Source organism: Hahella chejuensis KCTC 2396, from assembly GCF_000012985.1.
Lineage (GTDB): Bacteria > Pseudomonadota > Gammaproteobacteria > Pseudomonadales > Oleiphilaceae > Hahella > Hahella chejuensis.
Genome location: NC_007645.1, coordinates 1,264,148 through 1,320,863 on the forward strand (window position 1 = coordinate 1,264,148; position 56,716 = coordinate 1,320,863).

Below are 56,716 nucleotides of genomic sequence, written 5' to 3' on the forward strand. Positions count from 1 at the left end.
TCATAGGTATAGTGGGCTTAGGGATGCCGCCAATGCCGTTGGGACCTCCAGTCAAACTGGTCAGGTTATTCAAGAGAATGCGGATGATTTCCCCGAAGCCTAAAGTCACGATGGCGAGGTAGTCGCCTCGTAACCTCAATACCGGGAAGCCTAATAGGAAGCCGAATGTTGCCGCAAGCAACGCTCCGATAGGCAGACACACCCAGAATGACAGGCCAAAGTATTGCGACAACAGAGCGTAGCTGTAAGCGCCGACTGCATAGAAAGCGACATACCCTAGGTCCAATAACCCCGCCAGACCTACTACGATGTTCAGTCCGAGACCAAGAATAACGTAGATTAGCGCGAGTGTGGCGATGTCCGACCAGATGCGTCCAGTGTTGAATGGAATAAGAATCGCGGCAATTAATAATGCGACGAAAAAGACTTTACCTGCCAATCCACGCTTTTCTTCGGGCGGCATTAATTTCGTAAAGAGGTTCTTTTTAGGCTTTATTACCGTGATTGCCGATACAAGTTGCGCCCTAAATAACTGTGTGAAAAACACTGTTATCGCAGCAAAAGAAATGTATATGTAAGTACTGAAAGAAGCCCCGGCAATGACTAATTTTGTGCCTTCGTGGGTTAGTTTTAGCCCGAGAATGGGAAACGCTAGAATGAGCGTAACTACTGCTGTGAATAAAGCAAACGGCAGATTCTTGCGCATTAGATTTTCTCCACTTCCGGCTTGCCGAGAAGCCCAGTGGGCTTAAATAGCAATATCAATACTAAAAGAGCAAAAGATACGACGTCTTTGTATTCAGTGCTGAAATAAGCTGCAGTCATACTCTCAGTAATGCCAAGTATAATACCGCCAAGCATTGCTCCTGGAATGCTCCCTATTCCGCCAAGGACTGCTGCGGTAAATGCCTTGAGACCAGCAATGAAACCGACCATGACATTAACAACACCGTAGTACATACCCAGTAATGTCCCCGCGACAGCGGCTAAAGCGGCTCCGATTACAAATGTGGAGGCAATAACCCTATTCGTGTCGATACCCAACAGGTTGGCCATTTTCAAGTCTTGAGCCACTGCACGACAAGCTCTGCCCATTCTGGATCGGGATATGAAAAGGGTCAGCACTGTCATGGATATGACCGTTACTATGAAGATTAATACTTGGATGTAGGAAAGAGATGTTTGAAAGCCATCTTCTGGGCCAAAGCTCCAGCCACCGCTTATCTGTGAGGACATGGCGATATCTCTGGAGCCTTGGCCTAAGCGCACATAACTTTGCAGGAATATGGACATCCCTATGGCGGAAATAAGAGGGATCAGACGATTGCCGCCGCGCAGTGGACGGTAGGCGATGCGTTCAATGGCCCAACCGAAGCTACTGGACACCAACATGCTTGAAAGCAGGGCGACCAGGAATATTAATGGTAAGAACTCAACGCCTAACATGGCCATACCTGAAATAGCCATGAACGCGACGTATGTTCCTATCATGTAGACCTCGCCGTGGGCGAAGTTAATCATTCCAATGATGCCGTAGACCATGGTATAGCCTATGGCGATGAGAGCGTACGTGCTCCCAATGGTAATTCCGTTAATTAATTGCTGAATGAAGTAAAGAATCACTTCGAGCATGGGTGTTACTCCGGAAGGTGTGAACCGGCCTTGAATCTGACAGGCTTTGCTAATAAAAACACCCTCTCCCGGCGAACCGGAAAGAAGGTGTTGTTATGAAGCGATACGGTTTATTTTACTACGGTTTTGGAGCCGTCTGCGTGCCAGGTGTAGATTTCGAAGTCGAAACCTTTCAAGTCGCCTTTTTCGTCAAACGCAATTTCACCCATGGGGGTTTTGAAGGAGTGGCTGCGAAGGTAAGCTTGAATCGCATCAGTATCGGTAGAGCCTACGCCTTTGATTGCGTCAGCGATTACCTGAACTGCAGCGTAGGAAGTCATTACGAATGCGCCGCTGGCGTCTTGGCTTTTAGCCTTGAACGCGTCAACCAGATCTTTGTTTTCCGGTCTCAGATCGAAAGCCGGGGGCAAGGTTACGTACAGGCCTTCGGATGCTTTGCCTGCGATCTGGCTTATGTCCTTGTTACCAACGCCTTCTGGGCCCATGAACTTGATGCTTAAGCCTTTCTCCGACGCTTGACGCAGAATCTGGCCAAGCTCTGGGTGATAGCCGCCATAGTAAACAAAGTCCACGTTATCTTTCTGTAGTTTTGCAATCAGAGGAGAGAAGTCTTTGTCGCCTTTGTTAACGCCTTCGAACAGAACGACGTTAATTTTTTGCTCTTCCAGTGTTTTCTTAACGGCTGTCGCGATGCCTTCGCCGTATTGTTGCTTGTCATGAATAACTGCAACGCGCTTGGGCTTGACCACATTGGCGATGAATTTGCCGGCGGTCGGGCCCTGATGGCTGTCGAGACCGATGGTGCGGAAGATCATCTGGTAGCCGCGTTCGGTGATGTCTGGGTTGGTGGAAGCCGGCGTAATAGTGATGATGCCTTCGTCTTCGTAGACGTCGGAAGCCGGTTGAGTGGAACTGGAGCACAAGTGGCCCACTACAAATTTAACGCCGTCATTAACGATTTTGTTGGCTACGGCTACCGCTTGCTTGGGTTCGCAGGCGTCGTCGTATCTAATCGCCTCAAATTTGTCGCCGTTTACGCCACCAGCTGCGTTGATCTGCTCAACCGCCATTTCTGCGCCGATTACCTGCATGTCGCCATACTGAGCAACGTCACCGGTTTGTGGGCCGGCGATAGCGATTTTGATAGTCTCTGCGTTAGCCAGGTTCAAGCCGCCCATTAATAAAATTGAAGCGCCAACACCTAATACTTTCCGAGCGATCTGTTTCTTCATTATTGTCTTCCCGATTTAAGTTATTAGTTATCCCAGGTTCAGACGCCGCCGAGTGGAGTGAGCTCTGAGGCTCTTTTTCGGACGGGGCTTCATACTGGCATATTATGGTCTAATCGTTAATAGACTTTTATTTTAAGGCCATTGGCCTATTGACCAGTTGGAATACTAACCTCAAAGCGTCGCGGTGAAAAGATGCGCATTTGTCTTGGATATAAGGATTTCGCGCATTTTTTCGGAGGCAAAAATTTAAGGCAAAAAAAAAGGTGCTTGGAGAGCACCTCAAACGCTTTTCTATACTAGAAAGACAGGACAAAACATCATCACAACTGGTAAAGGGCAGTATAAAACTCCACCAAAAACCGCATAATACGTGATTTCCGATACGGTGTGCGGCCTAGGAAAAAGAGGCGCTCCAGCGCGTTATTTGGCATCCGTTTCCAAGGATGTGAAGCGGTTTGACTGCTATCCAAACATGACTTTGTAGACGTCCTGGAATGTGCTGGCGAAATGCATCGTCAAACCGGAGCGAATGTGCTCTGGCAATTCATCATAATCACGTTTATTGGCCTCGGGCAGAATAATTTCATTCACGCCGCTACGCTTCGCCGCAATTACTTTCTCGCGAATGCCGCCAACTGGGAACACTTGGCCGGTCAGGGTTAGTTCTCCTGTCATTGCGACATTGCTTTGGGGCGCCTGGTTACGCGCCAGAGACAGCAGGGCTGTCGCCATGGTGACGCCAGCGCTGGGACCGTCTTTGGGAGTTGCGCCTTCCGGCACATGGAGGTGGACGAACGCGCGATCGAAAAACTCTGGGTCGCCCTTATAATCTTTTAGGTGAGCGGATATATAGCTGTAGGCGATTTCGGCGGATTCACGCATGACGTCGCCAAGTTTACCGGTCAATTTGAAGCCGCGATTACTGCTGTGTATAAGCTGTGCTTCGACAGGTAAGGTGGCGCCCCCCATGGCTGTCCAGGCGAGTCCGGTGACCACGCCAACGCCGCGCAGATTTTTCTCTTTACGGAACAGAGGTTGGCCAAGGAATTCAACCAGGTTGTTAACGCCTATCTTTATCGGTTGGTCTGGGTTTTCCATCAAGCGGACGATGGATTTGCGGATCAGTCGATGCAGCCTTTTTTCCAAATTGCGCACGCCGGCTTCTCTGGCGTAACCGTCGATCAGTTGGCGCAACGCCGCGTCCGTGATGGATACCTGTTTCTTTTTCAGGTTCATGCGCTTCAGCAGTTTAGGCCATAAGTGATTCTTGGCGATGGCCAGTTTTTCTTCGGTGATGTAGCCGGACAGGCGCAATACATCCATGCGATCCAATAACGGGCCTGGAATTGTGTCCAACTGGTTGGCCGTGCACACGAAAAGTACTTTCGACAGATCCAGTCTGACGTCCAGGTAGTGATCCAGGAACTCATTATTTTGTTCCGGGTCCAGCGTTTCCAGCAGTGCGCTGGCGGGGTCGCCCTGGTACGACGCGCCGATTTTGTCGATTTCGTCGAGCATGATGACAGGGTTGGCGGAGCCCACGTCTTTCAGCGCTTGCACCATTTTCCCCGGCATCGCGCCGATGTAAGTGCGGCGGTGGCCTTTTATTTCCGCCTCATCGCGCATGCCGCCCAGACTGAATCGATAGAACTTTCTTCCCAGCGCGGCGGCGACGGATTTACCGATGGAAGTCTTGCCGACGCCAGGGGGGCCGATCAGCAATAAAATCGAACCGGAAACTTCTCCTTTAAATGAGCCTTCCGCCAGAAACTCAATAATTCTGTCTTTAACGTCATCCAGTCCGTCGTGCTCTTTGTCGAGTATTTCCCGCGCGCGGGCGATGTCGAGTTTATCCTCAGTATGCACGCCCCAGGGAACCTGAGTGAGCCAGTCAAGGTAGTTGCGGGTAACGCTATATTCCGGCGAGCCGGTCTCCAGCATGGACAGCTTTTTGATTTCTTCATCGAAGCGTTTGCGTACGGCGTCCGGCGGATGACGTTCGCTCATGCGCTGCTGGAATTCCTCTACGTCTGCAGTACGATCGTCTTTAGCCAGCCCAAGTTCTTTCTGAATAACCTTAAGTTGCTCGCGCAAAAAGAATTCGCGCTGACGCTCGTTGATTTTCTGGTTCACTTCCGCGCTGATCTGGGTTTGCAGCTTGGCGACTTCCAGTTCCTGCTTCAGCAATATCAATACTTTTTCCATCCGCCTGAGTAGCGGCACGGTATCCAGTACTTCCTGTAGCGCAGAGCCTTCAGCCGTAGTGATGGCGGCGGCGAAGTCGGTTAAAGCAGAAGGTTCATCCGGGCTGAATCGGCTCAGATACTGTTTCAGCTCTTCGCTATACAGAGGATTAAGCGGCAGCAACTCCTTGATGGTGTTAATCAGGGCGATTGCATAAGCCTTGAGTTCTTTCTCAGATTCTTTCGCCGGCTCCGGATATTCGACTTCCACCAGGTACGGCGGGGTGCGCCGCAACCACTGGGTGATGCGGAAGCGCTGTAAACCCTGGGCGATGAACTGCAGCTTGCCGCGCTCGTTAACCACGTTATGCGCTTTCACCACACAGCCGATATGAGAGAAATCATTCGTGTCAGGCGGCTCATCTGGAGACGGTATTTTTTCCACGTAAGTGAGACCGAGAATCTGATGTTCGGTTTTGCCTACGCGCTTCAGCGTTTCTTCCCACAGGTTGGCGTTAATGACCAGCGGTTGGACTTGGGCCGGGAAGTAAGGGCGGTTGCTGATGGGCAGCAAATAAATGCGTTTAGGCATTACCTGACCGGGAAGCACCAGCGCGCCGCCGCGGCTATCTTCGGCGTCATCCTTGCCAATGTATTCGGAGTGTTCTGAATTGGAATCAAAATTACTTTCTGTCATGTGCGGTGATCTTGTCAGTAATGAATAACCATTTGCTCATGGCGAATAGATGGGGGACGAATAACGCGAGTTAAAGTGAGGCGAGCCAATAAAATGGGTGAGTAAGTTGTAATGCTGGCGGGAAAAAGCAGTGGAGCGCCCGCGACCCGGGCGCTCTGGCGACGTTAGTTATGCGCGCTGAACGTACCGTGAGGGCAGCTTTTCATCATTTCCATGAAGTCGTAGTGAGAAATATGCACCAGCTCCTGATGATCGCCGCCTTCCAGATAGAAATCAGGTTCGTAAGCCAGTTGTTCATCCCAGATAGTCGGCATGCCAAAAGCTTCTCCGACAGCGGGAATGGCTCCTGCGGAACAATCTCCAAACAGGTCGCATAGTTCTTCTTCGCTGGCTAGAGATAATTGGCGTTTCAGCGTCTGATTGATCTCGCGTAGATTGAGATGATTGGTGGATGGGATTGCGGCTATGACATAGCCTTTTTCATCTTTGAGAACAACTGCTTTCACCATTCTTTCCACGGGAACATGCGCAGTTTGCGCGCTAGCGATGGACGTTTCGCTGTATGGATGGGTAATGACCTCATAATTCACGTTATGACTGGTCAGAAATCGTTGGAGCGTATTAGAAATAGACATACTGTGTCCTCCTCAGCATTACAGCCGCTCGTGGCGGCTTTGTTGCGCATATGGCGGTTTGGCCGTCGGATTCCGGCGTCGCCCTGCTGTACATCTGATGAAGCTGGTTAAATTATAGCCTCTTGGAGGCGATGGGACCATGACGCCTTGTTTTTGCTAAAAGTCGCCCTCACATTCTTTAGCATTGTTTTTCCCGACAATTCAGGCGGACGAAGTCTTTCGTCGCGCCTGGTTTTTATATTAACGTGGCAATGATGTTGGCATGTTGATAATCAGGCGCATGGATGCGCCTGCGCGGCGGTTAGCCGCGGGAGACAGGGCCTGACATGCGCAGGCCCTGTCGTTTCAGACAAATAGAAGGAAGCTACTTGTCTGCCTGATTAATATACCGGAGTCATATCTGACATGGCCGAATCCCCCTATATTATCGAAGCGACCTTAGAAAACTTTCAGACGGAAGTGCTGGAAAAATCCATGCAAGTTCCTGTGCTGGTGGACTTCTGGGCGGACTGGTGCGCTCCCTGTAAGCAACTTATGCCTATTTTGGAAAAGCTGGCGACGGAATATCAGGGTGCGTTTATTCTGGCCAAGGTGAATGCAGATCAGCAGCAGGAACTGGCGTCGCACCTGGGGGTGCGTAGTCTGCCTACGGTTAAGCTGGTCCATCAAGGCAAGTTGGCGGGGGAATTCAGCGGAGCGCAACCGGAATCCAAAGTGCGCGAGTTATTAGGGCGCTATATTCAAAGCCCGGGCGCAGAATTGCGTGAGCAAGCCCGTGCGCTGGTTGAGCAAGGTCAGGCCGCGCAGGCGCTGGCGATGCTGACTGAGGCTAATCAGGCGGACCCCAACAACATGGAGATTCTGGTGGATATCGCCGCAGTGAAAGTCGCACTGGGAGAAAAAGACGAAGCGTCGACGATTCTATCCAGTTTACCGGCGGATATTCAGGGGCGCCCGGACGTCAAACAGTTGCTGGCGCGCATACGCTTTGTTGAAAAGGCCGGCGCTATCGCGCCGCTGGCGGATATTCAGCAACGTTTGCAGGCGAATGCGGCCGACGCCGAAGCGCGCTTTCAACTCGCTTTGCACGCCATCATGAATAATAAGTTCGAGGATGCGGTAGAAGCCCTGTTGAACCTGATGCAGACGGATCGGAGTTACGGCGATGACGCCGCCAGGAAAACCCTGATAGAGCTATTCGACATGCTGGGCGCCGCGCATCCTCTAGTGCGGACATACCGTCGCAAGTTATATGCTTTACTCCACTAAGGATGTACGACGCTGAGAACGGGTCTGAGAATGTTGGATTCAGAACGGAATTACCCGCGTGACATCGACGGCTGCCAGCTATGCCGTCGCGACGTTCCGTCTCTGACTCGCCATCATTTGATTCCGAAGACCCTGCACGGCAAGAAAAATATCCGCCGTCAGTATGATCGGGATTATCTCAATAAGGCCATAGTCTGGGTCTGCCGCCCTTGTCATAGCTTCATCCATGGATTGAAGTCTGAATCCGAGCTGGCGACTTATTACAACAGTCTTGAAAGCCTGCGGGCGCTGCCTGAAGTGCAGGAGTTTGCGCAGTGGCTCGGCTCCAAGCCAGCCGGTTTCTCGCCCAAGAAAAAGCTGCGTAAGAAAGGGGGCTGAGCCAGGGGAGCGTGACTGCTCGCCAGGCTTTGCTAAGCTTAAGGATAAACGCCATCTGCATTTCATGATGGGGCCCATTATGAAGTTGATCATTGTTGGAATCGCCTTTTTCGTCTGTCAGATCGCCTGGGCCGCCGGGCCGTTGAAAGTCATTTTTCCCGCTTCTGAATCCCTGCAGGACACCCGGTTTATCGATTTGGTGGAGATGTTGAAAGTCTCCCTGGATAAAACCGTGGAGCAATACGGACCTTATTCGCTGGAGGAGACGCCTCTGGCGATGAGCGAAGCCCGCTATCTTGCGGAGTTGGATCGAGGCTCATCCGTCCTTAATGTGGCCTGGAGCTCCACCTCGGAGGAGAAAGAGCGCTTGATGCGCCCCATCCGCATTCCTTTGCGCAAAGGGCTGCTTGGTTATCGCATCAGCTTGATTACAGAGGAAACTCAGGCCAAGTTCGACACCCTGGAAAATCTCTCTGATCTGCGCTTATTAAGCATTGGACAAGGCCTGGGCTGGGGCGATATTCAGGTTTACGAGAAGAACGGCTTTCATGTGGTGACGGCCAGCAGTTACGAAGGCTTGTTCAAGATGCTGGCGCAACGTCGGTTTGATCATTTCCCTCGGGGCGTGAACGAAATTTTCGCCGAGTATCAGGCCCGGCGGGATTATTTGTCGCAAATTCAGATTGAGCGGCGTACGCTGATCTACTATCCCTGGCCCTACTATTTCTTTGTTTCCAAACAGCACCCCAAACTGGCTGAACGCATTGAGCGGGGACTGAATATCATGATCGCCGATAAGACGTTTGATCAGATTTTCCTCAAGCATCATGGCGATTCCATCAATAAAGCGCATCTATCCGAGCGTCGCGCTTTCGTTATCAAAAACCCGTTTTTGCCGAAGGAGACGCCGGTTCGACGCAAAGAGCTCTGGTATGATCCGCTAAATCTAATGTCGCAGATTTAATATCGATTACTCCGTTCTAAGCGCATCAATCGGGTTCAGGCGCGAAGCCTGTAGCGCCGGAACGACGCCCGCGATAAGCCCAATCAGCGAAGACAGCAGTAACGCGATTAACAGAAACGGAATATGTGGACGGATAGGGAACTCGGGGGCGAACAGGAAAGCCAGCGCCGTGACGCCTCCCATAAGCAGCAGCCCGCATATCCCGCCTATGGTCGACAGCGTGACAGCCTCCGCCAGAAACAGACTCAACACTTGCGCGCGAGTGGCGCCCAGAGCCCGCAGCAACCCGATTTCGCTGGTGCGCTCTCTCACGCTGGTGGTCATGGTCGTAAGGATGCCGACGCCGCCGACCAACAGGGAGATGGAGCCAAGCAAACCGACGGCGAGCGTCAATACCGATAAAATGCTGTTCAGACTGGTGAGCATCTGATCCTGAGTGATCAACGTAAAGTCCTCGCGGCCGTGGCGTTGAATCAGCATCTTTTTAATAAGGGCGGACATGTAGGTGGAGTCCGTGGCGGGGGAGAAGATGACGTCAATCTCCATCAGTCCTTCGCGATTGAAGAGATCCAGCGCCAGGTCGGCGGGGATATAGGCGGTGTCGTCGAGGTCGAACCCCAGCATATCTCCCTTGGGTTCAATCACCCCTATCACACGGAACCGCATGCCGCCGATGCGGATAAGCTGACCCAACGGGCTTTCACCTTGAAACAGCTCCTGCTTAACCTTGTGGCCAATCACCGCATAGGGGCTGGAGCGCGCATCATTATTGCGAGGCAAAAAGCGACCCTGCGCCACAGCGAAGCGCCAGGCCGCGGGCATATCCGCGCTGACCCCGAAGATATCTACATTGCGGGCGCGCTGTTTGTACTCCAGGGCTCCGGCCCCTTGCACCACTGGAACCACATATTCCACGTAAGGCGCCTGACGCAGAGCTTCCGCATCCTGTATTGATAGAGGACGCACGGTGCTGAGAATGCCCCCCATACCGCCGGTTATATTTCTACCCGGGTTAATCGCGATAATGCGGGCGCCGAACTGGGAAAACTCATCCATGACATAACTGCGCACTCCTTCTCCGATGGAGGTGAGCAACGCCACTGCGGCGATGCCGATAGTGATGCCGAGGGAAGTGAGCACCGCGCGGGTGCGGCCAAAGTTGATGGTGCGGGTCACCATTTTCAGTAAGTCCGGCGCTTTCATATCAGGGGCCCTGCTTATGCGTCAGCGCTTCGACTGGCGCCAGGGCGGCGGCTTTGCGTGCGGGAAGGTAGGCGAAAAGCAGGGCGGTGACAATCGCGACGCTCACTGCCGCAATTTTCACCCATACTGGCGAGCCTAATGGAATCTGGTCGTAGAGCAGGCGCCCCGTCGCTAATAAGGTCTCGCTTATTAAGAGCCCGATCAGACTTCCAATTATCGCCAGCAATAGCGCCTCACTGAGAAATAACCGGCGGACGGTGGCGGCGCTGGCGCCAAGCGCTTTCAACAGTCCTATTTCCGCTGTGCGTTGACTGACGCTGATCAGCATGACGTTCATAATCAGCACCCCCGCCACGGCCAGGCTGATCCCGGCGATGCCGCCTACCGCCAGGGTCAGCGTGCGCAGAATCTCATCGAAGGAAGACAGTAACGCGTCTTGCGTGATCAGCGTGACGTCTTCCTCGCCATCATGTCTTTCCTTGATGATGCTGAGAATAGCGTTGCGAGTGGACTTCAGTTCCCGCTCGGAGCGGACTTCCGCAAACAGTCGAAACAACCCCTCCTGATTGAACAGCATCTGGGCGCTGGCGACGGGGATCAGCATCGCTTCATCAAAGTTCAAGCCCATGGCGACGCCTTTGCTCTCCAGGATGCCGATTACTCGAAAGCGGCGATCGCCGGCGCGCACCCATTGGCCCAGAGCGGGCTCAGGGCCGAATAGCTCTCGTTTGAGCGTTTGGCCCAGCACGCAGACGGCGTCGGCGAATGTCGGGTCTCCCGGCGGTAACGCCCGTCCTTGCAAAAGGCTCAGTTTGCGGATAGAGAAGAAATCCTGGGTGGTTCCCACGACGAAACTTTCCCGCAGTCGGCTTTGATAAGACAGTTCCGCCATGCCGGCGATAAGGGGCGCGGCGCGGTTGATGGCGGAAAGCCGCGTCAGAGCCTGCATGTCCTCCAAGGTTAGATCCCGTGGGGCTTCGCCGGTGATCGGCGGCATGCCGCCAGTGGTTTCTTTCTTGCCGGGCATGATGATCAGCGTATTTTTGCCGAGAAAGCTGAACTCGCCCAGGACAAACAGGCGCGCGCCTTCTCCGAGCCCGGTCAGCAGGTTAACCGCCGCCACGCCGATAATGAGAGCGAGCATCAGCATCAGAGTGCGAAAACGATGCCCAATCATGACTTGAATGTTGAAGCGGGCTAAGTCCATGGCGCGCATGGCTAGTCGCTCACGTTTCTTTGGCGTACGTCACTCTGAATGCGGCCGTCCACCATACGCAGCTGACGCCTGGCGCGTTTGCCCAGTTCAACATCATGAGTGACCACGACCAGGGTAATACCCTGAGCGTTCAACTCTTCCAGCAAGGTAACGACATCGGCGCCGGATTGGGTGTCCAGATTCCCGGTCGGCTCATCCGCGAGGAGCAGCTTGGGCTTCATGATGATCGCCCTGCCGATGGCCACTCGTTGTCGTTGTCCGCCAGACAACTGATTGGGCAGGTGACTGGCGCGGTCGGTCAGTCCCAGTCGCTCCAGCATGTCGGACACCATGCGCGCGCGTTCTTTGGGCGCCGCGCCGGCGAGAACCAGCGGCAACTCAATGTTCTCCCGTGCGCTCATGCGGGGGATAAGGTGATAGGACTGAAACACGAATCCGATATTCTGCTGACGCAAGCGCGCCCGCTTTTCCTCGCTGAGATCCTGGGTGGGGTCTCCATTCAACAAATAGGCGCCGGCGTCAGGACGATCCAGAAGCCCAAGAATATTCAGCAGGGTTGACTTGCCGGAGCCGGAAGGACCCATGACGGAGACGTATTCGCCAGCCAGCAGCTGCAGGCTTACCGCATCCAGGGCCTTGACGGTTTGTTCGCCGAGTTGGAAATGGCGATTGACCTCATGCAAGGCGACGACAGGCGCCGCCGGCTTTGATTGCAATGGGGGCGTTGACGGATGCTTCGCGGCGCTCATGGTTGCGGACGCACCTGCGCGCCGTCTTCCGCTCCTTCCTGACCGAGTGCGGCGAGGACGCGATCGCCTTCATTCAAACCGCTTACAACCTCTGTGTACACCCAATTGCCGATCCCGCCCTGGAAGGCGACTTTATGCAGGCTTTGGTCGTTCGGATCGAATTTGAGGACGGCGTCGCCTTCCAGAATCATCTCGGTGGGGAGACGCAATACATTATCCCGGCTGTCGATAATGACTTCGATGTCCGCGCTGTAGCCCACCAGTAAGTTCATGTCCTCGGGAAATTCATTGATCTCCACTTCCACATCGACGGTGCGCGCCTGCTTTTCGTATTCCTGCACATAAGGCGCGACCCGCGTCACCTTCGCTTGCAGGGCGCGGCCGCGAAAGGCGTCCAGCGTCACGCGCGCCGGCATGCCGACTTTGATGCGCGCTGTGTCGACTTCATCAATGGGCGCGCGGACATACAAGCAGCTATCGTCTATGAGGTCGACGGCAGGCGGAGTGGGTACGCCGGGCGGTGAGGGCGTTACATATTCGCCAATCTCGCCATTGATTTCGGCAATGACGCCGCTGAACGGAGCCCGTAATGCGCTGCGCTCCAACTGCGCCGCCTGCAGCGCCACCACAGCCTGGCTTTCTTCAATTTGCGCGGCGGCGGCCTTACAGGCGAGGGCGGACATCCCCGCCTGGGTGCGGGCGGCGTCCAGAATATCTTCGGAGGATAATTTCTTGCTGGCCAGGGTTTGTTGGCGCTGCAGTTCTCTTTGATCCCGCTCGGCGCCGAAACAGATTTCCGCCTTTTTACGTTCCGCAATGGATAATCCGGCGCGGGCCTGATCATGGAGCGCGCGCAGATCTTTGTTCCATAGTTCCAACAGCAATTGTCCGGATTGGACCCTGTCTCCCGCCTTGACGTGGAGAACGGATACCGCGCCGCCGGTAGGCATGGACAGTTTGGAGCGTTGACAGGCGCGCACGGCGCCCGCGCGGGTGTTCGCCACGGTGCTTTCCACGGAACCTTTGCTGAGCGAGTGCAGAGATACCGGCAATGGTTGCGGACGCCATTTCCAATAGCCCAGCCCCAATATCAACGCCGCAGCAATCAGCGTTATCAAAGCCTTTTTCACTACTCCCCCTGTGTCGCTGGCGCGGATTCGCCGGTCAATGACGTAGAGGCCATTGTGTCCGAACGTCCATGCGCTTAACCCGATACAAATCAAGTTAGCACTGAATTGGCGTTGGCGTAGGGTCTGCTAATCTTTAGTATATGCAGGCTCGATGAAAAAGGGCCAAGGCGCGACGCGAAGGGCTGGAGCGACAGACCTGAGAATGGAATTCATGCGCCAGCGTTGCGTACATTCCATAAAGCTGGCGAAACCGGAGGGTGCGATGAGCGATGCTCATGAGCATGATGGTCGACGCAGTCCCAGACGGACCGCGTCATGGCGAACGATAGTCAAAACCCCCGACAAAAAGATGTATATGGGCAGAATCGATAACGTGTCCGCTCACGGCTATCTGTTTGAGTTTCCCATTCCAGTGCAGGTCGGCGCAACGCTGATCATGAAAGTAGAGATCGTTCATCACGCCAAGCGTTGGGAGAGCATTGCGTCAGTTATCGTGCGACACGTCGTCGTACGCACATCGTCCTATCTGGTTGGGGTGGAGATCACTGATATCGATGACGAAACGGCCCATTTTCTTAACGAATACGCTAACGGGCAAATGTAGCCTCATACTCTTTCCGGCTCCGCTGTTTTTTCACTGACTCTGTCCACCAGATAAACAATGCTGTGATAGTGTACGCCCGCATGCAGGGATAACCCGATTTCGCAACTGCGGCTGTTGGAGAAGCCTTCGCCGCACCCCTTATGCTGTATTTGCGCTTTCAGCGGCGCCAACGCTGACGCGTTCAATTCGGGATGACTGAAACCTCTGTCGCCGGCGAAACCACAGCAGGTAATATGCTCCGGCGTCACCACTTGGTTGCAGCAGCGCTTGGCGATCGCCAGGAGCTTTTCGCCAATTCCCATTTTTTGCGCGCTGCAGGTGACATGGATGGCGATGGGCGACTCCTCCTTTTGAATGGTCAGGCGATCCAGCACGAAGTCGTGGATAAACTCGACGGAATCGTAAATTCGTAATTTCTTCCCGGTCTCCGTTTGCTCTATTGCTTCTTTTAACTTCTGCGTGCATGGGCTGGCGTCGCAAAAGACGGCAAGTCGTCCGTCTTCGCTGGACGCCAGCAGCGCTTGCGCCAGCTCTTCGGCCTTTTGCCGGGCGCTGTCGGGAAACCCTTTGCTGGCGAAGGGCAGACCACAACAAAGTTGGCCGGTATTGGGCGGGAAGCGGACCTGAAATCCCGCCTTTTCCAACAAGCGTAAACAGGCCTCCGTGAGAGAGCGGGTTTCCGCGTCTCCCCGGGCGGGGCCCATGGTGCGGGAAGCGCAGCTGCTGAAATACACAACGTCCGCCGCCTTTTTATCAGTCCGACATGGGCTGGCGGCGGTGGGAAGATAAGGGTGCCAGAGGGGTATCCGTTCTTTGCTTAGTTTGCGGGCGGCGTGGCTTAGTTTCGCCATGGCCCCTGCGCCTAAAATCCGGTGCATGGCGTCTGCGCCGCCCAGCCCCAGGCGCGTAGCCTTGGTCAGCATTGAAAAGTGTTCGGCGGCCCATTGGGCTTTACCCGCTCGCGCGGTGTTTTTCTGTTTGCGATGCAGACGGGTGAGATCGCCGGTGTTAATGCTCACAGGGCAACTTAGGGCGCATAATCCGCACGCGGCGCAAGTGTCGTCTCCCGCGTAGTCATAAGCGTCCACCAGCGCTTGTAATTGTTCCGCGTCTTCTCCGCTGGCTTGCAGGCGGGCGATTTCCCGGGACGCGACGATACGCTGGCGTGGCGTTAAGGTCAGTTCCCGGGAAGGGCAGGCAGGCTCGCAGAATCCACACTCAATGCACTTGTCTATCAGCGGGTCGGCGGCGGGCAGCGGCTTGAGGTGGCGTAAGTGCGCCTCCGGATCATCGTTGATAATGACCCCGGGATTCAGAATACCTTTGGGGTCGAACAGCGCTTTGATGCGACGCATGACGGCGTAAGCCTCCGCACCCCATTCCAGTTCAACAAATGGGGCCATATTGCGGCCGGTGCCGTGTTCGGCTTTGAGGGAGCCGCCGAAGCGCACCGCGACCAATTGCGCGACTGCATCCATCAGGCCGCGATAACGTTCGATGGCCAGCTCTGACGAAAACTCCTGTGAAAACACAAAATGCAGATTGCCTTCCAGGGCGTGGCCGAAAATCAACGCATCCGGGTAATCGTACTCATTGAAAAGACGCTGCAACTCCAGGACGCCTTCCGCCAAGTGTTCAATCGGAAATGCAATGTCTTCGATGATAACGGTGGTTCCCACTTCCCGAGCCGCTCCCAAGGCGGGAAACAATCCTTTGCGCAGGTTCCACAATTGCGCGCAGTGGTGTGGATCTTTGCTGAACGGGACTTGGTTGAGCAGTGAAAACTCATTGAGCAGTTGCTGAATCTGTTGAATCTGCTCGTCCAACGACCAGGCGTCAGCGGCTCGGGTCTCGATTAACAGCGCCGCCGCGCCGGAGGGCAGGTCGCATACAAACTCAGGCGTTCCGGGCTTGCTCTGCACAGAAGCGAGTCCACGTCGATCAATCAGCTCCACTGCCGCCACGGGCGAGGCTTTCAGCGCCGCCACCGCCTGACAGGCGATATGGATATCTGGAAAAAACACCAGCGCGGTGGCTTTGTCGGGATGGTCTTCCACCGTGTTGTAAGTAATGGCGGAAATGAAGCCCAGCGTCCCTTCTGAGCCGATCAGCAGGTGGGCGAGGATGTCTACGGGATCGGTGAAGTCGAGCAGTGCGTTGATGCCGTAACCGGTTGTATTTTTCAGGCGATATTTGTGTCGTATTTTCGCCGCCAGCTCGGGCTTGGCGAGAATCTCCGCGCGCAGTTTCGACAGGCCTTGCAATAGCGCCCCGTGAGTTTGCGCAAAAGCGTTTCGGGAGTCTGAGTCGGCGGTGTCCAAAACGGTTCCGTCCGCCATCACGGCGCGAATATGCGACAGCGTGTGATAACTATTTTGTTTGGTTCCACAACACATGCCGCTAGCGTTGTTGGCGGCGATTCCTCCAATCTTGGCGGCGTTGATGGAAGCAGGGTCCGGTCCGATTTTGCGTCGGAAAGGCGCAAGATAGCGATTGGCGTGAGCGCCGATCACACCGGGTTGCAGACGAATCCGAGCTCCATTCTGTTCGATCCGGTGCTCTCGCCATCCCTGTAATTGCACCAGCACCGAGTCCGTCACCGCCTGACCCGACAGGCTGGTGCCTGCCGCTCTGAAGGTCAGCGCAATGTGATGGGCGTCAGCCTGCTGTAACAAGCGAATCACTTCATCTTCGTTTTCCACCCGCAACACCAGTTGTGGAATCAGCCGATAAAAGCTGGCGTCCGTCCCATAGGCGAGACGACGCAGGGGATCATCGATCACTCTGGCGGCGGGAATGAACTGTCGCACCGCCTGGCTGAAGCGGGTGAAGGACTCAGACATGGTCGCTTTCCTCTGGAACAATCAGAACTACAATTAATCGCTTGGGACCATGGGCGCCGTAGGCCAGCGTTTGCTGAATATCAGCGGTTTTGGAAGGACCGGAGATGAGCAATAAATTGGTGGGCAAAGCGGCTGTGATTTGGGTTCGATGAAGCGCTTCCGGTAAATCCGCATACAAGTCTTTGGCATGGATAATCAGGCTGTGCGTAGGGGGAACCAAAGACAGCGCGCGGGGCTCGTCGGGCCCGGTTTTCACCATCAAGGTTCCTGTCTCCGCAACGCCCTTCATGGCCGCGCCGAAACCGCACTGGATGTGATTGAACAGCGCGTCTTTGCAGCTCTCGATATTGTTCTCATAGGCGTGCAGCTGTAGTTCGGGATACGCATGCGCCGCCGATTTTAGGCTTTCTCCATGGGGCGTATTCGGGGCATACGTCACGCTATGGACACCAGTTTCCCGCAAGACTGATAAAAGTCGCCGCGTCCAATTCTCTTCCGTCGCCGTGATCACTTCGGCGTGCGCCGCATGCAGGTTCTCTGTAAACACGCGAACTTTCTCCGCAACACTGAGCATCGCCGGTGCAGAAGCAGGGGCTTGCACGGGCTGAGAGGGTTGGGGCTGCCGATAAGTGCGTAGACGATTGAGGATAGCTTCGCGACTACTCATGCCGACCGTGCTCCTGTGATGACGCGTTTGATTGAGAGCGCTGCGCCGCCAGCTCATGTAAAGAGCGCGCGGCGGGTTTGGGGGCGCTGCGATAGCGGGTCCAGGGACCGATGCGCCTGGGCGCCAGCGCGCGCAGCCGAGTGGCGATGAATAGCGCGAGTGCGTACAGCCCGGGCTTATGCAACAGCAACGCCCATAACTTCCAGGTAACGGCTTCCGAGCGTTTGCGTAACGCCCCCTGGCCTCTTGGGGCCGGTACGGACGTTGGCTCGCTGTTGTTAGATTCATAACGCAGGCGGCGTATGAGGTCCGCCAATGGAATTTTGACCGGACAGGCTTCTCCACAGGCGCCATTGAGAGAGCAGGCCTTGGTGATAGAGCCCGCCGTGTGCAGACCCCAGATCTGTGGCGACACCACCTGGCCGATGGGGCCGGGATAAGTCGTTCCATAAGCATGTCCGCCAATGCGGGTATACACCGGGCAGTGGTTCATGCAGGCGCCGCAGCGAATGCAGCGCAGGGTCTGTTGCAGCTGCTTATCCGCGTACATGCGCGAACGTCCGTTATCCAGCAGTACAACATGCACTTCCTTAGGGCCGTCTTTTTCATCTGGTTTGCGTGGGCTGCTGATCATGTTGAAGTAGGTAGTGATGGCCTGTCCGGTGGCGGAGCGGGTGAGCAGCTTCAACAGGGGAGGAATGTCACGCAGGGATTCGACCACTTTTTCAATGCCGCAAAGCGCGATATGCACAGGCGGAACAGTGGTGGTCATGCGGCCATTGCCTTCATTTTCCACCAGACAGAGCGTACCCGTCTCCGCGACGGCGAAGTTCACGCCGGAGAGGCCGACGTCCGCCTCGAAAAATTTCTGGCGCAACACATCGCGCCCAATGCCGATCAGGCGGTCGACGTTTTCGCTATATTCCACGCCGTCTATTTTCTGGTTGAACAGACGGGCGATCTGCTGTTTGTTCTTGTGAATCGCGGGCATGATGATGTGCGAGGGCGTTTCGTCCGCCAGTTGGACGATGTATTCGCCCATGTCGGTTTCCAGACACTCGACGCCATGATCGGCCAGGAAATGATTGAGCCCAATCTCCTCCGACGCCATGGATTTACCTTTCACCATTCTGGTGGCGTCATGCTTGTGCATGATTTCCAGAATGATGGCGTTGGCCTCCTGCGCGGTCTCCGCCCAGTGCACCTGGATGCCGTTTTCCGTACAGCGCTGTTCGAACTGCTCCAGCAACTCGGGAAGCTGGCTCAGGCAACGATTGCGGATAGCCTCGCCTTGGGTGCGTAAGGCTTCCAGGCCCTCTTTGTCGGGGAACATGGCGGCGCGTTTGCCCATCAGGAAGTCCATGGCTCCCCGGAAATTGGCGCGTAACTCCTGGTCTTGCAGGGCGTCGCCGACGCGCTTGTCGAATTCAAGGTTGACCGTGGCGGGCTCAAAGCGGCTCATTGCGTACGCTCCCATATAAAGGAAGCGATATGTTGCGCTGGGAGCGTCTCTTTGCGTTTTTCCAGAGCGCCGCTGATATTCATCAAACAACCGCAGTCGCCGGAAACCAGATCACTGGCGCCGGTGGCGAGCAGGTTGTCGCATTTGTCCTGCACCATCGCGTTGGAAATGTCCGGCGCTTTCACTGCGAACGTGCCGCCAAATCCGCAACATTCCGAGGCGCGCTCCTGCTGTACGATGGCCACGTTACGCATCTGGCGCAGCAGGGAGATGGCGTCTTGCGCTGTCTTCATGCCGCGCTGGGCGCTGCAGGAGTTGTGGATGGCCACGGTGGCGGCAGGTCCATGATCCACAAGCCGCACTTTGCAGACATGCGCCAGAAACTCGGTGAGCTCGTAGGTGCGCGCCGCCAAATCCAGAGCCTGTTTACGCAGGGGCGTATCGGCGAACAGATCCGGGTAGTGATGGCGGAACATGTCCGCACAGGAAGCAGAAGGAACCACCACCGGCAGACCGCCCTGCAGGCAGGCGATTTGCGCCGCCGCCACTTTGCGCGCCTCATTATCATATCCCGAGTTATAGGCGGGCTGGCCGCAACAGGACTGCTGTTGCGGATAGATCACTTTCACGCCTTCGCGTTCCAGTAATTGAATGCCCGCCATACCGGCTTCGGGATAGAACAGGTCGATGAGGCAGGTGCCGAAAAAATATACCTGCGCAGGCTTTTCCGGATAGGCTCGTTGCATGTCTGATCTCTGCATTTGCTTCCCGCGTCTGAATCTAACGGCTGGTCTATGCTGCTGTTGATTTGCGTCGGGAATTATGGGTTTGATAATTGGTAATACCAATTTACCAGTAGTGCTGGAGCTAAAATAACGCGTGCTTCCCGCTGGTGTCAATCAGTGTCAAACAGTGTCGACCAACCTTGTGTGCGGCTAATAAATGTACTGGTTGGTGGGGTGTTAATACTTTGGTCTAAGCAATAATGCGTTTGCAGGACAGTTGTGTTAGCCTGCGCGTCGTTTGGATTGGTCATACCAGTTTGTTGATCATGCCATCAGCGGCGAATCCGCCGCAGTTTCCATAGAAACACCAGGACTATAGACGGCGCGCGGGGCGCCGGGGCTATCGGAAAGTGGCCGCATACGCCTCCCGTGCTAAGCTTACTTGCGTACTTCGCTGCGCGCATGCTCGGCCTTTTAAGCGCCTGCGGCTAAATGTTCTGACATCCGCCTGCGGGAACTTGATTCCACACTGCGGGGTAAGGGAGCGTCGGAAAGTGAAACATTTAGCGTCTGTCTGGAGCCATAACACCGTTTCGGTGACATTTTAATGCCTGTAATGAAGCCCCTCAAACAACCCAAGTTGTCGGACGTGATCGTCGACAGCCTGGAGCAGATGATATTGGAAGGCAGCCTGAAACCAGGTCAGCGGTTGCCTCCCGAGCGGGCGTTGGCGGTGCAGTTTGAAGTATCCAGGCCCTCTGTGCGAGAGGCTATCCAGAAACTGGAGGCCAAAGGGCTGGTGGTGAGGCGTCAGGGCGGGGGCAATTTTGTGTCCCAGGAACTGGGCGCCAGTTACACCGAGCCGTTGTTCGCCCTGATCGGGCAGCATCCGGAAGCGCAGTATGACCTGTTGGAGTTCCGTCACGCGCTGGAAGGCGTGGCCGCTTACTACGCCGCGATTCGCGGGACGGGGGCGGATCGCAAAATTATTGAAAAACGCTACAATGACTGGCTGAACTATCACGAACAACGCGTCTCTGATCTAGAGGCGAAAGCGGATGCGGAGTTTCATCTGTCCATCGCGGAAGCCGCTCATAATGTGGTGTTGCTTCATACTATGCGCGCATTGTTCACCTTGTTGAAACAGAATATTGTTAGCAACCTACATTACCTCTACGAAGAAGAGGCGATGCGGCTGAAAATAAAAGAGCAACACTTTCGCCTGAAAGAAGCCGTACTGGCGAGAGATCCGAACGCCGCGCGAGCCGCGGCTCACGAGCATCTCGCTTATGTGGAAGAAATCGTATTGGAAAAAGGCAAGGCCGATTCCAGAAACATGCGCTCCCTGCGGCGCCTGCAAAATCTGGATGAATAAAAAAATCCTGCCGCGCGACTACTTTTTAAAAGATCCAGATGTGGGTCGATGGGGACTCCGGAACATTTTTTATGGTGCGTTGGCGCTCACAAGGCGTCGGCGCGTCCGGTAACACAATTACAATCAATCTAGCTCTACAGGAGTAACCTCTATGCATGATGATGCCGATCCTATTGAAACCCAGGAGTGGTTGGATTCAATGGAATCCGTCCTGGATGCCGAAGGCGTCGAGCGTGCAACCTACCTGCTGACACGGTTGGCGGAGCGGGCGACGCGCGACGGGACGCAATTGCCTTATTCCATTACGACACCCTATCGCAACACTATTCCGCATACTAAAGAAGCGCGTATGCCTGGCGACCTGTTCATGGAGCGCCGCATTCGTTCATTGGTGCGCTGGAACGCTCTGGCGATGGTGCTGCGTGCGAACAAGAAGCCTGGCGAGTTGGGCGGACACTTGTCCTCGTTCTCTTCCATCGCCACTCTGTACGATGTGGGCTTCAACTATTTCTTCCACGCTGGCGACGACAAGCGCGAAGGCGATTTGATCTACTTCCAGGGTCACACTTCCCCTGGCGTATACGCCCGTTCTTTCCTGGAAGGCCGCTTCTCTGAAGAGCAGATGGACAACTACCGCAGCGAAGTTGACGGTAACGGTCTGTCCTCTTATCCGCACCCATGGCTGATGCCTGATTACTGGCAGTTCCCGACGGTATCTATGGGTCTGGGCCCGATTCAGGCGATCTACCAGGCGCACGTGATGAAGTACCTGCACAGCCGTGAGCTGACCAATATGGAAGGCCGCAAAGTGTGGTGTTTCGTTGGCGACGGCGAGTGCGACGAGCCTGAAACTCTGGGGGCCATCGGTTTGGCCGGCCGTGAAAAGCTGGACAACCTGATCTTCGTCATCAACTGTAACCTGCAGCGCCTGGACGGACCGGTGCGCGGCAACGGCAAGATTATCCAGGAACTGGAAGGCATCTTCCGCGGCGCGGGCTGGAACGTATTGAAAGTCGTCTGGGGACGCCTGTGGGACCCTCTGTTCGAAAAAGACGACCACGGTCTTATGCAGAAGCGTATGGACGAAGCGGTCGACGGCGAAATGCAGAACTTCAAATCCAATGGCGGCGCTTACACTCGTAAGCACTTCTTTGGTAAGTACCCGGAACTGCAGAAAATGGTTGAGAACATGTCCGACGAGGACATTTACAAGCTCAACCGCGGCGGTCACGACCCCTACAAAGTGTATGCCGCCTATCATAATGCGGTGAACCACAAAGGTCAGCCGACTGTTATTCTGGCGCATACCGTGAAGGGTTATGGTTTCGGCGAGCAGGGCGAAGCCCAGAACACCACGCACCAGTTGAAGAAACTGGATATGGAGACAGTTAAGAAATTCCGCGATCGTTTCGGCGTGCCGATCTCCGACGACGAGATCGAGAACCTGCCTTACTACCGTCCGGCGCCGGATTCTCCTGAAGCGCTGTACATGAAGAAAATGCGTGAAAGCCTGGGCGGCTTCCTGCCCAAGCGCCGCAAAGACTGCCAGCCGCTGCAGATTCCAGGGCTGGATGCATTCGACGCAGTATTGAAAGGCAGCGACGGTCGCGAAATCTCCACCACCATGGCGTTTGTGCGCGTGCTCAATGCCTTGGTCAAGGACAAGCAGATCGGCGGTCGCGTTGTTCCGATCGTCCCTGACGAAGCCCGTACCTTCGGTATGGAGGGCATGTTCCGTCAGTTGGGTATTTATACTTCCGAAGGTCAGAAGTATGTGCCGAATGATCGCAATCAGATCATGTACTACAAGGAAGACAAGCAAGGTCAGATCCTTGAGGAAGGCATCAACGAGGCGGGCGCCATGTCCGCGTGGATTGCTGCGGCGACATCCTACAGCACTAACGATTACCCGTTGATCCCGTTCTACATTTACTACTCCATGTTCGGCTTCCAGCGCGTTGGCGACTTGGCCTGGGCGGCTGGCGATATGCGCGCGCGCGGCTTCCTGTTGGGCGGCACCGCTGGCCGCACTACGCTGAACGGGGAAGGTTTGCAGCATCAGGATGGCCACAGCCACATTATTTCAGCGACTATCCCGAACTGCGTTTCCTATGATCCGACTTACGGTTACGAAGTTGCGGTTATCGTTCGCGACGGTCTGCGTCGTATGTATGGCGAAAACGAAAACGTCTACTACTACCTGACGCTGATGAACGAGAACTATGAGCATCCCGCCATGCCCGAAGGCGCCGAAGAAGGCATCCTGAAAGGGATGTACCTGTTCGAAGAAGGCGCGAAAGACGGCAAGGCGCGCGTTCAGTTGCTGGGTTGCGGCGCTATCTTCAACGAAGTGCGCGCAGCGGCGAAACTGCTGAAAGACGATTTCAGCATCGACAGCGACATCTGGTCCGTCACCAGCTTCACCGAGCTGGCTCGCGAAGGCCATCACGTCCGTCGCTGGAACATGCTGCATCCAGAAGAGCCGCGTCGCGAGAGCTACGTGAAGCAGTGTCTGAAAGATCGCGAAGGTCCGGTGATCGCTTCTACCGATTACATGCGTCTGTTCGCCGATCAGGTGCGTCAGTTCATTCCGCAGCAGACCGTACACGTGCTGGGTACAGACGGGTTTGGCCGCAGCGACACTCGCGAGAAGCTGAGACGTCATTTCGAAGTCGACCGTTACTACGTTGCGGTGGCTGCGCTGGATTGTCTGGCTCGCGAAGACAAGATCGAACGTTCTGTGGTGACTGAAGCGATCCGCAAATACGGCATTGATCCTAACAAACCGAACCCAATCTACGCCTGATAGAAGGAGACTGACGTGAGTAATATCGAAGTCAAAGTTCCTGACATCGGCGGAGCATCCGATGTTGAGGTTATTGAGGTCTGCGTGAAGCCCGGCGACGAGGTGAATGCGGAAGATTCACTGATTGTCCTGGAATCCGATAAGGCCACTATGGATATCCCTTCTCCTCAGGCGGGTAAAATCGCCGAGTTGAAGATCAAGGTGGGAGATAAAGTATCCGAAGGCGATCTGATTCTTTTGATGGCGGGCGAAGGCGCTGCGGAAGCATCTGAGCCAGCGCCGGCGCAGGAAGAGAAATCAGCCCCGGCCCCGGCGCAAGAACCCGAGCCGGCTGCGCCTGCGGCGGCTCCAGCCGCATCCGGCGGCGTACAGACGATTCCTGTGCCGGATATCGGCGGCGCCGAAGGCGTAACGGTTATCGAAATTTCCGTGAAGGAAGGCGACACCGTTAAGGTCGACGACTCTATTCTGGTGCTGGAATCAGATAAGGCGACGATGGAAGTGCCATCGCCTTTCGCCGGCGTTATCAAGAAGTTGCTGATCAAAGCCAATGACTCGGTCAGCGAAGGCGACGCCATTGCGGAAATCGAGGTAGAGGGCGCCGCACCTGCGGCGGCTCCGGCTGAGCAAGCCCCTGCGCCTTCCAAGGCGTCTGCGGAGCCAGCTAAAGCGGCTCCAGCTTCAGCGCCCGTCAGTGCGCCGGCGCAGCAAGAGTCCGCTCCAGCGACGTCCGGCAAAGTGCATGCTGGTCCTGCTGTGCGTCGTTTGGCGCGTGAGTTCGGCGTTGACCTGGCCATGGTCAAAGGCTCTGGTCCGAAAGGCCGTATCCTGAAGCAGGACCTGCAGACCTTCGTCAAGAACGGAATGCAGCAGCTTAAGGCTGGCGCTGCTGGCGGCGTAGTCAGCTCTGGCGTTGGCTTGCCGACGGTGAAACTGCCTGACTTCTCGCAATTCGGACAGATTGATCGTCTGCCGATGAGCAAGATCCATCAGGTGACCGCTGATAATATGGCGCGCAACTGGTTGGTGGTTCCTCATGTCACGCAGTTTGACGATGCGGACATCACCGATTTGGAGGACTTCCGCAAGGCGCAGAAGGCGGCTGGGGAGAAGAAAGGCGTCAAGCTGACGCCGCTGCCCTTCCTGCTGAAGGCGTGCGCCTATGCGCTGGAAACTTATCCGCAGTTCAACGTGTCGTTGGATATGGATAAGAAAGAAGTCATTCAGAAGCATTACATCAACATCGGCGTGGCGGTGGACACCCCCGCAGGCCTGGTGGTGCCGGTTATCCGCGACGTCAACAAGAAGAGTCTGTGGGAACTGGCGCAGGAGTGTGCGGATATGGCGGCCAAGGCCAAAGATCGTAAGCTCAAGCCAAACGAAATGCAGGGCGGCTGCTTCACTATCTCCAGCCTGGGCAGTTTGGGCGGCACAGCGTTCACGCCTATCGTGAATACGCCTGAAGTGGCGATTCTGGGCGTGTCCAAAGCGCAGATGAAGCCAGTATATGAGAACGGCGGCTTTGTTCCCCGTTTGATGCTGCCGTTGAGCTTATCCTACGACCACCGCGCCATTAACGGCGCCGACGCTGCGCGTTTCACCTCTTTGCTGGGTGAACTGCTGGGCGACATCCGTAAGTTGTTGCTGTAATCGTTATAACGCCAACTGAGTAAAAAAGGCCGGGATATCCCGGCCTTTCTGCATTCCCCCATTGTCTTTCTACTGCGGGCCTCTTCCCTTTACTTTTCATTGAGCAATCCATCACAGCTTTAAGGTCTGTACGGAATTTCGCTTGTTCTGGCGAAACGGCTTTGCTAGTTTTTTCTGATCGTCGGCTGTGCGCGTCTATATTAAGGTGGACTAGGGCTGGCGTAGCGTTGGGCGTTATCGAACAAGAAGTATAAAATTGCGTCACTTTGCATTGTTGTCGACGAGGCAAGAGTGACTAGGTCGTTTCCCGGGGATAAGACATGGTCAGACGAATCTTTAAGCTAATCACCACAGCGCTTGCTGTCGTACTGCTTTCCACTCAGGCGGCGTTCGCCGTTACTATGACGGAAGTGGCTGAGGCTATTAAAAAGAACGACATGGATAAAGCGTTCGATGGTCTGCAGGTGTTGGCGAACCAAAAGCACCCTGACGCTCAATTCCTGCTGGCGATGATGTACGAGAAAGGTCGCGGTACGGAAGCAAATCTGGAGAAGGCGGCGGAATGGTATAAAGCCGCCGCGGAGCAGGGACACCCCTCAGCGCAGAACAACTTGGCGCAGCTCTATAATCAGGGGCGCGGCGTGCCTCAGGACTATAAAGAGGCGGTAAAGTGGTTCTCCAAAGCCGCTGGCTCCGGCAACGCCACTGCGCAGTACAACCTGGCTTTGCGATACGCCAAAGGCGAGGGCGTGGAGAAAAATTTGAGTAAGGCGTTTGAGCTGTACCGCAGCTCCGCCGAACAGAACAACGTATTCGGCCAGTTTAATCTGGCGTACTCCTACGCCACTGGCGAAGGCACTGATAAAAACATGGTGGAGGCGTTGCGCTGGGCTATGTTGAGCGCTGAGAAGAAGTTTCCCCGCGCCATTCAGTTCGTTTCTTTCCTGGGTTCAAAGATGTCTCAGGAAGAGATCTCCAAAGCAGAAGCGCTCGCCAATGAGTGGCGTAAAGATAAAGGGATTGGCGCTCAGTAAAAATCAGTTCCCGTCGTTAGCGTCAGCGCTGCCAGCGCTTGCCGCATTACCCGAATCGTTGCGCGGCAATGGGTTGGCGTACCATAATCTTGGGTTATTCAAAGGCGTATCAGCAGGTAGCAAGGGATTCTGCAGATCAATGATGGTGCGCTCCTGTAAGCGAGCCTGTGCAATCGCTCCCATATAAAACTCATTGAACAGGCTGGTGAAATCGCCGTTTTCCATCATTTCTTCCAACCCCTCTTTAATCGCCCGGTACAGGCCTGGGTTTTTGCGGCTGACAAAGTAATACACCGCCGCAGGATAACGAATCAACAAACGCGGCTCCGCCCGCAGGTTGGAGTAAGTCTGCAGCTCCGGCCAGATTTCAATCAATGCCCGGGGAAAGGCGTCAACCCGCTCCATTTCAACCATTTTGAACATGGAGTGGTAATTGGCGTTACTCTCTACAATCAAGCCGTTGTGTAGAAATATTTCCAAGTCAGGCCAATCGTGTCCTTGCACAAAGGTGACTCCCCGTAATTCCTTGATTGAGGAGATATTAGAAAACCTCCGAACATTATTGGGGTGGATGATGCAGATTCGCCAGCCAATCAGGCCTTTGTATATGGGGATGCGTATGGGGGACAGTTCTCTCTCTCGTTCATTGCTGGTCATCGCCCACAATACATGAACGCCCTGGTTATTACGGATCAGGTTAATGGCGCGCCCTTGTAGAATGATTTCCTCGCTGGACTGCAGTTTAATATCTGCGTCGCTGGACTTGAGAGCGAGCTCCAGCAAGCGAACAGGGTACTCGTTACGCTCATCGAACTGGGTGTGGGAGCGGGCGTAGATGGCGATCTCCTGCGCCAACAACCAGTTTGGCGTCAGCAACCAGAACAGGACGCCAAACAAGACAACCCTTTGTAATCTCACTCCGCTGACCTCTCTGTGGAAATCGCCGCACTCACTCAAAAAGTGTAGTTAATGATGAGATATTGTCGTCATTCATTATCTGTTACAGCGATGTGCATGGCTGTCCGAAAGCGCAGATCTGTTTATCAGTTTCCTGATTTCAGTTAGGCGTATTACACTTCTCTGCATAAGTCTTGGCGGACAATGACGCGCGAAAAAGCCGGGTTTGCTGACTCAGCGAGGCGTGCGCTATCAGAGCGCACAAGGTGGGATTGGTCGTGTGGCTAAACTTGTTCAGGGTGCGAACTAAAACCGTGAAGCCATTAATTGCCGCGATAATAATGCAGTCTCTCTGCATCCACTGGGCCTGGGGGCAAGACGCGATGGAATTGTCTTTACGTTACGGCGAAACCCTTCGCTATAAGGGGATGGAGTTTGAGGTGGCGTATATTATCGACACGCTGAGAGCGGATAAACGCGTATCGGAGTACTTGATTGGCCTGAATATTAATGATGGCGCTGAGCCTGAGCTGATCGAGTTATCCTCGGAAGAACCTACCTATTGGCGTGAATACCTACTGCAATACAGCTATGCCGACCGAGAGCATGTCAGGTTTCATATCATGTCTGAGCTATCGCGATAATTCGTGCGTCGCCAATCCCCCAACGAGGTTTTCAGTCAAACTGCTGAACGTGATGAACCTGCGGCGGTGGTGCTGACGGGGGCTCTACGCCTTGACGTAGAAACGATGCCGTCGACAGAAGAGACAACAGAGGGAAGCGAAAACGCTATCCCTCGTTTTTGGAAAAGTAATGCAGGTTGGTCACAGTGCTGTCCACCGCCAAGCGTCGAACCTCCTCCATCTGCTTGGTGTAAAGAGGGGAGCCTTGCTTGAGTTCCTCTTCATTCATCCGCAATTCTCTTTTTAGACGGCGCTTGCGCTTTTGCAGTTGCTCCATCTCCGCTGGCGGCAAGCCCAGTTTGTCGTCAAACGCTTCATAAGCGCGAATGGTTTCATAAGCGCGCTTATACTCTTTTTGGTTTTCCAGTAGTGCGGAGAGCTCATTGACCGGGAAAATCACCCGACGCCAATGGTCCGCTAGCGGGTTTTCAAAATGCAGATCGATAATGTCGTTGATGGCGTCCTGGTAAAAGGCCAGCGCGATGCTGGGCTGGCGTCTGCTGAAGTGCGCCGCCTCGGTAATTTTGTAAGAAATTTCATTGTTCCGTTGGATAATGGGATCAATCAGACTCCAGTCCAGCCCATCTGGACGCACCTCTATCAGGGCGGTTTTCAACTGGCCTTTCTTGGCGGGCAGAAAGGACAAGCCAGGACGATTGATTATCGTGGCGCGCGCCTTGCCGCCTGCCTGTAAGTATCTGGCGATCAGCGTATTGCAGATCTGCCCCAAACGGATTCCAGAGTCCAGACGCACTTCCAGCACATCGGAGCCTGCGCTGGCTTCCAGAGCGCGCTTGAACAAAACTTTCTGGCCTTTGCGCCAATCAGCGTCAGGGTTATCGATGACGACTGACAGCGTCAGCTTATCTTCGACCCGAAAAGGGTCTACCGCCGAAGGCGGGGTATGGGTTGTATTCATTGCGGCGATCCTGCGAATTGTTCCGAATTGTTATTATTTTGTCAGTAAATGTTGGATCGCAGATCATACAATGAACTTATTTAAATTCGAATCATTTTTAACGCGCGGCGATTAATTCTGTGAACGCCGCCAACCCTTGTCATCAGGGGCTGTGCGGGTTGGCGGCGACTCCGCCGCGGGCGCGCCAGAATTTACGGATTTTGTCGACGGAGCCCTGCAAAATGAGATTGCCCGACAACACCAGGACCAGCCCAGCGATATTCATTCCATCCCACTCGTACCCCTCATAAACGGAAGACAGGCTTAGTGCGACCACAGGAAATAATACGGTGGCGTAAGCGGCATTGTTGGCGCCGATGCGCGAGACCAGCATCAGGTAAGCGGTGAACCCCACGATGGTTCCTGGAATGGCCAGATAGAGCAGGCTGTAAAGATACTCCGGCCGCTCATCCCACACGATGGGCGTGTCGGAAACCCAGATGAGCGTCAAGAGAATCGCGGCGCCATATAGCATAGCGAAGGCGTTGCTGGTCAAAGGCGTCAGTCCCTGACGGCTGTGCCGCACGCTGATCATATTGCCGAGAGAGAAGAAATAAGCGCCAACAGCCGCCAGTCCCAGACCAACCAGCGCTTCCGTAGACAGTGAGTTAACGCCCAGCTCGCGCCAGAACAACAGGGTCAGTCCCAATACGCCGACGGCGCCCGCCACATAAACGCGTCCAGCAGGTTTTTCCTTCCATATCAGCCAGCTATTAAAGGCGTTGTAGAGAGTTGCTGCTGAAAAAACGACGGAAATGACGCCGCTCGCCACATATTGAGCGGCGTTGTAAAAACAGATGAAGTTCAGGGAAAACAGGCAGGCGCCCTGCAGCAGAAAGAACAGGTGATCCACCGTGCGTGTGGGCTGTAATCGGCGGCATAGCAGCAGGATTGGCAATAGCAGGCTTCCCGCCAGCGCAAAACGAAAGAAAACCGAGGTTAGCACCGGTGTTGAGCCCAATTGAAAATGAATAGCGATCCAGGTGGTTCCCCAGATGAGGACGGTGGTCAAATAGAGCAGGGCGTTCATAGATGCGTTCCATCATGCATGACATTGATGCGCGAAAGCTTAAAAAATGCCCAGGGGTGACGTCTTTTCTGAAATTGCTCTTTTTGCACAATCTTGCGCATTTCTGGCTGCGGCCGGCTTGCCTGAAAACCGGTGACCGGTTAATTTCTGGGTTAATCCCACTTGTCGTCATGATATGCGTAAGTCTTTCACCAACAGCGTTGATCTCACTTTGAGTCGTTCGTCCGCAATACGGCTGGATTATCTGCGTCTGAATGAAGATCTGGCGCTGGCGCGATGGGCGAACCGGCAGGACAGGGTGCGTTATGAGATGGTGGGACATCATACGCTGAGCATTTACTTGCGCGGCGGGACGGAAACCTGTCGTATCGATGCGCCCGAGCGTTGCGGTGGCCCTGGGAAAATCTGTTTGATGCCTGCGGAGCATGACTCTACTTGGCAAGTCAGTGGCCCGCTGGAGTTTGCTCACCTTTACTTTTCAGAGGCGAGCTTCAAGCAGATGGCTCTGAGTCTGTGGGATATGGACCCGCGCAGGGTGGAGCTGCCTGACCTGGCCTACGCGGATGATCCTGAGCTGGTCCGGTTGGGGCGTCTCGCCGCATTGCAACCCGAGGGACTGATGGGCGCGGATAATCTGTCGTTGCAGCAAATCAGTTACGAGATGATGGCGCACGTGCTGAGCCGTTATGCCGTGTTTCGAAAGCCTGAAGCTGCCTATAGAGGCGGATTGGCGCCGGCGACGAAAAGAAAAGTGCTGGAATATATACAGGCGCATTTTGGCGAAGATCTGTCGCTGGAGCGCCTGGCTTTGGTGGCGGGGCTCAGCCCTTTCCACTTCGCCCGGATGTTTAAAGTCACTATGGCGGAGGCGCCGCATCAATATCTACGCCGACTGCGCATTAACGCGGCAAAAGAGCTGTTAGGAAAAGGCATGGATCTGTCGGAAGCGGCTTTGATATGCGGATTCGCCAATCAAAGCCACTTTACGCGGGCGTTCAAACAGGTGGCGGGCGTGACGCCTGGGAGCTATCGTCGCCAGACGAGGCTCCCATGAGTCATGGCTTATGCGAAAGACTTGATATAGTCGCGCACAGACTGTGGTTTGCGCCCCAGGATACGTTCAATATCGCCGGATACCGCCGCATACTCGTTCTGTTTGGTGGCGGCGAAAATACCCAGCAACGCCTCCACCATGAATGGCGGTAAGCCGACTGACAGCAGTATTTCACCAAATCCCGCCGGCTCCGCCTCAATAACCGTTACTTGCGCGCCCCGTGCTTCGCTCAGAATGTCTGCGACATCATACAGACTCAGCGCCTCTGGACCGGTCAACTCGTAAGTGTGTCCTTCGTGTCCTGACTCCAGCAACACGGCGGCGATGGCGTCTGCGATATCTTCATGAGTAATGTAGGCCACTTTGCCGGCGGCGCCAGGTTGCGCCAACTGATTGGTTTCTTTCGAGTGCGCCAGGCCGGAACTCAGATTGGCGACATATTGGTTGTTGCGCAGGATGCTGTACTGCAACCCGGATTCTTTCAGATACTGTTCTGTGTCCTCATGAATGCGGGCGAAAGTGAACGGACTCTCTGCGGTCGGGTTGACGAAGCTGGTATAAACCACGCGTTTGACTCCCGCTTTCCTGGCGGCGTCGATGGCGTTGCGGTGTTGACGAATACGCACATCCACTGGGGCGTCGCCGGAGATGATCAGCACGGTGTCGGCGCCGGTGAAAGCGGTTAGCAACGTCTCTGGCTGGTCGAAGTCCGCTTTGACTATTTCATTGCCCGGCGCAGCCAGCGCGGCGATTTTTTCTGGTGAGCGCGCGGAAAAGGTCAGCTGGTCCGCGTCGCCAGCGCGTTCAATCAGAGCTTTTGCGACCAGCGAGCCCAGGCGGCCGCTGGCGCCGGTGATAACGATTTTGCGAGTGGAAGGAATCGGTGTGTTCATAGTCTGGACCTCATAAAGTCTGTTGCTAAGCGAAAGCCGGTTTGGCTAAAAGATGGACACACTATAATTTTCTTTATGCGTCCAATAAATGCAGTAAAATGACCTTCTTTGTTGCCCAGATTGAACAAATAAAATTTCCGTTCACGTACCGGGGAGGCGCTGAAGATGGATAGACTGACGGCTATGCAAGTGTTCGCTGAGGTCGCGGCCCGCAAAAGTTTTACTGCGGCGGCGGATAATCTGGATATGTCGCGGGCGATGACCACTCGTTATGTGAATGAGCTTGAAAGCTGGCTGGGCGCGCGCCTGCTAAACCGTTCGACCCGGCGCATCTCTTTGACTGAAGCGGGAGAAGCCTGTCTGTTGCGCTGTCGGCAGATTCTGGACCTGACCGATGACGTGGAAGCCGTCGCTGGTAAACGGGAGACTGAGCCCTATGGGCTGATCCGAATCACGACAAGCGTCGCCTTTGGACAAGTACATTTGGCGCCGGTGGTGGCGGAATACCTCAAGCGTTACCCCAAGACCAGGGTGGACATGCAGCTGCTTGATCGCAGCGTCAATCTGATTGAAGAGCGTATTGATCTGGCCATACGCACCACGAACGATCTCGACCCCAACCTGATCGCCCGCAAACTGACGGACTGTCGCTCCGCGATCTGCGCCTCACCGCAGTATCTAAAGGAGCGGGGCGCTCCCAAAACGCCGAGGGAGTTGTCGGAGCACAACTGTCTGACTTATTCGCACTTCGGTAAAAGCCAGTGGCGCTTTACCCATAAGAAAACCGGCGCAGTCGAAGCCGCTGAAGTGACGGGTAATCTTAGCGCCAACGAAGTGTTGGCGTTGACCAATGCCTGTATCGCGGGCGCAGGGATCGCTATGCTGCCGACCTATATGGTGGCGGACTATGTAAGACGAGGAGAATTAAGCGCCTTATTAACTGACTGGGAGGCTTTGCGACTGGGCATGTTCGGCGTTTATCAGTCCCGCAAGCACATGCCCGCAACCTTGCGCACGCTGCTGGACTTTTTGGTGGAGCGCTTTGGCGATGCGCCGCCGTGGAACGACGACATACTGGGCTAGCGGTAGCGTCGCCAGGACTTCAGTGAGCAGCTGATATCTTTGCGGAAGCTATGGCGGCCAGCGCCTGGAAGTTTGTCTAACACTGACTGCAAGGCCTCGTCGGTGAGTTCATTCTTTTTCTGCTCGACTTTTTCCATAAGCAGATCGCGAGCGAAACGGCCGCCGCTGGCGTTGGTCCCTCCGATTTTCAAACGCTCTTCCTCTGAAACTGGACGATACTTGATCAAAGTGTCCAACTCATCGCAGTCGACATTTTTGTCCTTCTCGCACTTTTCCGGCGCATTGAGCAGCCAGTCTCTAACGACGCCGCAGCTTTCTCTGTAATCCTGTTGGCATTGCGTCTCCAAGGCCAGTTCATCGCAATAGAAACCGCTGTGTCGCAGACAGCGCCAGTCTTTGTCGGAGACATTGGCGCGCAGTGGCAGTGAGCGCCCGAGATCCCGCACGCCCACCACAGGCGGGCGCCAATCAATAACAAAGCGCGCGGTATCGCAGCGATCCGTCGTACATTGCTTCTGTAAGGCGCAGACTTTCCAGAGATAAATTTCCTCGCAGGGCTTGCCGAATCTGAGCTTGCAGACACGGGTGTCTTCTTCGCTGAAGCAGTCGCCGTTGACGTCATCGCACAATATATCCTCGGTCTGCTTGGATTCCTGTGCGCTCGCGACGGGGCGTGTTGAGTTTGCGCTGGGGGGATTTCCTGGCTCAGGTTCTGACGGACGGTTTTTGTAACGCTCTTTCGCCTCATCCGACAGCAATCTGACGCCGTCAATGGCGGAGGTGGGGGTAATGACTTGGGCGTCGCTGTCGGTGGGGATGGTGTCCGAGTAGTGTACAGTGCCTTTGGCGTCGGTCCATTTATAGATCTCCGCCCAGCTGCCGGTGGAAAACGTAAACAAGATGAAGGACATGAACAACGTCAATAAATGCGCCACTGATTGGGGAGGGGGCTGCTGGCGTCGGGAGAATTCCAACGCAGTTTGAAGTGAACGGCGCATAAAAACAGTCCTGTGCGACGGCTACTGGCTGATCTATTAAGCTACGGAATTATAAGCTTTCTTTGTTGAATAAATAATAGCAAATGCCATGTCTTGTCTGGTCATAAACATCCGCTATATGAGGGCTCTGTGCTGTGAAAACATAGTCTAACCCGTGCTTGAAGCCCGCCGATATATTCTCTAAATTGGTAGCTCAGTTATTAATAAATAAGCCTCGGCTATGTCACGAGGCTGTCGGACTTTCCTTCACCGCCTGAGAAACCTCAAAGCGGACACTATTGTCGGTATAGAGGTGAGGTTTGCGTCAACGGACCTAACGCGTCGGTTTGATGTCCATCATGAAAGCAGACGCCCGCTTGCGCTATAAAGAGCCCGGTATTGCGATCGCTCTTTGATAACAAAGTACGTTGCGGGAAGAGCGATGACGCAAACCAGGAATCAAGGGAACTATGGAGAAGGAAATGAAATACCTTGCGACAATCGCCCTGGCGCTAATACCCGCACTGACCCCCGCTTATGCTTTGCCCTACACGGTTAATACACCAGAACTGCTTACCATAGAGGCAAGTTATACAGCGCAGAACGCGGAAGATACATGGCAGTACGCGCCGCCTGAGGCAGATATCATTCCACGTAGCCTAATTGCCAAGGGAGAGTTTTCCGCTTTAAGTAGGTACAGGCAAGAGGGCGATTATTTCTCATTCCTCTCGCAGGATGCATTGAAAGAACTCTATTACTCCGCATCGAAAGGAAAAAAGACTATTTATGCAGCGAACTTGATCGTTATTCCAGAGCCAGGGATTGCTTACCTCTTAATTATCAGTTTAGCCTTACTTCTACTCCGCAAACCTTCGTAGAGCATGCGTGCCAAAAGAATTCCACCTATCCAATCAAGTCAATCGGCTGTTGAAGCGTTGTCTCCTGCACGCCTTTGTTTTGGTTGCGATGTGGGTGGCGTTATTCGGGCCGTGGCGAAGTAAGTTTTTTGAGTGGTCGCCTTATCTTGAGAAACATGGGACGGAGCTTTTCGTCGTTTTCTTATGTGTCTGGTCTGTGCAGTTGCTTCGCTTTATACGCCGAGGCGCTATTTCCGCCATTGCGTTGCACGATAATGCGGTTCGGCTGACTTATAGCGGTTACTTTTCGGATGAGCCCATTACTGAAAGAACGCTAGAGGCGAAAGATATTTTTTACATTGGTAAACGAGGTTTTAACCTCGCGCTAGTTACCGCTGAGGGGCGTATTGAGCTGGGCGCTTCCGCTGCCGTGAATGAGTTTCTAAGCGATCTGCAAAATACTTTCCTGTTGAATAAAACGCACTATCAGAGCCTGGATAAATCTCGTTTGTATGACATTTTTCAAGCTTTACCGGCGGGAGCGCAGGCGGAGTTGGTGGGAGAGGTCATTAACGAGAAAACGGAAGCGGAGGCGCTTGCGCGCCAGCGGGAGTACTTTACGGAAAGTGAAGAAAGCGAGCCTTTTGTTCTCGGTGGAAATGTTTATGAGCATCGACGTATCAACGCGCTGCCAGAACTTTCCATTTCAGTTTGTCCCCGGTGTGCGAGCGAATCGATGTTAAGTGGTGAGTTGCGTCATGTGCATGCCGTTCCGCTTGAACTCGACGACGCGAAAGCGAAGGGCGTACGTCAAAGGCTAACTAACTCGCTTCCTCTGCTAGATAGTCGAATATATGCGTGTTTGTCATGTGGATTGGTGGTCGGTCAAACGTTGTTTGAAAGTTTGCAAGCGCAGGTCAAAAAGTATGGGTCGGAGGAACTTCGAGAAAAGTGGGAGAAAGTTTCCGACCCGGAGCAATCTACCTGTAATTCGAATGCATCTGCTGGTCCAGACGCATCGTGACCTTATCGATGCCTTCGCCAAATCCATCGATCTCTGATTTTTCTATTTCAAAGCCATAGCGGGCGAAGAAACCTTGAGTATGTTGTGAGGTCTCAATCATGATCTCTTTGCCTGGATGCAGGCGCGTCGCCTGCTTCAGCCGATGGCGTAGCAGCTGCTCGCCCAAGCCGGTTTTATGCCTTGTTCTGGCGAGCATGCCCCAGGATAAGTAGACCGTTTCCTGGTGAACGCGCAGTCCGCCGCAACCAACGAGTTGCTCTTCCTGCAGGACGACGAAATACAGATTGTCTTCGGCCTGCGTCACTGAATTGAGAAACTCACTGAACTGTTCTCTTTCATGGGGCGCGAAATATTTGCCAAGGTTGCTGTCGAAAACGCTAAGACAACCCTGTTTATGGATAGCCGAATAAGGTTTGATTTCCATGTTATGCGCCCCTAATCTCATCGCGTCCTGTCTATCAAATGAATGCGTTGCAAGATTAAGTTTCAAGTCGCTGCTCTGCAACAGATTATTTGAGCTGTAGGGGATGATCGGGACGAAGAACGCTAAGTTCGTATCAACAAAGCCGTTATAGATCGAGGAGTAGAATGGATATAAAGCTGTTTCAGGTTGACGCCTTTACGAATGAAGTCTTCGGCGGCAACTCCGCTGCGGTCTGCCCTCTGGACGCCTGGCTGCCAGACTCCCTGTTACTGAAAATTGCGCAGGAAAACGCGCTGGCGGAAACGGCCTTTTTTGTACAGGAAGAAGGGCGATTTCACTTGCGCTGGTTCACGCCGGAAATAGAGATGGATTTGTGCGGCCATGCGACTCTCGCCGCCGCTCATGTATTGACGTCGCATTTAGGCTACGAAGAAGAATGCATCGTATTTTCCTCCCTGAGTGGAGAGTTAAGAGTGACCAGACAAAGTGGACGGTTAACCCTGGACTTTCCCGCCAGGCCGCCAATCCCTGCGGAGGCGCCGCAGGAGGTATTGGACTCGCTCAATCTGCAACCGGTGGAAATTCTGAGCGCCCGCGATATTGTTCTGGTGTATCCGGATGAGCGCGCCATTCGAGCGCTGCGGCCTGATCGCATGCTGATGGACCGCATCAATCTGGACCCTGGCGGCGTGGTCGTTACAGCTCCGGGACAAGACGTTGATTTTGTCTCTCGATTCTTTACGCCGCAGGCGCATATCTTTGAAGACCCTGTCACCGGCTCCGCGCACTGTTCGCTGGCGCCATACTGGTCCGCCCGTCTCGGCAAGACAAAACTCACTGCGGCGCAACTGTCAGAGCGCGGGGGGCTTCTGGACTGTGAGCTGGCTGGCGACAGAGTGCTGATATCCGGCTCCGCGGTGACGTACCTGAGAGGCGTAATTTCGATCTGATCAATGGCGTTGGCGTTAACCCTAAGGAGCGTTTTTCTTTTGCGCCGGTTATGCCATTATCCGGCTTCTATTTTTGATTTTTATTGAGATAGCGGCGACTGCGGATGACTCCCGGCGAATCAGAAAAACTTATATTGGAACATGACGCAGCCCGTTTGTTTATGCGCCACTACGAGCGCCTTACGGGAACGCCCATCCGGCATATCTGGCATAACCAGCCGATCAAACCGGATGTTTCCTGCTTTTTGGAGGGCGAGCGTCTGGATTTGGAGATCGCCCACCTATATGGCTCGGAAAAAGAAGCCATGCAGCTGCTGGGTCGTGATCTGGATAGCCATACCTTGCATGAATTACAGGCGTTGGAGGCGTCCGGCGCCGATGGACGTCTGCTGAGAGCGTTAAACCGCATCCTCGCCAACAAAGCGCTGAAAACCTACAAAAGCGAGCGGGTCTGGCTGGTCATTCGCAATGCGCATCCGGCTTGGCGCGCCGATGAAATTCGGGGACTGCAGCACTGTATTCAAGTGCCTGACAGCCATCCTTTTGAACAGATATGGATGGTTGCGGATATGAAGGCGGAAAGCGGCATCGTGCAGTTGTTTCCCTGAAGGAAGGTGCAGCGGCGCTATCGAGAGATGCGCGCCGCTGTCAACTAACCTTAACTCTGTGTGTCGTCGTCCATCGCGGCGGTCTGGAAGACGCCAGAGTTTTTCTCCTGCTCGTACTTGAGCGCGGCGCCGGCGACTGGCGCGCTTTTACCGGTGACGATCCACTGTTTGATACGGTTGGCGTCGCCAACGGGCGTACGTCTGCCATAGGAGTCCAGTAGCACCATGGCGACGGGGCGCTCGCCGACATTGGCGAGCATCACCAGGCAGCGGCCAGCTTCGTTGATAAATCCGGTTTTGCTCAGATTGACGCCCCAATCACCCTGGCGCACCAGGAGATTCGTGTTGCGGAATTCCATTTCGTTTTCGGTTTCGCCCAGCTTAATCATGTAGCTGGGAGTGGTGGTGTAGTCACGGATGAGTTTATAGCGTGACGCGGTGGAGACCATTTTGACCAAGTCCGATGCGGTGGAGACATTTTCCATGGACAGCCCGCTGGGCTCGACAAAGCGCGTGTTGCGCATACCCAGGGCTCTCGCTTTATCGTTCATGGCGCTGACGAAGGCCGTCATGCCGCCAGGATAAGTGCGCCCCAGCGCCAGCGCCGCGCGGTTTTCTGAAGACATCAACGCCAACAGTAACAGTTCACTACGAGGCAAAACTGCGCCGATACGCATTCGAGAATAGGTGTTCTTCCAGGTATCGATGTCCTCTTCCGTAATCGTCAGCATCTCATCAAGCGGCAATTCCGCATCCAGCACCACCATGGCGGTCATCAGCTTACTGATGGAGGCGATAGGCGCCACGGTTTCCGGATTTTTGGCGAATAAGGTAACGCCGCTTTCTACATCCACCACCTTGGCGTTCACGGACCCCAAACTGATGTTGGCCGTATCCAGGCTTTGCAGGTTTTCAGGAAGAGTGGTTTCAGAGTCAGCGAGTACAACCGAGGAACAGAATAAAAGAGACAGAGCGATCAGGATGTTTTTCATAAGTGGCGCAACGTTGTAGTCAGGTCTGAAAAGAATCTTGCCGCACAAACCCCGACCGTAAACGGGTGTAAGGCGTGAATCAGGGCTTATTGTTCTAGCATAGACCAATTGTATGATTTTGCATCCCTGGAACGACAAAATTACACAATTCTATACCTTTTTAATCAAAAGATTATGGTGCTCTTTTAATGTAGTTTGGGTCAATGGGAAATCCGGTATAAAGCAAAGGTTTAGCTCGGATTAGGGGGCGCCGGGCAGGGTTGTTTATTGGCTTCCATGAATACGGATATGTTGGATTTTTTCCGGTGGAAAACTGGCTATGTGGCAGAGAAAGTCCAGCCTCATACAGTTTTAACATTACTGGCTTTTGCTATTTGCTGATATCGATTTGAAAGGCGCGGTGGGACGCGCCTTATTGATGAAACAATCTACTTGCTGCGTTTCTTCGCTTTTTTAGGCGCTGGTTTTTCCTGACTGTAGCCAAGAATCATGGCCTCGAACGCCATGGATTGCGCCAGTGACAGCGCGGCGCTTTCATTCTGGACGGGGATCTGTCCCGCGCTTTTCAACTCCTCGTCCTCCATACAGGTGCGGAAGTAGAGATTATGCACGCCGCATTCAAACATGACGCTGTCGCTGGCGGGAGTAATCGTCAGCGTGTAGATGGCTTCGTCATCGTCGGGGCCTTTAATAGGCTGCTTGAAACAGATGGTTTCGCCCTTGCTAATTTGGATCGCGTTTGCGTCGGGTATGGCGCGGCGACGAGTTAGACGACTGACGTCGAAAGTATACAGATCCGCCTTGTCTACACAGCGTTTGAGTTTCTTTAAGCTGCTATCTATACGCTTATCGCTTTTGAATCGCGACAGGATCTGCGGCAGCCTGATCAGCGTCGGTTCTTCATCGCTCCAGTCTCCCAGAGGAAATGACAAGCGGTGATCCATCGCTTGAGTGAGCGCGCGGATCAACGGCTCCGAATTCTGATCTTTAGTTAGGGCGACGGCGCGTGCGGCGATTAAATCCAGCCAGGGTAGAAAACGGGGCGCTGGATCGGCGAGTTGCGTTAACAGCTCAGCTATGTCTGTGCTGTATAACCACTCGCGTAAGCGGGCTTCAGGCTCTACGAAACGCATGGTGTAGAGAATCGTGTTGAAATGGTCTGCCGCCATGTGCTCCAGTTGCAAGAGGCTCGCCAAGGCAGGCTGTGCGTCGACTCCCTGAATGCGCAAGGCGCGCAGTCCCTCTCTTGCTTCGACTCTATCGGTGTCGTCTCCACTGTATTGCAACAGGTCTGTTAAATACTGGGATAAAGCAGGTATGGCCTCCGGAGAGATGTGGTTTTCTTTGTAGATGCGCTTGCATACATGGTCCAGGTCGTGTCTTTCAGGATGACCCAGGGCGTCAGCGAGCTTGTCCACATCGACATAACTGGCGAACTGGTCTTTCTTCCGTCGAGCAGGGGCTTCGGCGCAATCTTTATTGAGTGCGCGATAACTGTCCCAGGCGATTTCTTTGAGCAGGACCTGTGCGGGAAATAAGTCGCTGTAGTCGGAGTAAAGATGATAACGGACGTCCTCTGTCAGCGACGTCAGCTTAAGCTCCCCCGCTGCGCGCAGGGGGCCGCAAATGCGCGTGGCGTTACTGCGATTCCCCAACAGTCGACGCGCCCAGCCCAATAGTTCGGCATTATCCTTATCATCCGCCAACAAGGCGTAGAGCTGCCCGGATTTGATTTCCAGGTCGAAATACGGACTTTCAGTTTTACGCTTAAACAGTTTTTTAGCGGTGGCCTTGGCCGCTTTAGGATCTAACTTGCACCAGGCGATGGCGGCCTCAATATAGTTAAGCAGGGTGAAGTCTTCGATGGTCATTTCAGTATCGTCAACTTCAATCGCTGCGACGCGCGTTACGTAATACTTAGCGAACTCCGCATGCTCTTTCAGGTCGTGGTTTCCGGCGAGCCTGAAGGCGTCTCCCAATATGTGCTTGAGCAACCTGAAATGCTCACGGTGACGGAGAAGCTTTTCGGCGACCTGTAAGGCTTCGCTGGAGTCTTCCTGCAAAAATATATGCGCTGCCGTTAGATAATGGTTTTCCACATTGATCATATTATCCAGCGTCGGGCCTTCCTCTCTGCGCTGCTGGGCCTGCTCCTGCTGATTTTTCAACGCGACATCCAGAATATCGAACAGCCGCCAGGCGGCTTTGCTCATCATTTCGTTGCGACGGGGATGCTGGCTGTCCTGCAAGCATTGAATGACATACTCAAGGCGATCATCGTCTGGGGGCAGTTGTGATACTGCCGCTTCCAGCGCAGCCATTGCGTTGTCGTCGTCATACTTACCAAGAGTCAGGGTGATGCCTGAGTAAGCTTTTTTATGATCTGCGTCGTACTTCAACCCAGATTTAAACGCAGCGGCCAAAGGCAGTGACAAGCGCCTGTCTATAAGCTCTGGCTGTCGCTTGTAGGGCCACTCATTAAACGCGTCTTCAGTTCGCTCCTTGAAATAGGCGGTGACTATTTTATTGAATTCACTGTCTTGCTCCGCCAGGGCGGTCAGCGCCAGGTCATGGGTGGCGACGTCATCGGGGTATTCCGAGATCAGGGTTAGCGGATCGGCGCCGCCAGCGAGGCGTTGTTTACATTCTTCAGGCTTTAACTGTTTGATCTGAGTTTCGCCTCTGGCTTCCAGCAGGTCCGCGCGACGCGCAGGCTCCAGATGCTCAGGAGAGCAATTGGCTTGAGTCTGGTTTATCAGGTCAGTTATTTTTTGATGGTCAAGACGTCCGAATGTTGCGGAATCCGGCTTGGTTTCCAAGGCGGTCAGTGTCTCATCCAGCGCTTCTGCAATGGCTTGCGTAATGCTTCCCAGGGCGCTGGCCTGTTTGACCAGATCGATCGTGTCACGACAGGCGGCATGATTTCCCAGAAAGAAGTGCGCAAGCATCCAATAGTTCGCCAGCGCAGGTTCTTTATCGAGTAATGGTTTCTCCCGCTCGTACACTTCAAACGTTGGGGCTTGATCCATTTTGGAAGCGAAGGCGTAAGTGGGGCGGCCGGAGGGATGTCCATGCAGCCAGTCTGTGCGGCTGAATAATTGTTTGGGATCGTGGTAGTAGGGGCGTTGTTCTATTTCCGCTTTGGCGAAGGGGTTGAAGTCTTCTATGGCTTGTTTGGCGGCGTCGGAGTGTTTGCTGAACCATTCTTCTTCCTGGAAGTCTTCTTCGTTCTCATTCTCTTCATCTTCATCTTCATCTTCGTCCTCATCCATGTCATCGTCGTCTGGTTCTCTAGGGCAGTCCTCCTCCCAACGGTCGGCGACGAAGTCGGCGATGGAGAAGTACTCTTCGGAGGAGGGCTCTCCGGTTTCGTGATCGTAAATAATCACTCGGGCCGTGCCGAGAGGAGAGGGGAGCATGTTGAGAAAGCAGGTATCGCCGCTGGGGTCTCGGCCGATAATTTCGAGCCCGGTGAGCAGCCGCATAATCAGTTCGAAGTCACGGAGAGAGACTGCGATGTCTTTGGCGCTGACTTTGTCAGGCAGGCTCATCATTTCACCGGCAAGCATCCAGACATCCTGGGCGAGGCCACTGTACCTGTTGTAAGCGGTCATGCACTCTTCGGCTTCGATGACTTCAGCAGGGACGGGATAGCCGAAAAGCGCCTCTACGCGTTTGGCTTTGTCCTTGAATTTACCTTTTTGCTTGCGGGCGATGTTTAAGAAGTCCTTTCTGTCCGCGTCCTGCTGCAGGATGTAGTAGCTCATGATTTCCGCCAGCTTGCCGCCCAGCAGATCGTCTCGCGTCAGTATGGGATTATTCATTCTTACTTCCAGGAAATGCAGGTCTTATAAATGAATGGCGTGTTTGTTCTGATAAACAGCATAACTCATATTTCGACATATCCCGAACCGACACCCGGGCCAGGAAGAAACCGTGGCGCTTGAACATCAGATAGGAACGGAATACGACGAAACTGATCGACTCCGACGTGGCTTGAGGGTTGATATCGTCCGGGCCATGGCCGGTGTAGGCCTCGACGCCGGCCCAGTAAGGCGAGTCGGCGCATACCAGCTCTCCCATATGATTGAGTTTGCAAAGTATTTCCGCTATGCCTTTGGCCTGCGACGGCGAGAAATGGCTGACGAATACGCCATTTTGAATCAGCAGATTGTTCAGGTCTGCGATGTCGCAGACTTCTTCTTCGATATTATCGTTGGCGTACACCAGCTTGAAGCGGGTGAGCCGGGCGATATCCTGATAGGTGGCGCGTTCCTCAAACTCGCTCACTGAATAAAGAGTGAGCTCCCAACCAGCGCCACAGATTTTTCCCGCCACTTTTGTCATTGTCTTCTTCCAACTCCCTAAATCGGCTCGATCAGCGTTGAGCGTCGCTATCGCATCCGGTCGGCGCCGGATGCAGAAACATAATAGACGCTCATAACCGCACGCCACCTGGGGTGTACCCTAGGAGGCGTTGAAGAAACGCTGTGCAACGCCGGCTGACTTTGCCGATTCCCTGAAGAACTACGTTATATATGTACTGAATTTACAAAATTATCCCGATTTCATGGAAATTTTGTCAAAAAAGTATAATTTTTTCGATGGCAGGTATTAGAGTTGGAAACTGGATTGGCGCATAGTAATTCTGCTTTAAGTCATTAAGGCCCCCTTTGAATATAAAAATAACACTTCTTCGGAGGTAACCTATGAAGTTTCTATCCCGCGCTGCGCTGGTTTCGGCAGCGACCATTTCCCTGGGGATCTCGTCTCTCGCGTCAGCGGTTGAGGAAATCACAATCGCTACCGTCAACAACGGCCACATGATCGAAATGCAGAAGTTGAGCAGCCATTTCGAAAAGGCCAATCCAGATATCAAATTGAAATGGGTGACGCTGGAAGAAGGCGTGTTGCGCCAGAACGTCACACAGGACATCGCCAATAAGAGCGGCTTGTATGATGTGATGACCATCGGCATGTACGAAACGCCGATCTGGGGCAAACGTGGTTGGTTAAAGGAAATAAACACCGACGCGTCCTATGATGTAGACGATATTCTACCGGCGGTTCGTAAAGGACTGTCTGTCGACGGCAAACTCTATGCGGCGCCTTTTTACGGCGAAAGCTCCATGATCATGTACCGCAAGGACCTGGTGGAAAAAGCGGGCATGACCATCGAAGACCGACCCACCTGGGGACATATCAGAGACGTTGCGGCGGCGCTGCATAAGCCCAAGGACGGCGTCTACGGCATCTGCCTGCGCGGCAAATCCGGATGGGGCGACAACATGGCGTTCATCTCCACCATGGCCAACTCATTTGGCGCGCGCTGGTTCGATGAGAAATGGAAACCGCAGCTGACGACGCCCGCCTGGACTCACGCCGTCAGCTTCTATGTCGATCTGTTGAAGAACTACGGTCCGCCAGGCTCCAGCTCCAACAGCTTCAATGAGATTCTGGCGCTGTTCAATGAAGGCAAGTGCGGCATCTGGATCGACGCTACTATTGCGGCGTCATTCGTCAGCGATCCCAAACAGAGCAAGGTTGCGGACAAAGTCGCCTTCGCTCAATCACCCGTCGCTGTGACCGATAAAGGCGCAAACTGGCTATGGGCCTGGTCGCTGGCGATCCCCGCCGCCACCAAGCATGCTGACGCGGCGCAGAAGTTCGTCACCTGGGCCACTTCCAAGGAATATATTCAATTGGTGGCGGATACGCAGGGATGGGGCTCGGTTCCCACCGGCACGCGCACCAGCACCTATGAAAACCCTGAGTTCCTGAAAGCAGCGGTATTCGCATCAGCGGAGCTCAAGGCCATCAACTCCGCCAACCCGGAAGACAACACTCTGGAGCCGTCGCCCTATATCGGCGTGCAGTTCGCCGCTATCCCTGAGTTTCAGGCGATTGGCATGGCGACCGGGCAGATGTTGACCGGGGCGTTGACGGGCAGCGTGTCCGTTGAAAAAGCGCTGCAGTCCGCCAATGTGTCGGCGGATCGTCAGATGCGTCAGTCCGGCTATTACTGATCCGCACTTCGCGACATGAGATAAGCCGCCTGCGCCGACGTGTTTGTGGGCATTCACGGCGGGCTGCGGGCGGCGATTCTAACCGCGAAGCCGTCTTCGGATCTTAAGAACCCAGTTACCAGAGAGTGTTTCGATGCAACGTGCTGTAACGCGAACGTTACTCGCTCCGTCCGTCATCTCACTGTTGTTGTGGATGATCGTGCCCCTGGCGATGACGATATATTTCTCCACCATCCGTTATAACCTGCTGTACCCCGGCGAGCATAACTTTACTGGCTTGCTGAACTACGAGTTTTTCGTCACCGACCCCGGCTTCTGGCCTGCGGTGAACAATACCCTGATCCTGTTGGGATCGGTGCTGGCCATTACGGTGGTGCTTGGCGTGGCGTTGTCCGCTCTGATTGATCAGCCTTTCTTTGGTCGCGGCGCGGTGCGCGTATTGTTGATCTCTCCGTTTTTCGTCATGCCTACGGTCAGCGCATTGATCTGGAAAAACATGATGATGAACCCGGTGTATGGCGTCTTCGCCTGGATTTCCCAAACGCTGGGAATGGAGCCGATGGACTGGCTGGCGGACGTCCCCCTGTTTTCCATCATCATCATGGTGAGCTGGCAGTGGCTGCCGTTTGCGATTCTGGTGTTCGTCACCGCGTTGCAGTCTCAGGATACCGAGCAGAAGGAAGCCGCGCGTATGGACGGCGCCGCCAGCTGGCATATTTTCCGCTATCTCACCATTCCCCATCTCGCTCGCCCGGTCGCTGTGGTGATCATGATCGAAACCATTTTTCTGTTGGTGGTGTTCGCAGAGATTTATGTTTCAACCGGCGGCGGCCCCGGCTATGACAGTACCAACCTGGCGTATCTGATCTATTCCCAGGCGCTGCTGCAATTCGACGTGGGCATTGCGTCCGCAGGCGGTTTGTTCGCGGTGGTGTTGGCCAATATTGTGGCGTTTTTCCTGATTCGCGCCATCGGCAAGAACTTAACGGTGTGAGGCGGCTATGAATCTGAAGCAAAAAAATAAAGTGCGCACCTGGATTGTAGGCGTTTCCGCCTGGGGAATCGCGTTGCTGCTGTTTTTCCCCATTCTGTGGATGTTCCTGACCTCGTTCAAAACCGAACTGCAGGCGATTTCCACGCCGCCTACATTAGTGTTCGAACCGACCCTGGAGAACTTCTCGCTGGTGCAGGAGCGCAGCGATTACCTGAAGCACGCCATCAACTCCATTGTGACGTCCTTCGGCGCGACTATTCTGGCGCTGCTGATCGCCATTCCCGGCGCTTACGCCATGGCGTTTTATCCCGGAAAGCGCACCAAGGATCTGTTGCTGTGGATGCTGTCCACCAAAATGCTGCCGGCGGTGGGCGTATTGGTGCCGATTTATATTCTGTACCGTGATTACGGGCTGCTTGATACGCGCCTTGGTCTGATCATCATCTTCACCATGATGAACCTGCCCATCGTGGTGTGGATGCTGTTTTCCTACTTCAAAGACATTCCCAGGGAAATCCTGGAAGCCTGCAGGATGGACGGCGCCAGCCCCATGGGTGAGGTGGTGAAAATCGTCATGCCGCTGGCCTGGGGCGGCATCGCCTCCACTGGCCTGTTATCCATCGTGCTGTGCTGGAACGAGGCGTTCTGGTCTCTCAATCTGACTGCGGCGGACGCCGGCACGCTGACCGCCATGATCGCCTCTTACTCCAGCCCGGAAGGCCTGTTCTGGGCCAAGCTGTCGGCGGCTTCCACGCTGGCCTGCGCTCCCATCGTCGCGTTCGGCTGGTTGTGTCAGAAGCAGTTGGTGCAGGGCCTGACGTTCGGCGCCGTGAAATAGTTTTCGAGGATTTATCCGATGAGTTATCTGAATATTAAAGATCTGCATAAACATTACGATCAGTACCATGCTATTCGCGGCGTCAATCTGGAGATCCAGGAAGGGGAGTTTATTGTTTTCGTCGGCCCGTCCGGGTGCGGTAAATCCACGCTGTTGCGTTTGATCGCGGGGCTTGAGCTGGTCTCCGAAGGCTCTATCCATCTGGACGGACGGGATATCACCGAAGCGCCTTCCTCCAAACGAGATCTGGCGATGGTGTTCCAGTCCTATGCGCTGTATCCGCACATGACCGTGGCGGAAAACCTTTCCTTCGCCTTGCGTCTGGCGAAACGGCCGCAGGCGGAAATTGACCAGAAAGTGCGTTCCGTCGCCGCCTCGTTGCAACTGGATAAACTGCTGGCGCGCAAGCCCCGTGAGTTGTCCGGCGGACAGCGGCAGCGGGTCGCCATCGGTCGCGCCATCGTGCGACAGCCTAAAGTCTTCCTGTTTGATGAGCCCTTATCGAATCTGGACGCGGCCCTGCGGGTGCAGATGCGTCTTGAGCTGGCGCGCCTGCATAAACAACTTGGCACGACGATGATTTACGTGACTCACGATCAGGTGGAGGCGATGACCCTGGCGGACCGGGTGGTCATTCTCAATCAGGGGCAGATCGAACAGTGCGGTTCCCCCATCGAGCTTTATCAGCAACCGGCGAATCGCTTCGTCGCGGAATTTATCGGCACGCCGAAGATGAATATGCTGGCCATCGATCAGGTGATTCATGGCGGCGAAAGCGTCGAAGTGCGCGCCGCTGACGCCCATTTGCGCCTTCCTGCGCGGGTGTTGGCGGACAATGTCAGCGCGGGTTGGAGTCTGGGCGTGCGGCCTGAACATATTCATATCGCACCGATAGGCGATGGTCCGGTGCAGGGGCGCATTGAACTGATTGAGAACCTGGGTTCGGAAGCCTACTGCCATGTGCAAGTGAACGGCTGCGGCAATCTGGTGGTGAAATCCGCTGCGCGCAGCGGTTTGATGGAGGGACAGCAAGTGAGCCTGAACTTTGATGCGGAAGAAATGCGTTTATTCAATCCGCAAAATCAGGCGGTGTATGTGAATGGCGGGGAGACGGCTCATGGCTGATATGCGCTCTGGAGCGAACGACGCCGATTTGCTTATTAAGTTGCCTTATGATCGTTCGCAAGTAGATTCGTCTGTAGTCCATCTGGGCGTTGGCGCTTTCCATCGGGCGCATCAGGCCTATTACTTCAATGCATTGCTGGCTTATGAGGACTGCCTGGACTGGGGTATTACCGGGGTGAATTTACGGCCTGCCGACAGCCCCGCCTTTGCGGCGTTGCAGGCGCAGTCTGGAAGCTATGTGCTGAAAACTGTTTCACCCGAAGGGGAGGTGCGCTATGAAGAAATAGGCGCGCTGGTCCGTCTGCTGGATGGCGCGGTGTCTCCGCACAGCGTGGATCAATGTCTGGCGGACGGGCAAACGCAATTGGTCACCATCACGGTGACTGAGGGCGGTTATTATCTGAAAGAAGATGGTCTGCTGGATGTCGCCCATCCTGAAATCGCCGCAGACCTGCAGGGCAGTGGTCGCAATACGCTGTATGCATTCCTGCATGCGGGCCTGAGAGCGAGAATGCATTCCGGGCAAGGGCCGGTCACTCTTCTGAGTTGTGACAACCTGCGCCACAATGGAAACAAGTTGAGGTCCGGCTTTACCCAATACCTGCAGCAGGTCGGCGATGTCGACCTGCTGTCCTGGTTGCGTGATAACGCCAGTTTCCCTAACGCTATGGTGGACCGTATTACGCCGCGTCTTTCGCCTGACCATTCACGTGATGTGCGCGAGCGATTCGGCGTCGTTGACGCACTGACGGTGATGGCCGAAGATTTCGTGCAGTGGGTGATAGAAGATGATTTCGCCGGGCGGCGTCCGCCGCTGGAGCGCGTCGGCGTGACGCTGGTGGATCAGGTGCAGCCCTATGAGGAGGCGAAAATCCGCATTCTCAACGGCGGTCATACTGCATTGTCATACTTAGCCGCTCTGCGTGGGTTCCCCACCTACGACGCGGCGGTGCATGATCCTGAGCTGAGAGCTTTTGTTGAGGCCTTTGAAGAGCAGGAGGCGATTCCTGCGTTAGGCGATTCGCCCCTGGATTTACACGCCTACTGGCGCAAGGTGCTGGCCCGCTTCGGCAACCGCAATATCGGCGATCGTATTGAGCGCATTTGTGCGGACGGCGGCAGCAAGTTCCCGATTTTTATCCTGCCGACGCTGCAGGCCGGTTTCGCCGCCGGTCGCACGCCGGAGCGAACGCTGCAAGCCATTGCCTATTGGTATGTTTTCATGCTGCGAGTGCGCGCCGGGCAGGCTCCGGTTCCTTATTACGAGCCGGAATGGCCGCGGCTGGAAAAACTGTTATCCGCCCCGGATGCAGTGGAGCGTTTTATCTACGACGCAAAACTCTGGGGGGATTTGCCCCAGCGCTATCCTGCATTCGGCGACATGCTGCGACGCCATATTGAATCGGCTTCTCGCGCTTTTAACGATATCCCCTCTTTTGAAAGGAAAGACACAGTGAGTTACCCCATTGAAAACCTGACCAACCTGCAGGGCAAGACCGCACTGGTGACTGGCGCTGGCGGCGGTATTGGCGCCGCCGTGGCGGAGGCGTACCTGGCGGCGGGCGCTTCCTGCGTGCTCTGCGATTTGCCGGCAACTCCGTCGAAGGAGGCTGCGGCCGTGTTGGAGCAGTACCCCGAAACTGCCTGTTATGTGCAGGCGGACGTGACGGATATGGCCTCGGTCGATCGCCTGCTGGCGCAGTCGGTTGAACGTTTCGGCGGCGTGGACATACTGTTCAATAACGCGGCGGTATTTGATCTGGCGCCGCTGCTGGAATCTAACGAGGCCATGTATGAGCGGATATTTTCCGTAAACGTGAAAGGGGCCTTTTTCACGATGCAGAAAGTGGCGCAACACATGGTAGACTCGCAAAGGCAGGGCAAAATCATCAATCTGGCGTCCCAGGCCGGGCGCAGAGGTGAGGCGTTAGTGTCGCACTATTGCGCGAGCAAAGCGGCGATCATCAGCTATACGCAGTCGGCGGCGCTGGCGCTGGCCAGGCACAATATCACCGTCAACGGCATCTCCCCCGGGGTGGTGGATACTCCCATGTGGGAGCAGGTGGACGCGTTGTTCGCCAAATATGAAAACCTGCCTTTGGGCGAGAAGAAAAGGCGGGTGGGACTGGATGTGCCGCTTGGACGCATGGGCGCGCCGGAGGATATCTGCGGCATGGCGCTGTTTCTGGCGTCGCCGGCCTCAAACTACATCACGGCGCAGACATTCAATGTGGATGGCGGCAACGTCATGAGCTGAGCAGTAGGTTAAGTCGATGCGGAAGATGAATAAAGGCGTGCCGGAAATCGAGTTGACGGACCGCAGCGCGGGCACCGTGCGTTATATCGAGCATGGGTTCCCCAGCGATTTGATTCGCTGGCATGTGCACGAGGAGTACGAGCTGCACTTTATCGTCGCCACCACCGGTAAAGTCTTTATCGGCGATTATGTGGGGCTGTTTGGGCCGGGGCAGTTGATTCTGACCGGGCCCAGGCTGCCGCATAACTGGATCAGCAAGAATGACCCTGAGTCCGAAGTGGAGCTGCGGGACATGTTGCTGCACTTCAATCACGACACCATTGAGCAGGGCATCAAGGTCATTCCCGAATTGAGCCAGTTGCTGCCGATGCTGGAGCGTGCGCGCTCCGGCATCGAATTTATCGGCGTCGACCTTGATGAGGTGCGCAGCCGCTTCGCAGAGATACGCGACGCTACCGGGCTGGCCCGCATCGTGTTGTTTTTTGATTTCATGAATGAACTGGCGGCCTGGCCGAATTACCGCATGCTTTCCACCATGCAGATCAACTCCAAAGCGAACGAAACCATGCAGCGCAAGATCAATACGGTGGTGGAGTATGTGATCAACAATATTGAGTCGCCGATCAGTCTGCAGGAGGTGGCGGAATTGGTGGGCATGACGGACAGTCACTTCTCGCGTTTTTTCCGCAAGGCCACCGGCAATCGTTTTGTGGAGTTTCTCAATCGTATCCGCGTCAGCCGCGCGTGCTGCCTGCTGGCGGAAACCGATGAACAGGTGGCCAGCATCTGTTTTCAGGTGGGCTTCAACAATGTGGCCAACTTCAATCGGCGCTTTCAGGAGTTGAAGGGGCTTACGCCCAGAGAGTACCGGCAGCAGGCGACCCAGCGTTTTTAGACAGGGCGCGCTACTCGTTCTCCACCTTCGCCCTGACGGCCTGGATCTCCTCCAGTTTGACTTTCAATATGGCCTCCAGCTTGATGAGCTTTTCAAGCGTGTCGACGTCTTTTTGCCGTTCATACAGTTGCGTGACGGTGCGGGTGATTTCATTGAGAATCGGATGCAGCTTTTCGAACTCCTCAGCCATGGCGTGTCCTCCCATGCTCTGAATAAAAAAAACTCATACTAATTTTATAGAAGCAGAACGACGCTTTCGCCAGCGCAGGGTAAATGTCGTCTGGTTTTGAAAACAGGGCGCAAGCGTATCGCGCTTTCGTCCTGGCATGGGAATGGCTAGGCTTAGTCGGTCACCTTTTCTTATGCGGAAACAAATAATGAAAGTTCTGATTGCTCCAGATTCGTTTAAAGAATGTTTGTCGTCGCAGGAAGCTGGCGCGGCTATTGGACAGGGCGTACTGCGCGCGGCGCCTCACGCCCATTGCGAAGCCATCCAGATCTCCGATGGCGGCGAGGGTTTTGTTGCAGCGATTCTCGCCAACAAAGGCGGGCATGAACGCTTCGTGACGGTGCGCGATCCGTTGGGAGAGCCAGTGTCCGCAATGTGGGGGCTGTTGGAGGATGGCGCTACGGCGGTGATAGAAGTCGCTGCGGCGACAGGCCTGCATTTATTGTCGCGGGCGCAGCGCAATCCTTTTCTGGCGGGCAGCTGGGGCAGTGGTGAAGTCATTCGCGATGCGTTGGACGCCGGCGTCAGACGCTTCATGATCGGACTCGGCGGCAGCGCCAGCAATGACGGCGGAGTGGGGATGCTTATGGCGTTGGGGCTGCGCGCCTTGAAATCAAATGGAGAACCTATCGCTCCTTGCGCGCGAGGGCTGAGTGAATTGGCGAGCCTGGACTACAGCGGACTGGACCCACGCTTGCGCGAATGCGACATCACCATCGCGCTGGATGTGGATAATCCCCTGTGCGGTGAACAGGGCGCGTCAGCGGTTTTTGGTCCGCAAAAAGGCGCTACGTCCGCTGACGTGCAGGAGCTCGATCGCTTGCTATCCCATTGGCTGGCGTTGAATGAGCAGGTGTTGGGACGAGAGCTGGGGGCGATACCCGGCGGCGGAGCGGCGGGAGGACTGGGAATGGCGTTTATTGGCGTGCTTGGCGCTCAAGGACGCAAGGGCATTGATCTAGTGCTGGAGCTAAGTGGATTTGATGACAAGTTAAAGGGAGCGGATCTGGTGTTTACCGGGGAAGGCTGTATGGATAGTCAAAGTCTGCGAGGCAAAGCGCCACTGGGCGTGGCGCAGAGAGCCCAAAGAGCAGGCGCGCCCACCATTGCCCTGGTTGGCGCGCTTTTAGGTGATGCGACGGCGGCGCGAGCCATGGGATTGACTGCTGTCTTTCCCATTGCGCCAGGGGCGGTCACGCTGGACCAGGCCCTGGCGAATGCCGCCGCCAACCTGCGTCGCAGCGCGGAAAATGCGACAGCCTGCTTCCTTGCTGGACGAGGCTGACGAACTCTTAAGCAGCGGCGACTTCCGTCGCCGCGGCGATTTGTTGTTGCGCGTCGGCCAGAATGGACTCCGGGTCAACCATGATGCGGTCGGCGTTGATAAAGGTCACATCCTTGATGCCGATGAAGCCCAGAACCTGACGCATATAGGCGGAAACAAAGTCTGCCGCGCTGTTTACCGGGGTGCCGCCAGTGACTGTCACCACATACGCCTTTTTGTTTTCCAGCAATCCAACCGGACCCTGCTCGGTATAGCGGAACGTGACCTGCGCGCGGCAGATCTGGTCGATGTACGCTTTCAAAGTGGCGGGGACGCTGAAGTTGTACATAGGCACGGCGATAACCAGCGTGTCGGCCGCCTGTACTTCCTCGATCAGGCTGTCTGACAGCGCCAGCGCCTGGTTTTGCGCTTCGGTGCGTTGATCCGCCGGAGTGTAGCTGGCGCCGATCCATTCTTCCGTGACAAAAGGCAGTCCACCGGACACATCACGGGAAACCACTTCCGCGCCAGGATTGGCGGCGATTAACTGCTCGGTAAGCTGCTGCGCAAGCTTGCGGCTCATTGAACTTTCCGCACGGGCGCTGCTGTCGATTTTGAGAATGCGAGTGATTGGCTGACTCATGGAATATCTCCTGAATGTTTGGCTGTCGTTTAGATGGGCTCACTATATTTGTTGAGATAAAAGGGATAAACATGGTTGTCAGGAAAATTCTGTTGCTAAAATAAGAACAATATTGCGACAGATGTCAGGAGAAAGATCATGAGTCGTTTTGAAGAAATGCAGATCTACGCCAAAGTGGTGGAGACCGGCAGCATCACCCGCGCGGCGCAGGTGCTGGATATCGCCAAGTCGGCGGTCAGCCGCAGACTGGCGGATTTGGAGGCGCGCCTGGGGGTGCAGTTACTGGTGAGGACGACCCGCAAGCTGACCCTGACTGAAACCGGTCGCAGTTATTACGAGCGCTGTTTACGCCTGCTGGAGGATCTGGCGGAGCTGGAAGAGTCGGTGACCAGCGAGCATAAGTCCCTAAGCGGAAAGCTGAAGATCGCAGCGCCGTTCACATTCGGGATGATGCACCTGGGCTGTGTTTTCAATGACTTTATGCAAATGCATCCGAACCTTAATTTCGATATCAATTTTAATGACCGCCAGGTCGACATTGTGCAGGAAGGGTATGATCTGGCCATACGTATTGGACGCCTGGTGGACTCCACGTTGATCGCCCGTCCGATCTGCAAAATACATACGGTCATCTGCGCCAGTCCCGCTTATCTTGAGAAATTCGGCGAACCTAAAACCCCGGAAGAGTTAACCCAGCATCGAGTGATCCATTACTCCAATCTGCCAAACAGTATCTGGCGCTTCTGGAACAGCAAGAGCGAATGTATCGAGGTGAATGTGAATCCCTGGCTGCAGGCCAACGCGGGCGATTATCTGCGGCAAGCGGCGGTGAACGGTTATGGGATCGTGACGCAGCCTAATTTTATTTTGTACAAGGAAATCGCCAGCGGCGCCCTGAAACCCATTCTGACGGATTACCAGTTGGTGGAGGCGAACGCGTACCTGATTTACCCCCACACCCGACATCTTTCTCATCGGGTGCGCACTTTTGTGGATTATGTGCTGGAGCGCTTCAAAGGAACGCCATACTGGGACCGTCCCCTTAATGAGTTCTGCGAGAGCGCAGGCTGTCCGTCTCCCTCCGACTTCAAGCCGCGACCGGAGGACGCGGCGCCAGCCATGAAATAAAGAATTCAGCCAGCCTGGAGCTGCCGCGGGTTTGCGCTACGACGAAAATCTCCGGCAGTTCGGGCAGTCCTTCCTCCGGTCCCACCACCCGGGTTCCCGGTTGCAGCGCGTGCTGGGTGCGGGCGCTGACCGCCAGGTTGCCGCGCACCGCGGACATCAATGCGTTGAGATTGTTGGTGGTGTACGCTTCCTGCCAGACAATGCCCGCGGCCTTCAGCGCCTTTTCACTGATTGAGCGAAACTGACAGGGCGTAGTGAAGTTAGCCATGCGCAAAGGGATGCCGGGATCAAATTGAAACTTGTCTGAGGCCACCCACACCATCTTCGCTTTGCTGAGCACTAACTCGTCCGCGGAGGGGTCCTGAGTCAGACGGATAATGCAGTCAAACTCCTCCTGTTCGAACGCGTTGTGCAGGTGCATGCTGGACGCGGAACGCACGTTAAGTTTTATCAGGGGATATTGCATAGCAAACTTGGACAGCTCGTTGGTCAGGTCGCCGTCCACCAGGGAGCGGGAAATGCCAATCGTCAGCTCGCCTTCAAACTGCACGCCCTGAATCGCTTTCAGGGCTTCGTTTTGCAAGTCCAGAATCTTGCGGGCGTAAATCAGCATGGTTTCGCCTTCTGGCGTCAGCTCTTTGCGCCTGCCCACGGTCTTGAACAAGGCGACGCCCAGGCGTTCTTCCAGGCGGCTAAGCTGCATGCTGACGGTGGATTGGGTTTTGAACAGGCGTTCACTGGCGCGCAGTACGCCGCCGCTGTCCACAACGGTAACGAAGGTTTGCAGTAATTCCGTGGAAATATCAGGTAGCTTCATATATCAAATATCTTGAACTATATGATCATTAAATATTGATTTTTATGAATCATAGAGCGAACTAAGATGAAATAAAAGTTCAGTACAGATCCAAGAGGGTATGAGTATGAAAGCTCTGACTATGGCGCAAGTGTTTCTGATGACGGAAGCCGCTCGGGAAGATCCCGCGAAGAAAGCCCGTACCGTGGACTATCGAATTGAAGAGGATGGAAGCATCGATTATCGCTACTACATCAATCGGGCCCATGAGATGCGAGCCGAATATGCGCGCTCTTTAGTGAGTAAGTTGTGGAGGAGACTGCGTGGTTGAGCTGAGTTTCCAGTCTACGGGAACGTCTTCCATCGCCAATCTGCCGTCTTTGTCGCTGGAATAGCGGATTTTGACAGCGCCGCCTTCCACGACAAAGCGCATCGGCCATTTAACGATTTTTCCTTCCTGACCGTATTCCACTGGGGATGAAGCCAGCGCCTTCTGTAAAGGTTGTCCGCAGGCGTCAAAGGTCGCAGGGGGACTGAACAGGGAAATATTTTCTATTCTGTCCGGCCAGCCGCTGACATGAAGATATAGCTCATAAACGTTATCACCGATTTGCTGGGTCTCCAGCAATTCGTAGATATTGCCGAACAGACATTCCTGCGAAGCCGCGTTGCCGCGGGTGTTGGCTTTGAAATACAAAGCAAGGCCCATCGCGGGCAATATCACCGCCAGCACAGCAATTAGTTTTGAATAGTTCGAAATCCCCATGCCTTCATCATGCGCCTTCACCGACTAGCGCTCGTATGTTAGCAGAAACAATTAGGATGAGGCGTCTCCTCAGCATTAAACTGGGTTAACCTTTGGCGCAGTATGAACCTGGGCCGTTACCCGTACGTCTGTTCGTATAATGTCGTACTGTTGACGCACTGTTTGTAGAGGTCTGATCCGGCGTTATGGATTTACTGAGAGTATTGTTGTCGCTGACGGTATTCGTCGGCGCGGTTATCGGCGTTGTAAGCCAGTTCACCTATGGATTTAACGGCTGGATACTGGCCGCATCTATTGCAGGATTTATCCTCGCTCACTATCTCTGGCCAAGTAAAAAACACCGTCGCGGCGATAGCGGTTGGCTGGATGCTTTGGATTGGCTGGAGTTCATCATCGACATTGGCTTTGAGCTGGTCATGCTGCCATTCCGCCTTATCCGCGCGCTGTTTCGCGACGGGGATGTCGGCGTCGATTTGTAGGAAAGCTCTAGAGGAGGCGGTCGAGTATTCTTATCCGGGCGCGTACATTTCCCGCTCCGGCGATCTCCATATCGCTTATACATGGCGGCGTAAGACGATCAAGCATGTGTCCTTCACCGCGGGGGAGCTACGGGAGCTGATGGATGCGGTCTGATTTTTTGCTCTTTACAAAGCGGCTTTATCTTGGCCTTGTGTGATTAGGTCGTTGTTTCACTGATCAAAATATCGTTTAGAAGTGTTTCCAGGCTTTCCACTTCCAAAGCCTGACGGTCGATGACTTCGATACGACTATCCGGCGCTTCGGCGACGGTATAAACGGTGACGCCGCCATTCTCTGCGTTGATGACCGCCGCTCCCTCCGTTGTGCGAAACACGCCTTTGCAGCGCTCCAC

52 protein-coding genes (2 of these 52 cut by a window edge) are annotated in these 56,716 nt (G+C 54.6%); 25 read left to right on the forward strand and 27 right to left on the reverse strand.

The window, feature by feature from the left end; genetic code table 11:
* The 5 genes from HCH_RS05625 to HCH_RS05645 form a co-directional block, all read right to left on the reverse strand.
* Nucleotides 1-706, reverse strand: the 5' portion of a protein-coding gene (locus HCH_RS05625) for a high-affinity branched-chain amino acid ABC transporter permease LivM (RefSeq protein ID WP_011395195.1). 590 nt of this gene lie to the left of the window's left edge; 706 of the gene's 1,296 nt are visible here — the first part of the coding sequence; it begins with the start codon at nt 704-706; its stop codon lies off the left edge, out of view.
* Nucleotides 706-1,632 carry a high-affinity branched-chain amino acid ABC transporter permease LivH gene (livH, locus tag HCH_RS05630; RefSeq protein ID WP_011395196.1) on the reverse strand — a complete coding sequence of 309 codons (927 nt, stop codon included), beginning with the start codon at nt 1,630-1,632 and terminating at the stop codon, nt 706-708. Before livH ends, HCH_RS05625 begins: the two co-directional genes overlap by 1 nt.
* A 110-nt stretch (nt 1,633-1,742) precedes the next feature.
* A complete protein-coding gene (locus HCH_RS05635; protein ID WP_011395197.1) occupies nt 1,743-2,864 on the reverse strand; it encodes a branched-chain amino acid ABC transporter substrate-binding protein in 1,122 nt (373 codons plus the stop codon).
* Nucleotides 2,865-3,326: 462 nt separating this feature from the next.
* Nucleotides 3,327-5,744: an endopeptidase La gene (lon, locus tag HCH_RS05640; protein WP_011395198.1), complete on the reverse strand. Its 2,418-nt coding sequence runs from the start codon at nt 5,742-5,744 to the stop codon at nt 3,327-3,329.
* A gap of 164 nt (nt 5,745-5,908) precedes the next feature.
* On the reverse strand, nt 5,909-6,379 hold the full coding sequence (locus tag HCH_RS05645) for an aminoacyl-tRNA deacylase (protein ID WP_011395199.1): 471 nt from the start codon (nt 6,377-6,379) through the stop codon (nt 5,909-5,911).
* Nucleotides 6,380-6,784: 405 nt separating this feature from the next.
* Between HCH_RS05645 and HCH_RS05650 the strand changes: the two genes are divergently transcribed.
* The 3 genes from HCH_RS05650 (at nt 6,785) to HCH_RS05660 (ending at nt 8,990) form a co-directional block, all read left to right on the forward strand.
* Nucleotides 6,785-7,648: a thioredoxin family protein gene (locus tag HCH_RS05650; RefSeq protein WP_011395200.1), complete on the forward strand. Its 864-nt coding sequence runs from the start codon at nt 6,785-6,787 to the stop codon at nt 7,646-7,648.
* Between the two features lie 30 nt (nt 7,649-7,678).
* Complete coding sequence (locus HCH_RS05655) at nt 7,679-8,026, forward strand: hypothetical protein (RefSeq protein ID WP_011395201.1); 348 nt, start codon at nt 7,679-7,681, stop codon at nt 8,024-8,026.
* Nucleotides 8,027-8,105: 79 nt separating this feature from the next.
* Complete coding sequence (locus HCH_RS05660; RefSeq protein WP_011395202.1) at nt 8,106-8,990, forward strand: substrate-binding periplasmic protein; 885 nt, start codon at nt 8,106-8,108, stop codon at nt 8,988-8,990.
* A 6-nt stretch (nt 8,991-8,996) separates the two neighbouring features.
* On the opposite strand, the gene HCH_RS05665 is transcribed toward HCH_RS05660, so the two are convergent.
* From HCH_RS05665 to HCH_RS05680, 4 genes are read right to left on the reverse strand one after another with little or no spacing between them, the layout of a single operon-like run.
* Entirely contained in the window at nt 8,997-10,193 is a 1,197-nt protein-coding gene (locus HCH_RS05665) for an ABC transporter permease (protein WP_011395203.1), read from the reverse strand.
* A gap of 1 nt (nt 10,194) precedes the next feature.
* Nucleotides 10,195-11,409: an ABC transporter permease gene (locus HCH_RS05670; RefSeq protein WP_011395204.1), complete on the reverse strand. Its 1,215-nt coding sequence runs from the start codon at nt 11,407-11,409 to the stop codon at nt 10,195-10,197.
* Nucleotides 11,410-11,411: 2 nt separating this feature from the next.
* On the reverse strand, nt 11,412-12,158 hold the full coding sequence (locus HCH_RS05675; protein WP_011395205.1) for an ABC transporter ATP-binding protein: 747 nt from the start codon (nt 12,156-12,158) through the stop codon (nt 11,412-11,414).
* Nucleotides 12,155-13,288, reverse strand: a complete 1,134-nt coding sequence (locus HCH_RS05680; RefSeq protein WP_011395206.1) for an efflux RND transporter periplasmic adaptor subunit — start codon at nt 13,286-13,288, stop codon at nt 12,155-12,157. The genes HCH_RS05675 and HCH_RS05680 overlap by 4 nt, the downstream gene beginning before the upstream one ends.
* A gap of 262 nt (nt 13,289-13,550) precedes the next feature.
* Here HCH_RS05680 and HCH_RS05685 point away from each other — a divergent pair, with 262 nt between their 5' ends.
* Nucleotides 13,551-13,892: a PilZ domain-containing protein gene (locus HCH_RS05685; RefSeq protein ID WP_011395207.1), complete on the forward strand. Its 342-nt coding sequence runs from the start codon at nt 13,551-13,553 to the stop codon at nt 13,890-13,892.
* A gap of 2 nt (nt 13,893-13,894) precedes the next feature.
* Here HCH_RS05685 and HCH_RS05690 read toward each other — a convergent pair whose 3' ends face one another.
* Genes HCH_RS05690 through HCH_RS05705 form a run of 4 tightly spaced genes read right to left on the reverse strand, consistent with a single transcriptional unit; the run spans nt 13,895 to nt 19,610 of the window.
* On the reverse strand, nt 13,895-16,735 hold the full coding sequence (locus HCH_RS05690; RefSeq protein WP_011395208.1) for an FAD-binding and (Fe-S)-binding domain-containing protein: 2,841 nt from the start codon (nt 16,733-16,735) through the stop codon (nt 13,895-13,897).
* Complete coding sequence (locus tag HCH_RS05695; RefSeq protein ID WP_011395209.1) at nt 16,728-17,402, reverse strand: LutC/YkgG family protein; 675 nt, start codon at nt 17,400-17,402, stop codon at nt 16,728-16,730. The genes HCH_RS05690 and HCH_RS05695 overlap by 8 nt, the downstream gene beginning before the upstream one ends.
* Nucleotides 17,395-18,864 (reverse strand): LutB/LldF family L-lactate oxidation iron-sulfur protein, encoded by a 1,470-nt coding sequence (locus HCH_RS05700; protein ID WP_011395210.1) that lies wholly within the window; start codon nt 18,862-18,864, stop codon nt 17,395-17,397. Before HCH_RS05700 ends, HCH_RS05695 begins: the two co-directional genes overlap by 8 nt.
* Nucleotides 18,861-19,610 (reverse strand): (Fe-S)-binding protein, encoded by a 750-nt coding sequence (locus HCH_RS05705; protein ID WP_202945291.1) that lies wholly within the window; start codon nt 19,608-19,610, stop codon nt 18,861-18,863. Before HCH_RS05705 ends, HCH_RS05700 begins: the two co-directional genes overlap by 4 nt.
* 586 nt (nt 19,611-20,196) lie before the next feature.
* Here HCH_RS05705 and pdhR point away from each other — a divergent pair.
* The 4 genes from pdhR (at nt 20,197) to HCH_RS05725 (ending at nt 26,454) form a co-directional block, all read left to right on the forward strand.
* Nucleotides 20,197-20,964, forward strand: coding sequence for a pyruvate dehydrogenase complex transcriptional repressor PdhR (gene pdhR, locus HCH_RS05710; protein WP_011395212.1), 768 nt, complete (start codon nt 20,197-20,199; stop codon nt 20,962-20,964).
* Nucleotides 20,965-21,115: 151 nt separating this feature from the next.
* Nucleotides 21,116-23,770, forward strand: a complete 2,655-nt coding sequence (gene aceE / locus HCH_RS05715; RefSeq protein WP_011395213.1) for a pyruvate dehydrogenase (acetyl-transferring), homodimeric type — start codon at nt 21,116-21,118, stop codon at nt 23,768-23,770.
* Nucleotides 23,771-23,785: 15 nt separating this feature from the next.
* Entirely contained in the window at nt 23,786-25,420 is a 1,635-nt protein-coding gene (aceF, locus tag HCH_RS05720; protein ID WP_011395214.1) for a dihydrolipoyllysine-residue acetyltransferase, read from the forward strand.
* 320 nt (nt 25,421-25,740) lie between these two features.
* On the forward strand, nt 25,741-26,454 hold the full coding sequence (locus HCH_RS05725) for a tetratricopeptide repeat protein (protein WP_011395215.1): 714 nt from the start codon (nt 25,741-25,743) through the stop codon (nt 26,452-26,454).
* 3 nt (nt 26,455-26,457) lie between these two features.
* Here HCH_RS05725 and HCH_RS05730 read toward each other — a convergent pair whose 3' ends face one another.
* Nucleotides 26,458-27,372: a transporter substrate-binding domain-containing protein gene (locus HCH_RS05730; RefSeq protein ID WP_011395216.1), complete on the reverse strand. Its 915-nt coding sequence runs from the start codon at nt 27,370-27,372 to the stop codon at nt 26,458-26,460.
* A gap of 362 nt (nt 27,373-27,734) precedes the next feature.
* On the opposite strand from HCH_RS05730, the gene HCH_RS05735 reads away from it, so the two are divergent.
* Entirely contained in the window at nt 27,735-27,995 is a 261-nt protein-coding gene (locus tag HCH_RS05735; protein ID WP_041598446.1) for a hypothetical protein, read from the forward strand.
* A gap of 145 nt (nt 27,996-28,140) precedes the next feature.
* Here HCH_RS05735 and HCH_RS05740 read toward each other — a convergent pair whose 3' ends face one another.
* Both HCH_RS05740 and HCH_RS05745 read right to left on the reverse strand, forming a co-directional pair.
* On the reverse strand, nt 28,141-28,953 hold the full coding sequence (locus tag HCH_RS05740) for a hypothetical protein (RefSeq protein WP_011395219.1): 813 nt from the start codon (nt 28,951-28,953) through the stop codon (nt 28,141-28,143).
* Nucleotides 28,954-29,095: 142 nt separating this feature from the next.
* On the reverse strand, nt 29,096-30,022 hold the full coding sequence (locus tag HCH_RS05745) for a DMT family transporter (RefSeq protein WP_011395220.1): 927 nt from the start codon (nt 30,020-30,022) through the stop codon (nt 29,096-29,098).
* A gap of 175 nt (nt 30,023-30,197) precedes the next feature.
* Here HCH_RS05745 and HCH_RS05750 point away from each other — a divergent pair, with 175 nt between their 5' ends.
* The gene (locus HCH_RS05750; RefSeq protein WP_011395222.1) at nt 30,198-31,076 is read left to right on the forward strand and encodes an AraC family transcriptional regulator; all 879 of its coding nucleotides are present in this window, start codon (nt 30,198-30,200) and stop codon (nt 31,074-31,076) included.
* 8 nt (nt 31,077-31,084) lie between these two features.
* On the opposite strand, the gene HCH_RS05755 is transcribed toward HCH_RS05750, so the two are convergent.
* Nucleotides 31,085-31,969: an SDR family oxidoreductase gene (locus HCH_RS05755; protein WP_011395223.1), complete on the reverse strand. Its 885-nt coding sequence runs from the start codon at nt 31,967-31,969 to the stop codon at nt 31,085-31,087.
* A gap of 165 nt (nt 31,970-32,134) precedes the next feature.
* Here HCH_RS05755 and HCH_RS05760 point away from each other — a divergent pair, with 165 nt between their 5' ends.
* The gene (locus tag HCH_RS05760; RefSeq protein ID WP_011395224.1) at nt 32,135-33,052 is read left to right on the forward strand and encodes a LysR family transcriptional regulator; all 918 of its coding nucleotides are present in this window, start codon (nt 32,135-32,137) and stop codon (nt 33,050-33,052) included.
* Here HCH_RS05760 and HCH_RS05765 read toward each other — a convergent pair.
* A complete protein-coding gene (locus HCH_RS05765; RefSeq protein WP_011395225.1) occupies nt 33,049-34,050 on the reverse strand; it encodes a DUF4124 domain-containing protein in 1,002 nt (333 codons plus the stop codon). The genes HCH_RS05760 and HCH_RS05765 overlap by 4 nt on opposite strands.
* Nucleotides 34,051-34,511: 461 nt before the next feature.
* Here HCH_RS05765 and HCH_RS05770 point away from each other — a divergent pair, with 461 nt between their 5' ends.
* Both HCH_RS05770 and HCH_RS05775 read left to right on the forward strand, forming a co-directional pair.
* Nucleotides 34,512-34,907 carry a hypothetical protein gene (locus tag HCH_RS05770; RefSeq protein WP_148212485.1) on the forward strand — a complete coding sequence of 132 codons (396 nt, stop codon included), beginning with the start codon at nt 34,512-34,514 and terminating at the stop codon, nt 34,905-34,907.
* Nucleotides 34,908-34,914: 7 nt separating this feature from the next.
* Nucleotides 34,915-35,910 carry a hypothetical protein gene (locus HCH_RS05775; protein ID WP_148212486.1) on the forward strand — a complete coding sequence of 332 codons (996 nt, stop codon included), beginning with the start codon at nt 34,915-34,917 and terminating at the stop codon, nt 35,908-35,910.
* Here HCH_RS05775 and HCH_RS05780 read toward each other — a convergent pair.
* The gene (locus HCH_RS05780) at nt 35,867-36,334 is read right to left on the reverse strand and encodes a GNAT family N-acetyltransferase (RefSeq protein WP_041598449.1); all 468 of its coding nucleotides are present in this window, start codon (nt 36,332-36,334) and stop codon (nt 35,867-35,869) included. The two genes, HCH_RS05775 and HCH_RS05780, sit on opposite strands and share 44 nt — an antisense overlap.
* A 164-nt stretch (nt 36,335-36,498) precedes the next feature.
* Between HCH_RS05780 and HCH_RS05785 the strand changes: the two genes are divergently transcribed.
* The gene (locus HCH_RS05785; RefSeq protein ID WP_011395228.1) at nt 36,499-37,284 is read left to right on the forward strand and encodes a PhzF family phenazine biosynthesis protein; all 786 of its coding nucleotides are present in this window, start codon (nt 36,499-36,501) and stop codon (nt 37,282-37,284) included.
* A 104-nt stretch (nt 37,285-37,388) separates the two neighbouring features.
* A complete protein-coding gene (locus HCH_RS05790; RefSeq protein ID WP_011395229.1) occupies nt 37,389-37,892 on the forward strand; it encodes a hypothetical protein in 504 nt (167 codons plus the stop codon).
* Nucleotides 37,893-37,942: 50 nt separating this feature from the next.
* Here HCH_RS05790 and pbpG read toward each other — a convergent pair whose 3' ends face one another.
* The 3 genes from pbpG to HCH_RS05805 form a co-directional block, all read right to left on the reverse strand.
* On the reverse strand, nt 37,943-38,884 hold the full coding sequence (gene pbpG / locus HCH_RS05795) for a D-alanyl-D-alanine endopeptidase (protein ID WP_011395230.1): 942 nt from the start codon (nt 38,882-38,884) through the stop codon (nt 37,943-37,945).
* Between the two features lie 428 nt (nt 38,885-39,312).
* Nucleotides 39,313-42,708 (reverse strand): hypothetical protein, encoded by a 3,396-nt coding sequence (locus HCH_RS05800; protein ID WP_011395232.1) that lies wholly within the window; start codon nt 42,706-42,708, stop codon nt 39,313-39,315.
* Nucleotides 42,701-43,231: a hypothetical protein gene (locus tag HCH_RS05805; protein WP_041598450.1), complete on the reverse strand. Its 531-nt coding sequence runs from the start codon at nt 43,229-43,231 to the stop codon at nt 42,701-42,703. Before HCH_RS05805 ends, HCH_RS05800 begins: the two co-directional genes overlap by 8 nt.
* 362 nt (nt 43,232-43,593) lie before the next feature.
* Between HCH_RS05805 and HCH_RS05810 the strand changes: the two genes are divergently transcribed.
* From HCH_RS05810 to HCH_RS05840, 6 genes are all read left to right on the forward strand, one after another.
* The gene (locus tag HCH_RS05810) at nt 43,594-44,910 is read left to right on the forward strand and encodes an ABC transporter substrate-binding protein (protein ID WP_011395234.1); all 1,317 of its coding nucleotides are present in this window, start codon (nt 43,594-43,596) and stop codon (nt 44,908-44,910) included.
* Between the two features lie 133 nt (nt 44,911-45,043).
* On the forward strand, nt 45,044-45,904 hold the full coding sequence (locus HCH_RS05815) for a carbohydrate ABC transporter permease (RefSeq protein ID WP_011395235.1): 861 nt from the start codon (nt 45,044-45,046) through the stop codon (nt 45,902-45,904).
* Between the two features lie 7 nt (nt 45,905-45,911).
* Nucleotides 45,912-46,742 (forward strand): carbohydrate ABC transporter permease, encoded by an 831-nt coding sequence (locus tag HCH_RS05820; RefSeq protein WP_011395236.1) that lies wholly within the window; start codon nt 45,912-45,914, stop codon nt 46,740-46,742.
* Nucleotides 46,743-46,760: 18 nt separating this feature from the next.
* On the forward strand, nt 46,761-47,867 hold the full coding sequence (locus HCH_RS05825) for an ABC transporter ATP-binding protein (protein WP_011395237.1): 1,107 nt from the start codon (nt 46,761-46,763) through the stop codon (nt 47,865-47,867).
* Nucleotides 47,860-50,124, forward strand: coding sequence for an L-iditol 2-dehydrogenase (locus tag HCH_RS35100; RefSeq protein WP_011395238.1), 2,265 nt, complete (start codon nt 47,860-47,862; stop codon nt 50,122-50,124). The genes HCH_RS05825 and HCH_RS35100 overlap by 8 nt, the downstream gene beginning before the upstream one ends.
* Before the next feature lie 16 nt (nt 50,125-50,140).
* Entirely contained in the window at nt 50,141-51,019 is an 879-nt protein-coding gene (locus tag HCH_RS05840) for a helix-turn-helix domain-containing protein (protein ID WP_011395239.1), read from the forward strand.
* 10 nt (nt 51,020-51,029) lie between these two features.
* On the opposite strand, the gene HCH_RS05845 is transcribed toward HCH_RS05840, so the two are convergent.
* On the reverse strand, nt 51,030-51,209 hold the full coding sequence (locus HCH_RS05845) for a hypothetical protein (RefSeq protein ID WP_011395240.1): 180 nt from the start codon (nt 51,207-51,209) through the stop codon (nt 51,030-51,032).
* Nucleotides 51,210-51,396: 187 nt separating this feature from the next.
* On the opposite strand from HCH_RS05845, the gene HCH_RS05850 reads away from it, so the two are divergent.
* Complete coding sequence (locus HCH_RS05850; protein WP_041598451.1) at nt 51,397-52,533, forward strand: glycerate kinase family protein; 1,137 nt, start codon at nt 51,397-51,399, stop codon at nt 52,531-52,533.
* A gap of 7 nt (nt 52,534-52,540) precedes the next feature.
* On the opposite strand, the gene HCH_RS05855 is transcribed toward HCH_RS05850, so the two are convergent.
* On the reverse strand, nt 52,541-53,155 hold the full coding sequence (locus HCH_RS05855; protein ID WP_011395242.1) for an FMN-dependent NADH-azoreductase: 615 nt from the start codon (nt 53,153-53,155) through the stop codon (nt 52,541-52,543).
* A 138-nt stretch (nt 53,156-53,293) separates the two neighbouring features.
* Between HCH_RS05855 and HCH_RS05860 the strand changes: the two genes are divergently transcribed.
* A complete protein-coding gene (locus tag HCH_RS05860) occupies nt 53,294-54,283 on the forward strand; it encodes a LysR family transcriptional regulator (protein WP_011395243.1) in 990 nt (329 codons plus the stop codon).
* Here HCH_RS05860 and HCH_RS05865 read toward each other — a convergent pair.
* The gene (locus HCH_RS05865) at nt 54,243-55,100 is read right to left on the reverse strand and encodes a LysR family transcriptional regulator (RefSeq protein WP_011395244.1); all 858 of its coding nucleotides are present in this window, start codon (nt 55,098-55,100) and stop codon (nt 54,243-54,245) included. The two genes, HCH_RS05860 and HCH_RS05865, sit on opposite strands and share 41 nt — an antisense overlap.
* A 106-nt stretch (nt 55,101-55,206) precedes the next feature.
* Here HCH_RS05865 and HCH_RS33585 point away from each other — a divergent pair, with 106 nt between their 5' ends.
* Entirely contained in the window at nt 55,207-55,410 is a 204-nt protein-coding gene (locus HCH_RS33585) for an RSP_7527 family protein (RefSeq protein ID WP_148212490.1), read from the forward strand.
* Here the strand turns inward: HCH_RS33585 and HCH_RS05870 are convergent.
* Nucleotides 55,375-55,866 (reverse strand): hypothetical protein, encoded by a 492-nt coding sequence (locus HCH_RS05870; protein WP_158304929.1) that lies wholly within the window; start codon nt 55,864-55,866, stop codon nt 55,375-55,377. The genes HCH_RS33585 and HCH_RS05870 overlap by 36 nt on opposite strands.
* A gap of 164 nt (nt 55,867-56,030) precedes the next feature.
* Here HCH_RS05870 and HCH_RS05875 point away from each other — a divergent pair, with 164 nt between their 5' ends.
* Nucleotides 56,031-56,324, forward strand: a complete 294-nt coding sequence (locus HCH_RS05875) for a hypothetical protein (protein WP_011395246.1) — start codon at nt 56,031-56,033, stop codon at nt 56,322-56,324.
* A gap of 197 nt (nt 56,325-56,521) precedes the next feature.
* Here HCH_RS05875 and HCH_RS34975 read toward each other — a convergent pair whose 3' ends face one another.
* Nucleotides 56,522-56,716 carry the end of a CobW family GTP-binding protein gene (locus tag HCH_RS34975; RefSeq protein ID WP_011395248.1) on the reverse strand. Its footprint extends 816 nt past the window's final position, so only the last 195 of its 1,011 coding nucleotides appear in the window; its start codon lies off the right edge, out of view — the gene reads right to left on this strand; its stop codon occupies nt 56,522-56,524.

What these genes read in the sequence shown, in the direction of transcription:
- livH (WP_011395196.1), bottom strand. Translation starts at nt 1,632, where the DNA reads ATGCTCGAAGTGATTCTTTACTTCATTCAGCAATTAATTAACGGAATT.
- HCH_RS05635 (WP_011395197.1), bottom strand. Translation starts at nt 2,864, where the DNA reads ATGAAGAAACAGATCGCTCGGAAAGTATTAGGTGTTGGCGCTTCAATT.
- lon (WP_011395198.1), bottom strand. Translation starts at nt 5,744, where the DNA reads ATGACAGAAAGTAATTTTGATTCCAATTCAGAACACTCCGAATACATT.
- HCH_RS05645 (WP_011395199.1), bottom strand. Translation starts at nt 6,379, where the DNA reads ATGTCTATTTCTAATACGCTCCAACGATTTCTGACCAGTCATAACGTG.
- HCH_RS05650 (WP_011395200.1), top strand. Translation starts at nt 6,785, where the DNA reads ATGGCCGAATCCCCCTATATTATCGAAGCGACCTTAGAAAACTTTCAG.
- HCH_RS05655 (WP_011395201.1), top strand. Translation starts at nt 7,679, where the DNA reads ATGTTGGATTCAGAACGGAATTACCCGCGTGACATCGACGGCTGCCAG.
- HCH_RS05660 (WP_011395202.1), top strand. Translation starts at nt 8,106, where the DNA reads ATGAAGTTGATCATTGTTGGAATCGCCTTTTTCGTCTGTCAGATCGCC.
- HCH_RS05665 (WP_011395203.1), bottom strand. Translation starts at nt 10,193, where the DNA reads ATGAAAGCGCCGGACTTACTGAAAATGGTGACCCGCACCATCAACTTT.
- HCH_RS05670 (WP_011395204.1), bottom strand. Translation starts at nt 11,409, where the DNA reads ATGCGCGCCATGGACTTAGCCCGCTTCAACATTCAAGTCATGATTGGG.
- HCH_RS05675 (WP_011395205.1), bottom strand. Translation starts at nt 12,158, where the DNA reads ATGAGCGCCGCGAAGCATCCGTCAACGCCCCCATTGCAATCAAAGCCG.
- HCH_RS05685 (WP_011395207.1), top strand. Translation starts at nt 13,551, where the DNA reads ATGAGCGATGCTCATGAGCATGATGGTCGACGCAGTCCCAGACGGACC.
- HCH_RS05690 (WP_011395208.1), bottom strand. Translation starts at nt 16,735, where the DNA reads ATGTCTGAGTCCTTCACCCGCTTCAGCCAGGCGGTGCGACAGTTCATT.
- HCH_RS05695 (WP_011395209.1), bottom strand. Translation starts at nt 17,402, where the DNA reads ATGAGTAGTCGCGAAGCTATCCTCAATCGTCTACGCACTTATCGGCAG.
- HCH_RS05700 (WP_011395210.1), bottom strand. Translation starts at nt 18,864, where the DNA reads ATGAGCCGCTTTGAGCCCGCCACGGTCAACCTTGAATTCGACAAGCGC.
- HCH_RS05705 (WP_202945291.1), bottom strand. Translation starts at nt 19,610, where the DNA reads ATGCAACGAGCCTATCCGGAAAAGCCTGCGCAGGTATATTTTTTCGGC.
- pdhR (WP_011395212.1), top strand. Translation starts at nt 20,197, where the DNA reads ATGCCTGTAATGAAGCCCCTCAAACAACCCAAGTTGTCGGACGTGATC.
- aceE (WP_011395213.1), top strand. Translation starts at nt 21,116, where the DNA reads ATGCATGATGATGCCGATCCTATTGAAACCCAGGAGTGGTTGGATTCA.
- HCH_RS05725 (WP_011395215.1), top strand. Translation starts at nt 25,741, where the DNA reads ATGGTCAGACGAATCTTTAAGCTAATCACCACAGCGCTTGCTGTCGTA.
- HCH_RS05735 (WP_041598446.1), top strand. Translation starts at nt 27,735, where the DNA reads ATGGAATTGTCTTTACGTTACGGCGAAACCCTTCGCTATAAGGGGATG.
- HCH_RS05740 (WP_011395219.1), bottom strand. Translation starts at nt 28,953, where the DNA reads ATGAATACAACCCATACCCCGCCTTCGGCGGTAGACCCTTTTCGGGTC.
- HCH_RS05745 (WP_011395220.1), bottom strand. Translation starts at nt 30,022, where the DNA reads ATGAACGCCCTGCTCTATTTGACCACCGTCCTCATCTGGGGAACCACC.
- HCH_RS05750 (WP_011395222.1), top strand. Translation starts at nt 30,198, where the DNA reads ATGCGTAAGTCTTTCACCAACAGCGTTGATCTCACTTTGAGTCGTTCG.
- HCH_RS05755 (WP_011395223.1), bottom strand. Translation starts at nt 31,969, where the DNA reads ATGAACACACCGATTCCTTCCACTCGCAAAATCGTTATCACCGGCGCC.
- HCH_RS05760 (WP_011395224.1), top strand. Translation starts at nt 32,135, where the DNA reads ATGGATAGACTGACGGCTATGCAAGTGTTCGCTGAGGTCGCGGCCCGC.
- HCH_RS05765 (WP_011395225.1), bottom strand. Translation starts at nt 34,050, where the DNA reads ATGCGCCGTTCACTTCAAACTGCGTTGGAATTCTCCCGACGCCAGCAG.
- HCH_RS05770 (WP_148212485.1), top strand. Translation starts at nt 34,512, where the DNA reads ATGAAATACCTTGCGACAATCGCCCTGGCGCTAATACCCGCACTGACC.
- HCH_RS05780 (WP_041598449.1), bottom strand. Translation starts at nt 36,334, where the DNA reads ATGGAAATCAAACCTTATTCGGCTATCCATAAACAGGGTTGTCTTAGC.
- HCH_RS05785 (WP_011395228.1), top strand. Translation starts at nt 36,499, where the DNA reads ATGGATATAAAGCTGTTTCAGGTTGACGCCTTTACGAATGAAGTCTTC.
- HCH_RS05790 (WP_011395229.1), top strand. Translation starts at nt 37,389, where the DNA reads ATGACTCCCGGCGAATCAGAAAAACTTATATTGGAACATGACGCAGCC.
- pbpG (WP_011395230.1), bottom strand. Translation starts at nt 38,884, where the DNA reads ATGAAAAACATCCTGATCGCTCTGTCTCTTTTATTCTGTTCCTCGGTT.
- HCH_RS05800 (WP_011395232.1), bottom strand. Translation starts at nt 42,708, where the DNA reads ATGAATAATCCCATACTGACGCGAGACGATCTGCTGGGCGGCAAGCTG.
- HCH_RS05805 (WP_041598450.1), bottom strand. Translation starts at nt 43,231, where the DNA reads ATGACAAAAGTGGCGGGAAAAATCTGTGGCGCTGGTTGGGAGCTCACT.
- HCH_RS05810 (WP_011395234.1), top strand. Translation starts at nt 43,594, where the DNA reads ATGAAGTTTCTATCCCGCGCTGCGCTGGTTTCGGCAGCGACCATTTCC.
- HCH_RS05815 (WP_011395235.1), top strand. Translation starts at nt 45,044, where the DNA reads ATGCAACGTGCTGTAACGCGAACGTTACTCGCTCCGTCCGTCATCTCA.
- HCH_RS05820 (WP_011395236.1), top strand. Translation starts at nt 45,912, where the DNA reads ATGAATCTGAAGCAAAAAAATAAAGTGCGCACCTGGATTGTAGGCGTT.
- HCH_RS05825 (WP_011395237.1), top strand. Translation starts at nt 46,761, where the DNA reads ATGAGTTATCTGAATATTAAAGATCTGCATAAACATTACGATCAGTAC.
- HCH_RS35100 (WP_011395238.1), top strand. Translation starts at nt 47,860, where the DNA reads ATGGCTGATATGCGCTCTGGAGCGAACGACGCCGATTTGCTTATTAAG.
- HCH_RS05840 (WP_011395239.1), top strand. Translation starts at nt 50,141, where the DNA reads ATGCGGAAGATGAATAAAGGCGTGCCGGAAATCGAGTTGACGGACCGC.
- HCH_RS05845 (WP_011395240.1), bottom strand. Translation starts at nt 51,209, where the DNA reads ATGGCTGAGGAGTTCGAAAAGCTGCATCCGATTCTCAATGAAATCACC.
- HCH_RS05850 (WP_041598451.1), top strand. Translation starts at nt 51,397, where the DNA reads ATGAAAGTTCTGATTGCTCCAGATTCGTTTAAAGAATGTTTGTCGTCG.
- HCH_RS05855 (WP_011395242.1), bottom strand. Translation starts at nt 53,155, where the DNA reads ATGAGTCAGCCAATCACTCGCATTCTCAAAATCGACAGCAGCGCCCGT.
- HCH_RS05860 (WP_011395243.1), top strand. Translation starts at nt 53,294, where the DNA reads ATGAGTCGTTTTGAAGAAATGCAGATCTACGCCAAAGTGGTGGAGACC.
- HCH_RS05865 (WP_011395244.1), bottom strand. Translation starts at nt 55,100, where the DNA reads ATGAAGCTACCTGATATTTCCACGGAATTACTGCAAACCTTCGTTACC.
- HCH_RS33585 (WP_148212490.1), top strand. Translation starts at nt 55,207, where the DNA reads ATGAAAGCTCTGACTATGGCGCAAGTGTTTCTGATGACGGAAGCCGCT.
- HCH_RS05875 (WP_011395246.1), top strand. Translation starts at nt 56,031, where the DNA reads ATGGATTTACTGAGAGTATTGTTGTCGCTGACGGTATTCGTCGGCGCG.